Consider the following 55,269-nt stretch of genomic DNA (forward strand, 5'->3'; position numbering starts at 1 on the left):
GAACTGACCAAGATCGGGCTGTGGAAATGAGTACGGCGGCCCTGCGGTTCGAGGGGATCGGCAAGACCTTTCCCGGGGTCAAGGCGCTGGACGGCATCAGCTTCAGCGCCCAGCCGGGGCAGGTGCATGCGTTGATGGGCGAAAACGGCGCGGGCAAGTCGACGCTGCTGAAAATCCTCGGCGGCGCTTACATCCCAAGCACCGGCACCGTGCAAATCGGCGAGCAGACCATGGCGTTCAAATGCGCGGCGGACAGCATCGCCAGCGGTGTCGCGGTGATCCATCAGGAGCTGCACCTGGTGCCGGAAATGAGCGTCGCCGAGAACCTGTTCCTCGGCCATCTGCCGTCGCGCTTCGGCGTGGTCAACCGGGGCCTGCTGCGCAAGCAGGCCCTGGCTTGCCTCAAGGGCCTGGCGGATGAAATCGATCCTGAAGAAAAGCTCGGGCGGCTGTCCCTTGGCCAGCGCCAACTGGTGGAAATCGCCAAGGCGTTGTCCCGTGGCGCCCATGTGATTGCTTTCGATGAACCCACCAGCAGCCTGTCGGCGCGGGAGATCGATCGCTTGATGGCGATCATCACGCGCCTGCGCGATGAGGGCAAAGTGGTGCTCTACGTGTCGCACCGCATGGAAGAAGTGTTCCGCATTTGCAACGCGGTGACGGTGTTCAAGGACGGCCGTTACGTGCGCACCTTTGACGACATGAGCGCGTTGACTCACGACCAGTTGGTGACCTGCATGGTCGGCCGAGACATTCAGGACATCTACGACTACCGCCCGCGTGAGCAGGGCGAGGTCGCGCTCAAGGTCGATGGTTTGCTCGGCCCCGGCCTGCGTGAACCGATCAGTTTTGACGTGCGCAAAGGCGAGATTCTCGGCCTGTTCGGCTTGGTCGGGGCAGGGCGCACGGAGCTGTTCCGCTTGCTCAGCGGCCTGGAGCGTTCAACTGCCGGCAGCCTTGAGTTGTGTGGGGAGCCGTTGCAACTGCGCTCCCCGCGCGACGCCATCGCCGCCGGTGTTCTGCTGTGTCCCGAGGACCGCAAGAAGGAGGGCATCATTCCGCTTTCCAGCGTCGCCGAGAACATCAACATCAGCGCCCGTGGCGCCCATTCCTCGTTCGGCTGGTTGCTGCGCGAGACCTGGGAAAAGGGCAACGCCGACCAGCAAATCAAGGCGATGAAAGTCAAGACGCCGGATGCGCAACAGAAAATCATGTACCTGTCCGGTGGCAATCAGCAGAAGGCCATTCTGGGCCGCTGGCTGTCGATGCCGATGAAGGTCCTGCTGCTGGATGAACCGACGCGGGGCATCGACATCGGCGCCAAGTCGGAGATTTACCAGATCATCCACAACCTCGCGGCCAGCGGCATTGCGGTGATTGTGGTGTCCAGCGACCTGATGGAAGTGATGGGGATTTCCGATCGCATCCTGGTGCTGTGCGAAGGTGCCCTGCGCGGCGAACAAACCCGTGAACACGCCACCGAATCCAACCTGCTGCAGCTGGCCCTGCCGCGCCGCGTGACGAACTGAGAGACGACCATGACCACTCAAAACAACGCGTTGCCAACCGCACGCAAACCCCTCGATATGCGCGCACTGCTCGACAACTGGGCGATGCTGTTGGCGGCGGTGGGCATCTTTGTGCTGTGCGCCTTGCTGATCGACAACTTCCTCTCGCCGCTGAACATGCGCGGCCTGGGCCTGGCGATTTCCACCGTCGGCATCGCCGCGTGCACCATGCTGTTCTGCCTGGCGTCGGGGCACTTTGACTTGTCGGTGGGCTCGGTGATTGCCTGCGCCGGTGTGGTCGCAGCTATCGTCATGCGCGACACCGAGAGCGTGATGCTCGGCATCGGCGCCGCATTGCTGATGGGCCTGATCGTCGGGCTGATCAACGGCATCGTCATCGCCAAGCTGCGGGTCAACGCGCTGATCACCACCTTGGCGACCATGCAGATCGTACGCGGCCTGGCCTACATCTTTGCCGACGGCAAGGCGGTCGGCGTGTCCCAGGAGCAGTTCTTCGTGTTCGGCAACGGTCAGTTGTTCGGCGTGCCGGTGCCGATCCTGATCACCATCGTGTGCTTCGTGTTTTTCGGTTGGCTGCTCAACTACACCACCTACGGGCGCAACACCATGGCCATCGGCGGCAACCCGGAAGCGGCGCTATTGGCCGGGGTGAACGTTGACCGCACCAAGATCCTGATCTTCGCCGTACACGGCTTGATCGGCGCACTGGCCGGGGTAATCCTCGCCTCGCGCATGACCTCGGGCCAGCCCATGATCGGCCAGGGTTTCGAACTGACCGTGATCTCGGCGTGCGTGCTGGGCGGGGTGTCGTTGAGCGGCGGGATCGGCATGATCCGGCATGTGATTGCGGGGGTGCTGATTTTGGCAATCATCGAAAACGCGATGAACCTGAAGAACATCGACACGTTTTACCAGTACGTAATTCGCGGCTCGATCCTGCTGCTGGCGGTGGTCATCGACCGCATGAAACAACGCTGATTTGGATCTCCACTGCATTGAGGTTTTTGCCATAATGCCCGCGCTTTTTTACTTATAGGCCTGATATGCAACAACCTCCCGACAGCCCGAGCAAAGACACCGCCCCCACCGGCACCCAGACCCTGCTGCGTGGCCTTGGCGTGGTGCAGGCAGTGGCGGCCGGAGCACGGGATCTGAAAGAGATCGCCAAGCGCATCGGCACCACCCGCAGCACTACCCATCGCCTGGCCAGTTGCCTGGTGGACGAGCGTTATCTGCGCGTGGTGCCGCAAGTCGGTTACCTGCTGGGGCCGAAGTTGATCGAGCTGGGGTTCCAGGCCCGGGAAGAGCTGCCGTTGGTGAGCCTGGCGGTGCCGTACCTGGACGAGCTGTCGGCACTGACCGGCGACACCATCCACCTGGCGATTCGCGAATACGACGACGTGCTGTATCTGCACAAGAACCCTGGCCGTAACGGCCCGGAAATGCGCTCGCGGGTCGGCCATCGCATGCCGCTGGCGCGCACGGGCGTGGGCAAAGCGATGCTGCTGGATGACACGGTGCAAGAGTGGCAACGCTTGTACGAAACCAGCCTGCCGGCGGGTGGAAAAAACCTGCAGTGGCCGCAGCACCCGGAACAATCCTGGGCACAGTTCGAGCAGCGCATGCATGAATACGTGGTGGGCGGGTATGCGTTCGATCTGGAAGACAACGAACCGTCGATCCGTTGCGTCGCGGCACCGGTGCGCGATGCCAGCCGGCGAATCGTCGCCGGCATCAGCATCGCCAGTACCGTGCCCTACATGCCGCTGGAGAAAATGGCCGAGCTGATCCCTGTGATCAAACAGGTCGCAGCGCGGCTGTCAGCGGAGTTGGGCGCGAAGGCCTGATCAGGCCTTCAGGGTCGCCATGTCGATGACAAAGCGGTACTTCACATCACCGGCGATCATGCGGGCGTAGGCCTCGTTGATCTGGCGGATGTCGAGCATTTCGATGTCGCAGGTGATGCCATGCTCGGCGCAGAAATCCAGGACTTCCTGGGTTTCGGCAATGCCACCGATCAGCGAGCCGGCCAGTACCTTACGGCCGAGCACCAGTTTGGCGGCGTTCACCGGCGGGTCTACCGGCTCGATCAAACCGACCAGGATGTGCACGCCATCAAAGCGCAGCACGTCGAGGTAGGGGTTGAGGTCGTGCTGTACCGGGATGGTGTCCAGCAGGAAATCGAAGTGCCCGGCAGCGGCTTCCATCTGCTCGGCGTCGGTGGACACGATCACATGATCGGCGCCCTGGCGACGGCCTTCTTCAGCTTTGCTCGCCGAGCGGGTGAACAGCGTGACTTCTGCGCCCATGGCCTTGGCGAACTTGATGCCCATGTGACCCAGGCCACCCATGCCCAGAATCCCGACTTTATCGCCGGCTTTTACGCCGTAGTGCTTGAGCGGCGAGTAAGTGGTGATGCCGGCGCACAGAATCGGCGCGGCGCTGGCCAGGTCGAGCTTGGCCGGGATCTTCACCACAAAGTGCTCGCTGACCACGATGCTGTCCGAATAGCCGCCCATGGTGTTGCTGCCGTCCACGCGGTCCGGGGTGGCGTAGGTCATGGTCGGGCCTTCGAGGCAGTACTGCTCCAGGTCCGATTGGCACGCTTCACAGTGACGGCACGAATCGACCATGCAGCCCACGCCGACCAGGTCGCCGACTTTATGCGCGGTGACGCTGGCGCCGACGGCAGTGACCTTGCCGACAATCTCGTGGCCCGGCATCAGTGGGTACACGGCAATGCCCCATTCGTTGCGTGCCTGGTGGATGTCGGAGTGGCAGACGCCGCAGTACATAATCTCGATCGCCACGTCATCGGCGCGCGGGCTGCGGCGTTCAAACGACATGGGGGCGAGGGGAGTGGTGGCCGACTGGGCGGCATAACCGATGGCGGTGTACATGATGAAACCTCGCAAAAAGCAGTGACAAGTGAGGCGGGCCATTCTCCCCATCGACCCTAGGGGCAGCCATGGCGATTGCTCCGAGTCTCATGCCTATTCGTCCGGGAGTGCCCCTTGTTTGGATTTATGTGCCGCCAGACCTGCGATGATGTTCACATCCCTTTTTCGCGAAGTTTTTTGCCATGTTGTTGACCCGCCATCTCGACGCCAACGCCACGCTGGTTTCCCTGATTGAGGGGCTTACGCCCTGTGACGGTTTTTCCCCGACCCACCTGCCCGGTGTGAAGGTGCTGCGCGCCAGTTGTGATGTGGCGCGTGGGCCGCAGATCTATGAGCCAAGCCTGATGTTCGTGGCCCAGGGCAGCAAACTCGCGTACCTGGGGCCGCGGACCCTGGAGTATGGCGCCGGGCATTACCTGATCCAGGCGATGCCGGTGCCGTTCGAGTGCGAGACATTCGCCATGGCGCCTGGCGCGCCTCTGTTGGGGGTGTCGGTGGGGATCGACCGTGTGGTGCTGGGGGAATTGGTGATGGCCATGGGTATGCAGGCCGGGCCGCCGCCGACCGCGCAAACCCTGGAGTCGATGAGTTCGGTGATACTCGATGACGCCATGCGTGGTTGCGTCGAGCGGCTGTTGCAGTGCCTGCACGATCCGCTGGAAAGCCGGATCATGGGCCCGGCGCGGGTGCGCGAGTTGTTGTTCACCGCGCTGCGCGGGCCGCAGGCGGATGTGCTGCGTGCGCTGGTGGAGCAGCAGGGGCAGTTCTCGCGGATCGCCACTTCACTGAATCACCTGCATGCCCATTTCGCCGAACCGCTGAATATCGAGACGCTGGCCGGGTATGCGCACATGAGTGCGTCGACCTTCCACGAGCACTTCAAGCGCTGCACCTTGCTGTCGCCGGTGCAGTACCTCAAGCGCCTGCGCCTGCTCAAGGCCCAGCAATTGCTGCTGGTCGAAGGCATGGGCGTGGCCCAGGCAGCGCACAATGTGGGCTATCAGAGCACGTCGCAGTTCAGCCGCGAGTACAAGCGCTACTTCGAGCGCAATCCGGGCGAAGAGCGCGCAGCCTAGTAGTAACGTCGCGGGTCGGAATCGATCAGGCTGGCCAATTTGGTCAGGGCGAAACGCAACTCGTCCTGGCTGGTGGGCGACATCAGTACCAGCCGCACACTGCGCGTCACCCCGGAACGTTCGGCCTGGAACTGTGTGCCACTGAGCACCAGCACCCCATTGGCCCGCGCCAGCATGGTGAATTCGTCAGCGGTCCAGGGCTCGGGCAGCGTCAGCCACACATGGTAGGAATACGGCTGGGTCTTGAGTTCGTAATTGGCGAAGATCTCCTGGGCAATCGCCTGGCGTCCGGCGGCTTCGTTGCGCTGGATGCGGATCAGTTTCTTGTCCAGGCCTTCGGTGACGACATTGCTGGCCAGTTGCGCCGTCAGTGGCGATGGCATCCACACACTGCTGCGGACCATCGAGGTCAGGCGTGACAGCAGTTTTGGCGGGCTGTACAGATAGCCGATACGCAGCGCCGGCATCACCGACTTCGACAGGCTGGTCAGGTACACCGAACGGTCCGGGGCAAACGCCGACAGCGGTTTGATGGACGGATCGGTGGCGAGAAAACCATAGATGTCGTCGTCGAGGATGATGAAGTCGAACTCTTCGGCCAGCGCCGCAATTTGCGCCCGGCGCTTTTGCGACATGATCGCCGCCGTCGGGTTCTGGCAGGTTGCCACGCACACCAGCATCGCGGGTTTTTCGCGCTGGCACAGCTCGCGCAATGCTTCGGGAATGATGCCTTCGTCATCCATCGGCACGCCCCGCAGGCGGCGCTCCAGGCCATGGGCCAGGGAGATGATGCCGGGGTAGCAAAGTGCTTCGCAGAGCACCAGGTCGCCGGCGTTGGTCAGGGCGCTCATTGCCACCATCAAACCGTGCTGGGCGCCGGCGGTGATGATCACCTGCTGCCACTGCGCGTCGGGCAATGAATGCCGCAACCACTGTGCACCCGCCTCGCGATGCGCCGGATGGCCGCCATCCGGGGCGTAGTCCAGGGCACGGGCGAAATCGGTGCTCTTGGCCATGCCCACCAGCGCGTCGCGCAGCCAGTATTCCAGGGTTTCGCTGTAGGGCTTGATGATCGACAGGTCGAGCAGTTCGGACTGCCCCAGGTTCAACGGCATCGACGCGCTGTTACTCGCCGGTAACTCCAGCTGCTTCTGATTGAGCACATACGTCCCGCGCCCCACTTCACCCTGCACCAGGCGACGGCGCTGGGCTTCGCTGTACGCGCGGCTGATGGTGCCCGGCGTGACATTCAGGGTCGTGGCCAGCTCCCGCAGGGTCGGCAGGCGATCGCCTTCGTTCAATACACCGTTGCCGATATCGCGTGCCAACGCATCGGCAATCGACAAATACATCGGCTGGCCGAATTCGCTTAGCTGGGGAACCCACATGAATGATCACTGCCCATCGTAGAAATGATGAATATCCGAGCATATCACAGGGAGGTTAGGCAACTAATAAATCGACACAATCGATAAATTGAGTCGATTGATGCCGTGATTGAATCGATGTTGATCGCCAGGTTCAGATATTTTTTGGTTTTTTAATCGCCTTATAAATCAATCTATTAACTGCTTAATCACGGAAAAACCGGCGTCAATGGCAAAAAAACATCTCGTAACAACCTTGTCGCCTATTGAATCAACTCAATTCCTTCAAATACACTCATCTCGAATCGAAGCAATCGACTCAATCTCCCCACGTTCACCGCCGGCACCGCCGCGCCAAGTCGAGACATCATGGACACACTCAGAAAGGATCTATCCCTGTCAGCCGTCATCGCGGGCTTTATTGCCGTGATCATTTCCTATGCCGGCCCGTTGATTATCGTGTTCCAGGCGGCCAAGGAAGCGCACCTGCCCAATGACGTGGTGTCTTCGTGGATCTGGGCGATTTCCATCGGCAGCGGCATCACCGGCCTGTTTCTCAGCTGGCGCCTGCGGGTTCCGGTGATTACCGCGTGGTCCACACCCGGTGCGGCATTGCTAGTGTCGATGCTGCCGACGGTCACGCTGCCACAAGCCATCGGCGCGTATGTGGTCGCCTCGGTGATCATTGCCGTGGTGGGCTTGTCCGGCGCCTTCGACAAGTTGATGAGTCGTCTGCCCAAGGCCATCGCCGCCGCCATGCTTGCGGGCATCCTGTTCCGCTTCGGCGCCGAGCTGTTCACCTCGATCAAGCTGCAACCCGCGTTGGTGCTGGCGATGATTGCGGCGTACCTGATCTTCAAACGTCTATCGCCGCGCTACGCGATTCTGTCGGTGCTGATTGTCGGCTGCGCCGTCGCCGCGTCGTTTGGTGAATTGAACAGCGGTGCAATCACCATTGCCGTGGCGCACCCGGTGTTTATCGCGCCAGAGTGGAGCTGGCACGCCATTATCAACATCGGCCTGCCGCTGGCGCTGGTGACGCTGACCGGGCAGTACGTGCCAGGCATGGCCGTGTTGCGCACCTCGGGCTACAACACCCCGGCGCGCTCGATCATTTCGGTGACAGCCATTGGTTCGGTGCTGATGGCGCCGTTCGGCTCCCACGGCTTCAACCTGGCCGCGATCACCGCTGCCATCTGCACCGGCCGTGAAGCCCACGAAGATCGCGACAAGCGCTACATCGCCGGGATCGCCTGCGGGGTGTTCTACATCCTCATGGGCACCTTCGGCGCAACCCTGGCCTCGGTGTTTTCCGCCTTGCCTAAAGAGCTGATTGCGTCCCTCGCCGGGCTGGCACTGTTCGGTGCTATCAGCGCCGGGCTGACCGGCGCGATGGCCGATGAGAAGCAACGGGAAGCCGCGTTGATCACCTTCCTGGTCACCGCCTCGGGCATGAGTTTCCTCGGCCTGGCTGCTGCGTTCTGGGGCTTGATCTTCGGTCTCGTCGCCCACTTCGTGCTGACCTACACCCGCGAAAGCAAGGCCGTCGCGATGGCGCAGGGCAGCCGACCATGACCGCACGTTACGATTTCATTGTGGTGGGCGGCGGCATCGCTGGCGTTTCTGCGGCGTATGAGCTGGCGGCCCACGGCAGCGTTTGCCTGCTGGAGCAGGAGCAGCAACTGGCCTATCACACCACCGGCCGCTCGGCGGCGATCTCGATGGAAAGCTACGGCAACCAGCAGATCCGCTCGCTGACCTGCGCTTCCCGAGGCTTTTTCGAGAACCCGCCCGAAGGCCTGGCCGAACACCCGTTGTGGTCGCCACGGGGTGCGTTGATCGTGGCGCAAGCGGCGCGAGTGGACAAACTGGCCGCCCGGTTTACCGCGGTACTCGGGCAAGTGCCCACGGCGAGATTCCTCGACGACAAACAGGTGCTCGAACTGGTGCCCTACCTGGCCGAAGGCGCCTGGAGCGCCGGCATCTATGAGCCCAGCGCGTTCGATTTGGATGTGCACGGCATTCATGGCGCCTACCTCGGCGGCCTGCGGGCTCGCGGCGGTGTGGTCAAGCGCGAAGCCGAAGTGCTGCGCGGCGAACACCGCAACGGTCACTGGACCTTGCACACCGCGCACGGCCAACGGCTGGAGGCGGCGATCGTGGTCAACGCGGCCGGGGCCTGGGCTGATGAGTTCGCCCAGCGTTGCGGTGTGCCCAAGGTCGGTGTGCGGCCGCTGCGCCGCACGGTGCTGGCGGTGGACCCACAGTGCGACGTGCACCACACGCCGTACCTGGGCACTGTGGACGAAGACATTTTCATCAAGCCGGAAGCCGGGCGCCTGATCGTCTCGCCCTGCGATGAAAACTCGTCGTTGCCCTGTGATGCGCTGCCCGACGAGCTGGACCTGGCGATCACCATGGACCGTCTGCAAAGCACCACGCGCCTGCGGCCACGCTCGATTATCAACAAGTGGGCGGGCCTGCGCACTTTTGTCGCCGACCGCTCCCCGGTGCTCGGCCAGGACCCGCAGCACGAGAGCTTTATCTGGCTCGCTGCCCTCGGGGGCTATGGCATTCAAGCCGCGCCGGCCATCGCCCGGTTGTGCAGCCACGCGGCACTGGGGGTCGCCATGCCGGCGGACCTGGCGGCGCTGCAACTCAACTACCAGCATTTCTCCCCGGCGCGTTGCCGCGACGAGGCGTTTTCCAGCCTGGCCGTCAAACAGGTTGCTGATTTGCACTAACCCTTCACCCACTTCACAAGGAACGTCACCATGCAGACCAACGCTCAACTCCAGTCCGTCGCCAAGCCTTTCCTGGGCGAAGAAAACGTGATCTTCACCGACAAGGCGCCGCTGCCCCTGGGCACGTATTCCCAAGGGATCAAGGTCAGTCACGGGCAAACCATCTACCTGTCGGCACAGACCCCGGTCTCGGCGCTGAACAACGAGGTACTGGCCCATGACTTCGAAGGCCAATTGCGTCAGACCCTGGACAATCTGCAACAAATGGCCGAAGCCGCAGGCGGTACCCTGGCGAACGTGGTCAAGGTCACCGCATTCATCACGGACTTGAGCGAGTTCCCGACCCTCAACCGAGTGATGGAGGAGTACTTCACCCAGCCATACCCGGCGCGCACCACCGCCGGTGCCAGCGCCCTGGCGCGCAATACCCTGGTCGCCATCGACGCCATCATGGTGGTCTGAAGCCCACTCTCCGCGTGCAGTGCCCGTCGGTCCGCAGCAATGGGCCGACGTCGGCAGCAAAAGCACCCGCACCGCGTATTTTCAGGGGCTTGGCCATGAAGCATTCGTACAGCGAATATGTGTTGCAGTGCCTGGTCTGCGATCGCAGCTACCAGCCGCATGAGGTCAGTTACTACTGCCCCCATTGCAAAACCGAAGGTGCCCTCGATGCGCTTTACGATTACTCGACGCTCAAGCGCGAATGGTCCAAGGACAGCCTGGCCCAAGCCCACGCCCGTGGCATGTGGCGCTATGACCGGCTGATGCCGTTGCGTTCGACGCAGTTCATTCCGCCGCTGCTGGTGGGGAACACGCCGCTTTATTCGCGCCCGGAACTGCTCGGCAGGGGCGCGCAGATCAAGGTCTTTATCAAGGATGAATCCCGCCAACCCACCGGCTCGCTGAAAGACCGCGCCAGCGCCCTGGCGGTAGCCCATGCCTTGCAGTCCGGCGCGCGCACCGTGGCGGTGGCCAGTACCGGCAACGCCGCCTCGGCCCTGGCCGGGATGAGTGCGAGCCTGGGCCTGCATAACGTGATTTACCTGCCAAAAAGTGCACCCCGCGAAAAGCTCGCGCAGATGCAAGGCTATGGCGCCGAGATTGTGTTGGTGGACGGCCAATACGACGAAGCCTTCGACCAATGCCTCGACGCCTGCGAAACCCACGGCTGGTACAACCGCACCACCGGGATCAACTCCTACATGAGCGAAGGCAAGAAAACCGTCGCCTTCGAGATGTGCGAGCAACTCAATTGGCAGGTGCCGGACCTGGTGTTCGTGCCGGTCGGCAATGGCTGCATTCTCGGTTCGGTCTACAAGGGGTTCTACGACCTGCTGCAACTGGGCTGGATCGAGCGCATCCCGCGTTTGATCGGCGTGCAGGCCGAGCACAGCAACTTTATGTACCGGGCCTGGCGTAGTGAGCGGCCGATGCAGCAGATAGAACGCATTGCGCCGACAAGCCTGGCCAGCAGCATCAATGTGGCCTTGCCGCGTGATCGTCTCAAAGCCATGCGCGCCGTCACGGCCAGCGGCGGCGAGTTCATATGCGTCAGCGACCCGAGCATTGTCGCGGCGGCGTCCCGCTTGGCCGCCAGCACCGGTGTGTTTCCCGAAGCCGGCGCCGCCAGTGCCTTCGCCGGTCTGCTCAAGTACGCCGAAGCCCACCCTGATACCCCGCAGACCGCCGTGATCCTGATCACCGGCAGCGGTTTGAAAGACACCTCGATTTTTCTCTCCAACTCGACCAGGGGCCAGACACGCTTGCAATCCCAGCCCCTGGCCGACCTGCTGACCTAGGAACCTCATCATGAGCCTGCAAAATTTCGACCCCGCCGTTGCCCGCCTGATCGACCGTGAACGCAATCGCCAGGAAACCCACCTGGAGCTGATCGCTTCAGAAAACTATGTGAGCGACGAAGTGCTCCAGGCCCAGGGCTCGGTGCTCACCAACAAGTACGCCGAGGGCTATCCGGGCAAGCGCTATTACGGCGGTTGCAAGGTGGTCGACGAGATTGAAAACCTGGCCATCGAACGCGCCCGCAAGCTGTTCAATTGCGAATACGTCAACGTTCAGCCGCATTCCGGGTCGCAGGCCAACCAGGCGGTGTTCCTTGCGGTGCTGGAACCTGGAGACACCATTCTGGGGATGTCCCTGGCCCACGGCGGACACCTGACCCATGGCGCCTCGGTGAATTTTTCGGGCAAGTTCTACCAGGCGTTTTCCTACGGCCTGGACCCGGACACCGAGACCCTGGACTACGCCGAAATGGAAGCCCTGGCCCGGCAACACAAACCGAAGATGATCATCGCCGGGGCCTCCGCCTATTCACGCATCCTCGATTTCCAGCGCTTTCGCAAGATTTGCGATGAAGTTGGCGCCTACCTGATGGTGGACATGGCGCACTACGCAGGCTTGATCGCGGCGGGGCTGTACCCATCGCCGGTGGGGATTGCCGACTTCATCACCTCGACCACCCACAAAACCCTGCGCGGCCCGCGGGGTGGGTTGATCCTGGCCAAGGCGCAATACGCGGCGCTGCTCGATAAGACCATCTTCCCGGTCTATCAGGGCGGGCCGCTGATGCATGTCATCGCGGCCAAGGCCGTGGCGTTCAACGAGGCGCTGAGCGAGGGGTTCAAGCATTACCAGCAACGGGTGATCGCTAACGCCCGCACCATGGCCGATATCCTCACCCGCCGTGGTTTGCGCGTTGTCTCCGGGGGTACCGATTGCCATATGTTCCTGCTCGACCTGCGTGCGATGGACATCACCGGCAAGGATGCCGAGGCGTTGCTGGAGAGTGCGCACATCACGCTGAACAAGAATGCGATCCCCAACGACCCACAAAAACCGGCGATCACCAGCGGCATCCGTATCGGCACCCCGGCGCTGACGACGCGGGGTTTTGGGGAGGCTGAGTGTGCGGAAGTCGCGAATTTGATCGCCGACCTGTTGGAGCAACCGAACAACCCGACGCTGCTTGAGAATACCCGGCGCCGGGTGATGCACCTGTGTGAATGCTTTCCGGTTTACCTGCTGAGCTGACGCAAACAAAAAAGCCAACGCGCTGGGGCGTTGGCTTTTTGTGTTTCTGGCAACCGTCTTACATGTTCGGGTAAGTCGGCCCACCTGCGCCTTCCGGCGTGACCCAGGTGATGTTCTGCGAAGGGTCCTTGATGTCACAGGTCTTGCAGTGCACGCAGTTCTGGGCGTTGATCTGGAAGCGTTTCTCGCCGTCTTCCTTGGTGATCACTTCATACACACCGGCCGGGCAGTAGCGCTGCGCCGGTTCATCGTAGAGCGGCAGGTTGGTGCCGATCGGGATGCTCGGGTCCTTGAGCTTCAAGTGGCACGGCTGTTCTTCTTCGTGGTTGGTACCGGAGATGAACACCGAGCTCAGCTTGTCGAAGCTCAGCTTGCCGTCGGGTTTCGGGTAGTCGATCTTCGTGCTGTCCTTGGCCAGCTTGAGGCAGGCGTAGTCCGGCTTGGTGTCGTGCAGGGTGAACGGCATTTTGCCGCCGAGGATGTTCTGGTCGAACCAGTTGAAGCCGGCGCCGATGATCGGGCCGAACTTGTGCATCGCCGGGCCGAAGTTACGGGTGGCGAACAGTTCTTCGTAGAGCCAGCTGGCTTTGAAACCGTCGACGTAGTTGGTCAGTTCGTCACCGCCTTCGGACTCGGCGAACAGGCGCTCGGCCACGGCGTCGGCGGCGAGCATGCCGGACTTCATGGCGGTGTGGCTGCCTTTGATCTTGGCCACGTTCATGGTGCCCAGGTCGCAGCCGATCAGCGCGCCGCCCTTGAAGACCATTTTCGGCAACGAGTTGATGCCGCCCTTGGCCAGCGCACGTGCGCCGTAGCTGATGCGCTTGCCGCCTTCCAGGTACTGGGCCAGCACCGGGTGATGCTTGAGGCGCTGGAACTCATCGAACGGCGACAGGAAGGTGTTGCTGTAGGACAGGTCGACGATCAGACCCACGACCACCTGGTTGTTTTCCAGGTGATAAAGGAAGGAGCCGCCGGTGTTCTCGTTGCTCATGATGTCCAGCGGCCAACCGGCGGTGTGGACCACCAGGCCTGGCTGGTGCTTGGCCGGGTCGATTTCCCAGATTTCCTTGAGGCCGATGCCGTAGTGCTGGGCGTCGGCGTCGCTGTCCAGGTTGAAGCGCTGGATCAGTTGCTTGCCGATATGGCCACGGCAGCCTTCGGCGAACAGCGTGTACTTGCCACGCAGTTCCATACCGGGGGTGTAGACGCCTTCTTTGGGATTGCCTTCGCGGTCGACGCCGAGGTCACCGGTGATGATCCCGCGCACCACGCCGTTCTCGTCGAACAGCGCTTCCTGGGCGGCGAAGCCTGGGTAGACTTCCACGCCCAGGTTCTCGGCCTGCTGGGCGAGCCAGCGGCACAGGTTGCCGAGGGAGATGATGTAGTTGCCTTCGTTGTGCATGGTCTTGGGCACAAAGAAGTCAGGCACCTTGGTGGAGGCTTCGGGGCTGCGCAGTACATAGATGTCGTCACGCACCACGGGAGTGTTGAGCGGGGCGCCGAGTGCTTTCCAGTCCGGGAACAGTTCGTTCAGGGCGCGCGGTTCAAACACGGCACCGGAGAGGATGTGTGCGCCGACTTCGGAGCCTTTCTCGACCACGCAGACGCTGATTTCCTTACCGGCTTCGGCGGCCTTCTGCTTCAGTCGGCAGGCGGCGGACAGGCCAGCCGGGCCAGCGCCGACGATGACCACGTCGAATTCCATGTATTCGCGTTCCACAGGCTATCTCCTACTCAAGGCTCAACAGGCTTTTTTTCTAATGGGTGGAGGTTCGGTGTCGTCTTGCGGCAACGGCAAGACTCGCCTTTCTCTCTAGGTGGCGCATTATATATAGACCACTGTCAGCGTCCAATACAAACGTTTGTTTGAATTGCCCGCAGGCTAGGTAAATCAAAGCAACGCGGCTTATGACTGACCATTTTGCCGTATTGACCAGAATAGGCGTTCCGGTCAATATACGGTCGGTTTTGCGCTTACCGTAGGCAGACAGCAGGTTTCAAGAGCACGTCCAAAAGCGAAACAGGTGACGCACGCCCGAGCACCGGCGCGCAGTTTACACGCCGCGATAAAGAATGACCTCTCAGTCACCACTGACGAACGGTCATCATTTCCCGTGAGCAAGGTCATTTGTCCAGGTTTTTGGAGGTGCCCTTGTGTGCCGATGAGCATCAACCGCCAGGTTCGCCTAGGCGACTTTCTTTTCACCGGAGAGTAACGAGGAATCCATGAAGGTTCTTGTAGCTGTCAAACGCGTTGTCGATTACAACGTGAAAGTTCGCGTCAAGGCGGACAATTCCGGCGTCGATCTTGCTAACGTCAAGATGTCGATGAACCCTTTCTGTGAAATCGCCGTGGAAGAAGCCGTACGCCTGAAAGAGAAAGGCGTGGCGACTGAAATCGTCGTGGTTTCCATCGGCCCGACCACTGCCCAGGAGCAACTGCGTACCGCTCTGGCACTGGGCGCCGACCGCGCCGTGCTGGTTGAGTCCGCTGAAGAGCTGACCTCCCTGGCCGTGGCCAAGTTGCTCAAGGCCGTTGTCGACAAGGAACAGCCTTCGCTGGTGATCCTCGGCAAACAAGCCATCGACAGCGACAACAACCAGACTGGCCAGATGCTGGCTGCACTGACCGGTTACGGCCAGGGCACCTTCGCTTCCAAAGTGGAAGTGAGCGGCGACAGCGTTGCCGTGACCCGCGAAATCGACGGCGGTGCACAGACGGTTTCCCTGAAACTGCCGGCCATCGTCACCACCGACCTGCGTTTGAACGAGCCGCGCTACGCGTCCCTGCCAAACATCATGAAAGCCAAGAAGAAGCCTCTTGAAGTGCTGACTCCGGACGCTTTGGGCGTTTCCACCGCCTCTACCAACAAGACCGTCAAAGTCGAAGCGCCGGCTGCACGCAGCGCGGGCATCAAGGTCAAGTCGGTGGCTGAACTGGTCGAGAAACTGAAAAACGAAGCGAAGGTAATCTGATCATGACTATCTTGGTAATCGCCGAACACGACAACAAAGTGCTGGCCCCGGCCACGCTGAACACCGTGGCTGCTGCTGCCAAAATCGGCGGCGACATCCACGTTCTGGTTGCAGGCCAAGGCGCTGGCGCCGTGGCTGAAGCCGCTGCGAAGATTGCTGGTGTGAGCAAAGTCCTGAACGCTGACAACGCCGCTTACGCGCATCAGCTGCCGGAGAATGTTGCGCCATTGGTTGCAGAGCTCGGCGCTGGCTACAGCCACATCCTGGCCGCCGCCACCTCCAACGGCAAAAACATCCTGCCACGCGTTGCCGCGCAGCTGGACGTTGACCAGATCTCCGAGATCGTTTCGGTTGAAAGCGCCGACACCTTCAAGCGCCCGATCTATGCCGGTAACGCCATTGCCACCGTGCAATCGACCGCTGCCATCAAAGTCATCACCGTGCGCGCCACCGGTTTCGATCCGGTTGCCGCTGAAGGTGGTTCGGCTGCCGTTGAAGCCGTCGCTGCTGCACACGACGCTGGCACCTCCAGCTTTGTTGGCGAAGAGCTGGCCAAGTCGGATCGTCCTGAGCTGACCGCTGCCAAGATCGTCGTTTCCGGCGGACGTGGCATGCAGAACGGTGACAACTTCAAGCACCTGTACGCCCTGGCCGACAAGCTGGGCGCTGCGGTCGGCGCTTCCCGCGCTGCCGTCGACGCAGGTTTCGTACCCAACGACATGCAGGTCGGCCAGACCGGCAAAATCGTTGCGCCACAGCTGTACATCGCCGTCGGTATCTCCGGCGCGATCCAGCACTTGGCCGGTATGAAAGATTCCAAAGTGATCGTTGCGATCAACAAGGACGAAGAAGCACCGATCTTCCAGGTGGCTGATTATGGCCTGGTGGCGGACTTGTTCGAAGCCGTACCTGAGTTGGAGAAGCTGGTCTAATCCAGCCGCTTCACTTATAAAGAGCCCGGTCGTGTGACCGGGTTTTTTTTTGCCCGGCTTTTTGTGAATATCGGAGAAATCGCCATGGAACTGCGCCCTTGGGCCGTGCTGCTGGGCCTGTCGTTGCTGCCGAGCCTGACCCTGGCCGCCGGCAAATGTGAGCGCCTGGTCATCACCGGCAGCCCTGACGCACCGCCGTTGCTATGGCGTGACCCCCAAGACCCCACGCACTTGATCGGCGCCACCGCTGACGTTTTGCAGCAAGTGGCCAAGGACCTTGGGTTGAAAATCGACCTGCTCTATGGCGGCAAGCGCTCCCTGGCCCTGGACGAGGTGCGCAGCGGTCGCATGGATATCCTCGCCGATACGCCGCTGAACCTTGGCGAGCTGGACAACCTTGACTACATCCACCCGGCGTTGGTGCAGACCGATTATCTGGTCTGGACGCGCAAGGATTCGGCACTGGTCTACACCACGGCTGCCGACCTGCACGGGCACAAGGGTGCAGTGTCGGAACGTTCACGTTTGAGTGACGGATTTGAAACCTTTGCCAGCGAGCAACTGACCTTGCAGCGTCTGCCAACGTTGACTCCGGCGTTCCAGAAACTGCTGTTGGGGGAAGTGGACTACGTGCTGGCCGCACGTTACTCCGGCATGGCCATGGCCCAGACACTGGGCATGAGCAACGACCTGATCGCCCGTGATATGCCTGTCGACCAGCCGGGCCTGTACCTGGCGATTTCCCACAACTCGGCCTGCAATGATCCTTGGTTACGCGGACAGCTCACCAAAAAGATGACAGAATTGCCCGGGTCTGGTGTGACGGAAGCCGCGCTGCAGCGCAATCTGGAGCGTTGGAAAGCGCAATTGCAACAACCCGTGGGCACCCCAACAAAGTAGGGATTTTCAGTGACTCTTCGACCTTTTTTCGCGGCCCTCGCCGTTGTCGCTCTGGCGGGATGTGCGGCCGATCCTGCGCCGAATGAACAGATTCGCCTTACCCAGCAAGCCCTGGAGCAAGCCAATGCGGTGGGCGCCAGCGCCGATGAATCCGCCGAACTGAAACTGGCCGAAGACAAATTCGCCCAGGCCAAGGCCGACATGGCCGACGAGTCCTACAAGGACGCGCGCATGCAGGCCGAGCAGGCCGAGTTGGACGCGCGCCTGGCCGAAGCCCAGGTGCTGACCCGCAAAAGCCAGGAGCAACTTAACGTGCTTAACACCCGCATCACGCGCCTGCGCAAGCAATTGCAGTTGGGAGAAGCCCAATGAGCCGGATGATCCGTGGGTTGGGCTGTGCTGTGTTGCTGGGCAGTGCAGTCTTGGGCGGTTGCGCCAGTCATCCGAATGGCGAGCACGCCTTGCAACAGGCCGGCAGCGATTTCCAGAAGGTCAAGGAAGACGCCAACGTGCTGCGCATCGCGCCCAAGGACGTGATTCGTGCCGGTGAGTCCCTGGCTCGCGCCGACCGTTTGTCCAGCTACTGGGGCAGCGGTGCAGACGTGGTGCATTACGCTTACCTGAGCCAGCGCTACAGTGCCATCGCCCGTGAGCACACTGAGCAGACACTCAACGAAGAACGCGCCGCCAAGCTCGAACTGGAACGCCAGCGCCTGCAATTGGCCCTGCGAGAAAGCAAGCTGATCAGCGTGCAGCAACAGGGCAAATGGCTTGAAGAGCAAATCGCCAGCCTGACCACCACTCAGACCGATCGCGGTTTGGTGATGACCTTGGGCGACGTGCTGTTCGATACCGGCGAGGCAGAGCTGAAAAACTCGGCCAACCGCACTGTGCTGAAGATCGTCCAGTTCTTGCAACTGAACCCCAAGCGCGTAGTGCGCATCGAGGGTTATGCGGACAATACCGGCGGCCAGCAGGAAAACCTCAAACTGTCCCGCGACCGTGCGCAATCGGTAGCCGATGTGCTGGTGGACCTGGGGATCGATGAAAAACGCATCCAGGTAGAAGGCTATGGCGACCAGTACCCGGTGGAAGCCAATGCTTCCGAGCGGGGCAGGGCGCAGAATCGTCGCGTTGAAATAGTCTTCTCTGACGAGAAAGGCCAACTGGGCGCCGCGCGCTAAAGCGCTGCACACCCCTGAAAACTCTATCCGCCACCCTTACAGTTTTTACTGTCACTCCCACGCGCGCTCGACTATTGTGGCAACTGTCCCCGTACACTTCTAAACTGTGCCGGTATGTTTCACACAAAAATAAAATACCCGTGAAATCGAGTGCTGCGTCATGACCAATCTGTTGCTTTACCAACGTATCGCCCAGCAACTGGCTGAGGACATCCGACGCGGTGTCTATCAGCCGGGTGAGCGTGTGCCTTCGGTGCGCAAGATGAGCTCCCAGCTCAATGTGAGCCACGCCACGGTCTTGCAGGCTTACGCCAACCTGGAAGACCAGGGGCTGATCCGGGCGCGGCCGCAGTCCGGTTACTACGTGCACCAGACGCCGGCCCTCACGGCGCCGACGCCGGATATTGCACGGGTCGAGCGCCCGGGGTTGGTTACGCGCAGCAGCATCATCCAGCAGGTATTGGGCGAGTCGCGCCGCGAAGGTGTGTTCCCGCTGGGTGCCGCCGTGCCGAGTGTCGACTACTTGCCGGTGCGCGCGCTGCACCAGCAACTGGCCAAGGTCACGCGGTTCCAGAGCCCTCGCGCGTTCAGTTATATGTTCAGCCCCGGGTTTGAACCGCTGCGCCGCCAAGTGGCGATCCGCATGCGTGATGCAGGCGTTGTGGTGGACCCGTCCGAGGTGGTCATCACCCACGGTTGCGTCGATGCTTTGCAGATGTCTTTGCGCGTGCTGACGCGCCCTGGCGATTTGATTGCAGCGGAATCACCGACGTATTACGGCTTGTTGCAACTGGCCGACTTGCTGGGTCTCAAAGTCATTGAGATCCCCAGCGATCCGTCCACCGGCATGAGCCTGGAAGCCCTGCAACTCGCAGCCAACCAATGGTCAATCAAGGCGCTGGTGCTGACCACGCGCCTGAGCAACCCATTGGGTGGCACCATGCCCGAGGAGCGGCAGAAACAGTTGCTGCGCCTGGCCTCGGATTTCGACATTCAGATTGTCGAGGACGATATCTACGGCGAGCTGATGTTCGAAATCGGTCGCACCAAGGCCCTCAAGGCCTACGACCGCCTGGACCGGGTCATCTATTGCTCCAGCTTCTCCAAGACGTTGTCGCCGGGTGTGCGCATCGGCTGGATGATCGCCGGCAAGTACCAGCAGGAAATCCAGCGCCTGCAAATGTTCAGCACCCATTCGGCGTGTAGCGTCACCCAGATGGGCGTGGCGGCGTACCTGGAGAACGGCGGCTACGACCGGCACCTGCGCTATATCCGCCAGGAATACCGCAAGAACCTCAGCGCCTTCCAACTGGCAGTGCAGCAGTATTTTCCCGAAGGCACCCAGATGACCCGTCCGACCGGCGGTTTTATCCTGTGGGTCAGTTTGCCCGGCCGGGTCAATACCCAGGAACTGCACGTGCGCGCCCTGCAGCAGGGCATCAGCATTGCGCCGGGGTTGATCTTCAGTAATACCGAACAGTTCAACCACTGTATTCGCCTTAACTGCGGCACGCCGTGGAACCGCGAGGCAGAGCGGGCGCTGATGACGCTGGGGATGTTGGCCAGCCAGTTGTGTCAGGAAACCGCAGCAGGACTTTGAGGCGCAGAAAGGGGACAACTCCGATAGCGGGCTAATCACCGGGCTTGTCATGCCGCGCACAACAAGCGAGCATATGGCCCTCTGCCGTTAATGCTGTAGGCACTATGACCTCAATTGTTCGCGCTGCTTTGGTGATTGGCCTGTTGAGCCTGTGCAACGTCAGCACAGTGCTGGCGGCGGCACCTGTGACTGAAAACAAGCCTGCTGCCACGACCGAGCAGAACACTCCCGCGAAAAAGCCAAGCGCTGCCAAGCCAGCCGCCGCTACCAAGAAGCAAACCGCCACGGCGAAAAAACGTGCCGCGAAGGCGAAAAAATCCAAGTCGGCCCAAGAGGTCGCGCAAACCAAATTGCCACCGGCACAGTTGGACCTGACACTGCCATCGGACATGGTCAGGCACCTGCAACCCCTCGGTACGATGCCCAAGCCCCAGAGCGTGCCGTTGCTGCCGCCGATGTTTGGCGAAAAGCCCACCGACAACAGTGCGTTCCAGATCAACGGCCGTTTGCTCAGTAACGAGATGAAACTGCAACTGCGCAACGAAGAACGCCGTGACGTGGAAGGTGCTGCGCTGGAATTCGAGTTCAAGCAGTAAACTTTTCCCACAGACGTGACGCAGGCCACCGACCATCTGTCGCAGACTGGTCAGTCATGTTTGTTTTGTGCGAAAAACCCCTGTTAGACCATTTTAAAACGGCTGTTTAAGGGCGTAGTCTAGCCCGGCCATCCCCATTGAGTCGTCGAGGACCCGCTGGTCATGAATTGCCGTGAAGGCTGTGGCGCATGCTGCATCGCCCCCTCCATCAGTTCGCCGTTACCCGGAATGCCCCATGGCAAACCGGCGGGCGAACGCTGCCTGCACCTATCGGTCGAACAGCTGTGCCAACTGTTCGGCCAACCGGAGCGTCCGGCGGTGTGCAGTGATTTCAAGGCGGATATCGATGTCTGCGGCACCGACCAGGCCGACGCGATCCGGTTGATCGGCTGGTGGGAGCAGATGACGGCGGCTTGATGGGCTTTACTATCGCAACGTCAACAATAAGGAATACAACAATGGGTTCGCTGAAACGAATGGCTGTGCTGTGCGGGTTTACGGTGTTGTTCGCGGCTACTGCGCAGGCTGAGGATTGGCAAGTCGCCAAGGATGAAGACGGTATCAAGGTGTCGTTAAGCGAAGTCGCTGGCTCCAAGTACAAGGCCTATCGCGGTGTGACGGTGATCAAGGCGCCCGTGGCCAGGATCCAGGCGCTGCAGGAAGATGTGGCCGGTGCCTGTTCGTGGATTCACGAGTGCAAATCCCAGAAGCTGGTGGACAAGAAAGGCGATGAGGCTTGGACCTATACTCAATTCAAGGCGCCGTTCCCGGTGACCGATCGCGATTCGTATATCCATGTCACCACCACCAAGAATGCAGATGGCAGCGTAACGCGCACGTTGGAGGGCGTACCGACCTACAAGCCGGAAGAAAAAGGCTACGTGCGTGTGGCCCAGGTTGAAGGCTTCTGGAAACTGGTGCCCAAAGGCGACAACCAGACCGAAGTTACGTATCAGGTCCACACCGAGCCAGGCGGCAGCGTGCCATCGTGGCTGGCCAACAAGTTCGTGGTGGATGCGCCGTTCAACACCTTGAAAGCCCTCAAGGATCACGCCGAGAAGTAAGCGCAGTTGATCCGGTGCCTGTGACCTTGAGTGGAACGTTTGGCGATCCCTCAAGGTCCAGATAGATGTGAGCCCACACACGGGCTTTATCGAGGAGGCACCGATGCAAACGTGGCAAATTACCTTCGTTGATGATCACGGTGAAACGTCCGTGGAGCAGTTCACCTGCGAACAAAAGCCCAGCCTCGAAGATGCTGCGCACATGATCCGCAGCAAGCTGGTGCCCATCGCCGCCGAACTCGACCTCAATGACCTTGAGGGCCGCCAGCCCGAGCCTACGGTCAAGATCCTGAAAGACCAGAACAGCATCCAGATCCTCGACATTTCCCCCGCCGCCTGAATATTCCTTGTATGCCATCCAACCGCCTCTGGTGGAGGTGGTAGCTTCGCGCTACTCTGCAAGAGAGATCAGCGAATGAATCGCTAAGGTCTGGTCTTGTCAGCTACATGCTTGTTTTCCCTCAGTGACTTGTTTCATTGGCATAGATTCCGCGCCAGCCAGGCGCGGATTGGGGAAGCACGGAAAGTCTATCCATCGGTTTGAGGAGGACGTTTCATGAGCACAGCCTATCAAGAAGACATCAGCACCAACGTTCTGCGCCGCATGAAAGAAGGCGGCTTCGACTTTTCACGTTTCCACCCCATTGAGTTCTACGCCATTTTCCCGGATGAGGAACGGGCGCGCAGGGCTGCGGGTGAGTTTCGTGGAGAATCCCTGAATGCCCAGGTCAGTGCGCGCGATGATGGCGCCTGGTACCTGGAACTGAGCAAAATCATGTTCGCCACCTACGACGGCATAGGAGACTTCGAGCAAGACTTTGAGGCGGTGGTCGAGCCGTTGGGCGGGATTATCGAAGGATGGGGCGTCAAGCAGGAGGTGCGTGGGTTACCCATGTAGCGAGATTGTATGAGTAACGCAGCGTATCGGCTGACCTTGGGGTCGGCCGATTTTGTGTGCGCTGTATGAAAACTCCCGAAACTTGAGCTGCCTTTTCGTGCACAAAAAAAAAGCCACCCAAAGTGGGTGGCTGAAAGGGAAGACCGAGGAGCCGGTCGGTACACGAGCTGTCACGGTACCGAGTGCGTAAGGGTTAAAGCTGTAGGACACATCCTGTTCAGCTGATGGAGGCGATTATCCGCAGGCTTGGCCGGGCAGTGAAATCAACTCTGACTATGCTGTTGATAGGCAAAGCCTGCATTGCGATGAAGCGTGCAGCAATGCGACGGGCATTCCGCGCACCAGGACGGTGCGGTCAGCTGTTCGCTTATATTTAACTCACTGTTTTTTAAGTGTTTATGCCGCTGGCACGGGCCTTGCGATGATTCTTGCGTCCGGGTGACAAGGAGTACGGCATGATCCGCACTTATTACGACGAAATGTACGACGGGGCAGGGCAGGTCCGCCCCCATTACCGCGAGTTCGCCCGCTGGTTGGCCGAAACCCCCGCAGAACTGCTGGCCCAGCGCCGGCGTGAAGCCGATTTGCTGTTTCACCGCGCCGGGATCACGTTCACGCTCTATGGGGACGAGCAGGGCACCGAACGCCTGATTCCCTTCGATACCATTCCCCGCAGTATCCCCGCCAGTGAATGGCAAATTGTCGAGCGCGGCTGCATTCAACGGGTCAAGGCGCTGAACATGTTCCTTGCCGACCTGTACCACGAACAACGCATCATCAAGGCCGGCATCATCCCGGCCGAACAGGTATTGGCCAACGAGCAATATCAGTTGGCGATGCAGGGCTTGGACCTGCACCGCGATCTTTATTCCCACGTCTCCGGAGTCGACCTCGTACGCGATGGTGACGGCACCTACTACGTGCTGGAGGACAACCTACGCACACCGAGCGGCGTCAGCTACATGCTCGAAGACCGCAAGATGATGATGCGCCTGTTCCCCGAACTGTTCGCCGCCCAGCGCATTGCGCCCATCGACCATTACCCCAACCTGTTGCTCGACACCCTGAAAAGCTCCAGCCCACTGGATAACCCCAGCGTGGTGGTGCTGACGCCGGGGCGCTTCAACAGTGCGTTCTTTGAACATGCGTTTCTCGCCCGGGAAATGGGCGTAGAGCTGGTAGAAGGTGCCGACCTGTTCGTGCGCGATGACCGCGTCTTCATGCGCACCACCGACGGCCCCAAGGCGGTAGACGTGATCTATCGCCGTCTTGATGACGCGTTCCTCGACCCGCTGGCCTTCAACCCGGACTCCATGCTCGGTGTGCCCGGCCTGCTGGCGGCCTATCGCTGCGGCAACGTGGTGCTGGCCAACGCCATCGGCACTGGGGTGGCGGATGACAAGTCGGTGTACCCCTTCGTCACCGAGATGATCCGTTTTTACCTGGATGAAGAACCCATCCTGAAGAACGTTCCTACGTTCCAGTGCCGCAAGCCTGACGAATTGTCCCACGTGCTGGCTAACCTGCCGGACCTGGTAGTCAAGGAAACCCAAGGCTCGGGCGGCTACGGCATGCTGGTCGGCCCTGCGTCGACGGCGGCGGAAATCGAAGCATTTCGTGCGCGCATCAAGGCCAAGCCCCATGCCTATATCGCCCAGCCGACCCTGTGTTTATCCACCTGCCCGACCTTTGTCGAAAACGGCATCGCCCCGCGCCATATCGACCTGCGCCCGTTTGTATTGTCCGGCAAAGAAACCCGCGTGGTACCCGGCGGCTTGACCCGCGTGGCGCTGCGCGAAGGTTCGCTGGTGGTCAACTCGTCCCAGGGCGGCGGCACCAAAGACACCTGGGTGGTTGAGGACTGAATGCCATGTTGAGTAGAACTGCCTCGGATTTGTATTGGATGTCGCGCTATCTGGAGCGCGCCGAAAACCTCGCGCGCATGCTCGATGTCAGCTATTCGCTGTCGCTGATGCCCCAGGATGGGCGCGGCGATGGCTTGCACGAACTGGCCATGCCGCTGCTGATCACCGGCACCCTGGAGGATTACCGCGAGCGCCACGGTGAATTGCACGCTGAGCACTTGCTGCACTTCTTTGCCCTGGACGCGGCCAACCCGGCGAGCATCTATAGCTGCCTCGGCGCGGCGCGAGCCAGTGCCCACGCGGTGCGTGGGCGAATCACCGCCGACATGTGGGAAAACATCAACGCCACCTGGCTGGATATCCGCGATATCGCCCAGCAAGGCCTGAGTCGCTATGGCATGAGTCGCTTCTGTGAGTGGGTCAAGGAACGCTCCCATCTGTTTCGGGGCGCTACATACGGCACCATCATGCGTAACGATGCTTTCCGTTTCATTCGGCTGGGCACCTTTATCGAACGCGCCGACAACACATTGCGGTTACTCGATGCGCGCTATGAAATGGCCGGCGACCGTGCCGAAGCCGTCACCGATGGCACGGCCCACGCTTACTATCAATGGAGCGCCTTGCTGCGGGCGTTGTCGTCGTTCGAGGCCTACACCGAGATTTATCGCGATGCTCCCGGCGCCCGGCAAGTGGCGGAGTTGCTGCTGTTGCGCGCCGATGTGCCGCGCTCACTGCGGGCGTGCAGCGAGGAAATCGACCAGATCCTCGCCAGCCTGCCTGGCCTCAACGGTCGACCGGCCCAGCGCCTGGCCGCCGAGATGGATGCCCGCCTGCGCTTTACGGCCATCGATGAAATCCTTGAGGAAGGCCTGCACGCCTGGCTGACCGACTTTATCCCCTTGGTCCGCCAGTTGGGCGACGCCATCTACAGTTCCTACCTGGAGGCTGCATGAGACTCTCCATCAGTCACGAAACCACCTACCACTATGACGACCAGGTGCGCGCCAGCATCCAGTATCTGCGTCTGACGCCCCATGACAGCGAGCGTCAGCATGTACTCAGTTGGCAACTCGACCTGCCGCGCCCGGTGCGTGCCCAGGTCGACCCCTTTGGCAACATCCTGCATGTGCTGACCCTGGACGAACCCCACGACGCCATCATCATCGGCGCCCGTGGCCAGGTGGATATCGACGAATTACGCGAGGCCGAGCATGAGAGTCAGTCGGCGTTCCCGTTCCTGCGTTGCACCCGCCTGACCGAGCCGGATGAAGCCTTGCGTGGCTTTGCCGCGCAGCATTGTCACCAGCGTCGCGACCGCACGGCGTTGATCGACCTGATGCACGCGCTCCACCAGGCGATGGTCTACACGCCGGGTGTCACCGAAGTCGACACCTGCGCCGCCGAGGCCTTTGCTGGTGCTGCGGGCGTGTGCCAGGACCATACCCACGCGTTCCTGGCCTGCGCGCGCAGCCTCGGGATTCCGGCGCGGTATGTGTCGGGGTATTTGTACACCGAAGACAGCACGCACCTGGCCAGCCACGCCTGGGCCGAAGCCTGGCTGGATGACGCCTGGTACAGCTTCGACGTGACCAACCAACTGGCGCGCCCGGAGCGGCATCTCAAACTGGCGGTCGGCCTGGATTACCTGGATGCGTGCCCGGTTCGAGGCATGCGCCGTGGCGGCGGGCATGAGCAAATGCATGCCAAAGTGTTTGTGGCGCCGACGCCGCTGGTGTCCGTACAGCAGCAGTAAGCGACAAGTTGATAGCGGTTTCTGTGGTGAGCAGGCTTCTGTGGTGAGCGGGCTTGCCCCGCGCTGGGGTGCGAAGCAGCCCCAAAACCATCCGCCGCCTAATGTCTGGCACACCGCATTCTGCTTTTATTGGGGCTGCTTCGCAGCCCAGCGCGGGGCAAGCCCGCTCACCACAGAAGCTCGCTCACCATCAACCTAACCAGCCAGTTCACTTGCTTCACGGCTGCTTACGGCTCGCCATATGCTTCAAATAGCCCACCAATAAATCCAGCTCGCTGTCAGGCAACACGCTGGCAGCGAAAGCTGGCATCTTCGCCTGTGGCCAATGCCTCAAGCTCTGTGGGTCACGGATATAGAGCTTGAGGAAATCTGCGCTGAAATATTCCGTAGGGCTGTAGGGAATATTCAGATCCGGACCCACCTGCGCATCGCCCGCGCTATTGAGGCGGTGACAGGCCAGGCAGTTTTTCTGGAACAGTGCAAAGCCCTGGTTGATGGGATCATTCGCTGCCAGTTTCGGGTCGGGCAACAGCGCCGGAAACCGCTCCGCCACGGTCTTTAATTGTTTGATCGCCGAGACTTGGAACGGCCACTGCTCAGGGCTGATAGGCCCGGCTTGCGGGTCGGTCCACACCAGGTAAAACGGCCCGGCGCTGTGTTTGCCTTCGCCCAGGGCGGGCCACGGTTGGGCGGGGTCTTCCACCGCAAGCCAGGCGCGGGCGCCGTGCTGTTCCAGCAGCGGTGCGGCGCTGAGTTCGGCAGCGAAGCCATCCAGGGCAACCGCTTGCAGATGGCTCTGCGGTGTAAGGCCTGGTAGGAGCACCGCCAGCGGCACTGCACGATAGGTCATGCTGCGTTTGTAGGACACGTCATCGATGATTTGCACCATCTGCGCATCCGGGTGTTTGAGCAAGTCGGCGGTCTGCCAGGTCTTGCGGCTGTGGTCCAACTCGATGGTCAATTGCGCCGCAGCAGCGGGGAGGGCGAGCAGCAAGGCCAGGAGTGCGATGATCGGTTTCAAGACAGAGGCCCCGTGTTAAGTGGCGATAGGGCTCACGATACCGGAAAAACGCCCGTAAAAAGGCAGCCCCTGCAACGGGGTCGCTATGCACGAAGTCCCGGCAGGTGCTGCCAAAAGCTGCAATCCTGATGCAAAAAATGCGGAGGATAAGGAACTTACCCAATGACCTTGGTCAAGTTGGGCAAGATCAGAATCAGTGTGGTGGCGAAAAGAATAAGTCCCGCCTGACGTACTTTCGAGTGCTTGAACATGGCTGACTGCCTTTTGTTGTTATTCCTGAGCGTCAAATACGTGCCGTTTTATTTCAGTATGGCGCTTTGACGTGTCACTTTTCTTACAGCTGCTCCAGCAAAACCCGGCAGCAACCTCTTACTGATTGAACCTTAGAGCCCTCGTTCTTCGCGGCTTAGATCCATTTCATATCAGCTAATCAGTATTTCTGCTTAAAAGCGCATGAGGCAGAACGCCATCTTGGCGCCAATGCCTTGGCTAGACAGCTAAAACGATTAATCGGCTTCGGCGCTTAGGGACCTACCGTTCGTCCGAGCGTGGGGGTCAAAAGCAATGAGCGCATCCGTCATTGAAACCGTGTCAATCGGGCCTAAGGTAAGGGCACTACTGCGCAATGGTTCGAGGATGTCATGACCCAAGCTTTGATCTTTGATGCGATCCGCACGCCCCGAGGCAAGGGCAAGGCCGACGGCGCCCTGCACAGCGTCAAGCCGGTAAACCTGGTGGCGGGTTTGCTCACGGCGTTGGCGCAACGCAGCGACCTCGATACCCAGCAAGTCGATGACATCGTGCTCGGCTGCGTGACCCCGGTGGGCGACCAAGGCGCGGACATCGCCAAGACGGCCGCTCTGGTGGCGGACTGGGCCGTCAGCGTCGCGGGCGTACAGGTCAACCGTTTCTGCGCCTCGGGCCTGGAAGTAGTCAACCTGGGCGCGATGAAAGTGCGCTCCGGCTTTGAGGATCTGGTCGTGGTCGGCGGTGTGGAGTCCATGTCCCGCGTGCCCATGGGCAGTGATGGCGGTGCCTGGGTGCTGGACCCGCAGACCAATCTGCACAGTCACTTCACGCCCCAAGGCATCGGCGCGGACCTGATCGCCACCTTGGAGGGATTCAGTCGCGAAGACGTCGATACCTTTGCCCTACAGTCCCAGCAGAAAGCGGCCAGGGCCAGTGCCGACGGTTCCTTCAGCAAGTCGCTGATTGCAGTGCAGGACCAGAATGGGATTGTGCTGCTGGGCCATGACGAATTTATCCGTGGCGACTCGACGCTTGAAGGTCTGGGCAAGCTCAAGCCCAGCTTCGAGATGATGGGGCAGATGGGCTTCGACGCCACTGCACTGCGGGTCTACAGCCAGGTAGAGCGCATCAACCACGTACATACTCCAGGTAACAGCTCCGGCATTGTCGATGGCGCCGCACTGATGTTGATCGGCTCCGAAGCGAAGGGCCGCGAGTTGGGCCTGCAACCCCGGGCGCGCATTGTCGCCACGGCGGTCACCAGCACCGACCCCACCATCATGCTCACCGGCCCCGCGCCAGCCACCCGAAAAGCCCTGGCCAAGGCCGGTTTGCGCGTGGAAGACATCGATCTGTTCGAGGTCAACGAAGCCTTTGCCTCAGTGGTGCTCAAGTTCATCAAGGACATGGGCATTGATGCTGCACGGGTCAACGTCAACGGCGGTTCCATCGCCATGGGCCATCCGTTGGGGGCAACGGGCTGCGCGATCCTTGGCACCTTGCTCGACGAGCTTGAAGTGCGCCAGCAGCGCTACGGCCTGGCCACCCTGTGTGTTGGCGGTGGCATGGGCATCGCCACGATTATCGAACGCCTCTGAGCCTAAGGAATTTCTGATGACCGATGCCATTCGTTACGAAAAAGGCCAGGACCGGATCGTGGTGCTGACCCTCGACATGCCAGGCCAGAGCGCCAACACCATGAACAGTGTTTACCGCGAGGCCATGGCCGCCACGGTCCTGCGCCTGGAGTCGGAAAAGGACCACATTGCCGGTGTAATTATCACCTCGGCCAAGAAGACCTTTTTCGCCGGCGGTGACCTCAATGAACTGATCAAGGTCGACAAGGCCCACGCCAAGGATTTCTACGACAACGTGCAGCTGCTCAAAGCACAACTGCGCCGCCTGGAAACCCTCGGCAAGCCGGTGGTGGCTGCAATCAATGGTGCAGCCCTGGGCGGCGGCTGGGAGATTTGCCTGGCGTGTCATTACCGCGTCGCGCTGGACGACACATCGGTGCAGCTTGGCTTGCCGGAAGTCACCCTGGGCTTGCTGCCGGGCGGCGGTGGCGTGGTGCGTATGGTGCGCATGCTGGGATTGGAAAAAGCCCTGCCGTATTTGCTGGAAGGTAAAAAAGTACGGCCGCAACAGGCGCTGCTGGCCGGGTTGATCAACGAGTTGGCGGTGGGCCGCGATGAGCTGCTGACCAAGTCCCGCGCCTGGATTCTCGGCAATCCAGAGGCTAAACAACCCTGGGACAATAAGGCGTACCAGATTCCCGGCGGCACACCCTCGAACCCAAAAGTCGCGCAGATGCTGGCGATTGCGCCGTCGATCCTGCGCAGTAAAACCAACGGCTGTTTCCCGGCCCCGGAGAAAATCCTCTGTGCCGCCGTTGAAGGCGCCCAGGTGGACTTCGACACCGCACACCTGATCGAAACCCGTTACTTCACCGAGCTGGTCACCGGGCAAGTGGCGAAAAACATGATCGGCACCTTCTGGTTCCAGCTCAATGACATCAACGCCGGCCGCTCGCGGCCCCAGGGCTTTGCACCTTATGTGACTCGCAAAGTGGGTGTGCTGGGCGCCGGGATGATGGGGGCGGGAATCGCCTATGTCAGCGCCTGCGCAGGGATCGAGGTGGTGCTCAAGGACATCCACCTTGCTGCCGCTGAGAAGGGCAAGGCTCACTCGGCCGCGTTGCTGGACAAGAAGGTTGGCCGTGGGCAATTGACCGCCGAGCAGCGGGAAACCACGTTGGCGCGGATTTATCCTACGGATTCGGATGCTGATTTGGCAGGCTGCGACCTGATCATCGAGGCCGTCTTTGAAGACCGCGAACTCAAGGCCAAGGTGTCAGCCGCCGCCCAGAGCGTGGTCGGCGCCGATGCGGTAATCGCCTCCAATACCTCCACCTTGCCCATCAGCGGCCTGGCCAAGGCCGTGCCGGATCAAGGCAAATTTATCGGCCTGCATTTCTTCAGCCCGGTGGACAAGATGCCCCTGGTAGAAATCATCAAGGGCGCGCAGACCTCGGACGAAACCCTGGCCCGAGGGTTCGATTTCGTCATGCAAATCAAGAAGACTCCGATTGTGGTCAACGACAGTCGTGGCTTTTTCACGTCGCGGGTGTTTGGCACGTTCACCAACGAGGGCATCGCCATGCTGGGTGAAGGTGTGGCTGCGCCGATGATCGAGACCGAGGCGCGCAAGGCCGGTATGCCGGTGGGGCCGCTGGCGGTTTCCGATGAAGTGTCCCTCAGCCTGATGAGCCATATCCGACAGCAGGCGGCGAAGGATCTGCAAGTCGAAGGTAAGTCGGTGCCCGGGCATCCGGCAACGGCGGTCATCGATCTGTTGGTGAATGAGTACAAGCGCACAGGCAAGGCGGCGGGAGGCGGTTTTTACGAATACCCCGCAGGAGGGCAGAAGTACTTGTGGCCTGAGTTGAAACACCGCTTTGAACGGCCCGGCCAGCGGATTTCAGCGCAGGATGTGCGCGACCGATTGCTGTTTATCCAGGCCATCGAAACCGTGCGCTGCGTGGAGGAGGGCGTGTTGATGTCCACGGCTGATGCCAACGTCGGTTCTATCTTTGGGATTGGTTTCGCGGCGTGGAGCGGCGGCGCGTTGCAGTTTATCAATCAGTACGGTTTGAATGATTTCATTGCCAGGGCGCGCTACTTGGCTGAACAGTACGGTGAGCGGTTTGCGCCGCCGGTGTTGTTGCTGGAGAAAGCGGCGAGGGGTGAAGTGTTTCGGTGATCAAGGGAGGGGCTTGCCTTGAAGGGGTGTTTCAAGGCAGGCTCTGGGTGTTCAATATTCCCATCGCCGTGTCAGGTATTTTTTATGTCGCTACGCGTCTGCATCCTGGAAACCGATATCCTGCGTCCAGGTTTGATCGATCAGTACCAAGGTTACGGGCAGATGTTCAAGCGCCTGTTCTCCAAGCAGCCGATTGCCGCCGAATTTGTGGTCTACAACGTGGTGCAGGGCGAATACCCGTCAGACGACGAGGTGTTTGACGCCTACCTCGTGACGGGCAGCAAGGCCGACTCCTTCGGCACCGACCCTTGGATCCAGACCCTCAGGACCTACCTGCTGAAGCGCTATGAACGTGGCGACAAATTACTCGGCATCTGCTTCGGCCACCAGTTGTTGGCATTGCTGCTGGGCGGCAAGACTGAGCGTGCCAGCAAAGGCTGGGGCATGGGCATCCACGACTACAAACTCGACGCCAAGGCCCCGTGGATGAGCCCTGAGGTGCCCGAGTTGACGCTGCTGATCAGTCATCAGGATCAGGTCACCACCTTGCCGGACAATGCCACGGTGATCGCTTCCAGCGATTTTTGCCCGTTCGCCGCTTACCACATCGGCGACCAGGTGCTGTGCTTCCAGGGCCACCCGGAGTTTATCCACGATTATTCCCGCGAACTGCTGGAGATTCTTCAGACAACCCTGGGTGAAACGGTCTACACGAACGGCGTCGCCAGCTTGGAGCGCGACCACCACGGCGCCACCGTGGCGGAATGGATGATGCGCTTTGTCGCGCACAAAGCCTAAAGCCAGCCCGAGCGTTTGAAACTGGCCCACAGGCTGGTGCACCCCACCGCGATAAACCCGAGTACCGCAAAATAGCCGTAGTGCCATTGCAGCTCGGGCATGTTCTGGAAGTTCATCCCATAAATCCCTGCCACCGCGGTGGGGAATGCCAGGATCGCCGCCCATGCAGCGAACTTGCGCTGTACCACGCTCTGGCGCGACGCCTCCAGCAATACACCGATCTCGATGGTCTGGCTGGCGATGTCGCGCAGGGTGGTGAGGTCTTCCATCTGCCGGGTCACGTGGATCTGCACATCACGGAAGTACGGGCGCATGTTCTTGTCGATAAACGGGAAACTCAGCTTCTGCAACTCCTGGCTGATCTCCACCATCGGCGCCACATGGCGCTTGAGCCGCAGCACATCGCGGCGCAGGCCATGGATCTTCTGGATATCGCGCTCGCTCAATGAGCTGCACAGCACGTTGCGCTCCAGTTCATCGATCTCGGCGTGGATCGCCTCGCTGACCGGCTGGTAGTTTTCGGTGACGAAATCCAGCAACGCATACAGTACGAAATCTTCCCCGTGCTCCAACAACAGTGGCCGTGCCTCACAGCGTTGGCGCACAAAGCCGTAGGACGCCGAATGCCCATTGCGTGCGGTAATGATGTAGCCATTGCCGGCAAAGATATGGGTCTCGATAAACTCCAGCTTGCCGTTCTCGCGCACCGGTGAGTAGGTGACGATAAACAGCGCATCGCCGAAGGTTTCGAGCTTGGGGCGGCTGTGTTTTTCCAGCGCGTCTTCGATGGCCAGTTCATGCAGGTTGAACTGGCGTTGCAGGTTGGCCAGCTCCTGGGCGTCGGGCTCTTCCAGGCCGATCCACACAAAGTGCCCGGGCTTGGCGGCCCAGGCGGCGCCTTCATCAAGGGTGATATCAGTGACTTTCTTACCGGCGCTGTAGACGGCGGCCGCAACAACTCTACCCATGGTGCTGATCACTTCTTGTTAGGAGGACAGATGTTGGGCAGCTTAGCCTGAATGACGTTCCGTTGTAGCCGCCGTTGCGGTGCGCTTTGTGTGGCGAGCGAGCTGGCTCGTGCTGGGGTGCGAAGCGCGCCTCAACGGTGTTCAGGCGGATTGCACTTCGCGATCCATCTGCGCAATACATTCATCCATCTGCGCCTGACACGCCTGCATCAACGCCGGGACGTCATCCACCGTCAGCCCGGCTGTAGGAACTGGCGGCAACGAACGTATGAGCACATCACCACTGTTCCAGCGATTGAGCTTCATATGGACAACATAATTGCTGACGCACACCTGCACGATGGGTACGCCCGCCGCAATCGCCATATGAAACGCGCCTTTCTTGAAGGGCAGCAGGCCCTTGCCCAGATTGCGCGTGCCTTCCGGGAACACCCAGATCGACGTGTCTTTGTGTTGCAGCGTATGGGTGGTGGTCAACATCGCACGACGCGCCTTGTGCGCATTGCCGCGATCAATCAACACATTGCCCGCCAGCCAGAACAACTGGCCGAACAGCGGCACCCATTTCAGGCTCTTTTTCGCGATACACACCGTGCGGTAGGGCACTACATTGCCGACCACGAACAGATCATAGTTGGACTGGTGGTTGGCGATCACCACACAGGTGCCGGGCTTGTTGCGCAACGAGTCGACATCGGCCTTCACGTTCAGCCCCAAGATGCGCATTGCGGGCAGTGCATATAAACGCGCGCACAGGCGACTGTTGTCCGGGTTGAACGGCCGGCAGATACCCAGCAGCACCCCCAGCACGCCCGCCACCATAAAGTGCAGGCCCATCAACAACATACGCAGCAGGAAAAGCATCGACACGGCCTATCGGGACAAAAGGTGGCGCAGTGTACGGATGTGCACTGTCTTCGGCAATTAGCCGGGTAGAGGTCGGAGATAGGCGATGTTTAAGTGCATGTTTCAATATGTGCCAACACTGGCTGGCTAGAGCGGTTGAGGGCGTTTCGGATTTACGTGTAAGAAAAAGCCCGACACAAGGTCGGGCTCTGGCACAGCAGGTGTGGGATTTAGCTCAGGTTGTGCCCCTGATCCTGAATAATCGCATCGTCCAAGGCTTCAAGCAGAGCCTTACGCACCTTCAGCTTAGTGTGCTTGTGGGCGTTCATATTGATCTTCTTCAACTGGCGCGCCGCTTCCAGTGCGGCCGCGTGCAACTCTTCAGGCGCCACCACCTTATCGAGGAAACCGGCCTGCAACGCGCCCTGCGGGTCAAACATCTCGGCATTGATCACCGAGCGGTGGAACGCCGATTTGCGCAGGCGATCACGCGCCAGCTCGATCCCGGCGTGGTGCATGGTCATGCCGATCGCCACTTCATTCAGGCCGATGCTGAAAGGGCCCTCCACACCAATCCGGTAATCCGCCGACAGCAACAGGAACGCGCCCTTGGCCACCGCATGCCCTGGGCACGCCACAATCACCGGGAAGGGGTGCGACAACAGGCGGCGCGCCAACGTCGAGCCCGACGTCACCAGGCCGATGGCCTCTTTAGGGCCTGCCGTCATCACCTTCAAATCATAACCACCCGACAAAATCCCCGGCGTCCCGGTGATCACCACCACTGCCCGATCTTTCTCGGCCTGATCCAGCGCCGTATTAAACGCACTGACCACATCCGGAGAAATGGCATTCACCTTGCCGTTGCTCAGGGTCAGGGTCGCAATACCGTCTTCGAGGTGGTAGGCAATCAACTCACTCATGACGCGGTTCCTTGTAGGACTTGTTATAGAAGAATGCAGCAGACGTTACCCACCACGCCCGCCCCGGTAAAGCGCCGTGACTGACTGGCCAGTCAGCCTTTTCCCGCATCCTCGGTCGCAAATGGCCTGCAACAGGGCACAGCACCCAGCCTAGACCATCAAAACCCTGCCCGAGATTGGCACAATCACCGCCCTGTACCGGGACCATTCCTGCATAACTGCCTAACCGCATGAAAATTCTCAAAAAAACCTTTGCCATCAGAAAGGCTTTCGACTACATTAGCGCGCCTCGACAGACTGAACTTGTTTGACGAGATACGGTGAAGTGTCCGAGTGGCTTAAGGAGCACGCCTGGAAAGTGTGTATACAAGAAATTGTATCGAGAGTTCGAATCTCTCCTTCACCGCCAAATTCGATGTAAACAAAACCCCTGGTTTCGAAAGAAACCAGGGGTTTTGTGATTTCTGGGGATTGAAAAGGCTTGGCGTCTGGATTGCCCTGTCGTCCTGTCCGTGCAGAGCGGTGCAATTTCACTGAGTACGGCAGCATCGCTTCTGGTTTCGCTGGCATAGAAGCCTGAAGGGTTTGGTATCCAGCATGTGAAACCGCTGGTGTGCTAGGGAAAATTTTTCTCTAGCATCTGCCCTCATGGCTACCCTTCACAGTGAACGAAACTGGAAAATAAAATCTATCCCGACGACCATGCGCCGCCGCATTTTCATGTGCAGACGCCAAATGGTGAGTCGTTGGTTCAAATAGAAGGGCTGGTGGTGCTCGGTTCGGGCGCTGAGGCCAAGGCATTGAAAGCCGCCCTGCTTTGGGCAAAAGCCCATGTCGCTGATCTTAAGCGCGTATGGGATGAACAAAACCGGAGGAACTGACTTATGACCAGCAAGCTTCGCATCTCTGCTGTGCAACCAGTTGCCGGCAAGCATGCCTTAGAGATCGAGTGGAGTAATGGCAAGCGACACACGGTTGATCTCATTGATCATATAAATACTTCTCCCGTTCTCAAGCCGCTTCTGGATCTGGCTCGATTCGGCCAAGTCGAGGTGGGTGAGTGGGGCTTTGATGTGACATGGGGTGATGACCTTGAACTGTCATCCGTCACGCTTCACCGTTTGGCGTTGGAGCAATCTGGCGAGGTCATGCTGACGCAGGATTTCAGAGCGTGGATGCTGAGTAACAATTTGTCCCTTTCCGCAGCGGCTGTGGAGTTGGGTTTCTCTCGCAGGACTATCACGGCTTATAGCAGTGGTGCTGCGTTGATTCCTAAGCACGTGGGTTTGGCGTGCAGGGGATGGGAGTATGAGCGCAAGGGTTATACGGGGCGCCACGCATAAGCCGGGCCTGTATTGCATAACGAAGGGCGGCCCATTGAGCCGCCTTGATTCATCCTGTGGTGACCCCGCTTCTAATGCCTATGCCGATGATGCACATCCGGAAAATGCGCATGACTATGCTTCACCGGGCTGTGCACATGCACATGGCTGTGGGGCACATCCGGATCCCACTCAAACCCATGCTCATGCTGATGATGTTCATCATGCACATGCCGATGCCCGTGTTCCGTCGCCTCATGCTGATGTTCATGCGCGTGCCGCTCCGTCAGGTGCAGCCACACGCCCACGGCCATCAGCGCTGAGGCGATCCAGAACGCCGTCGTCACCGATTCCCCCAACACCAGCATTGCAATCGCGGCACCCAGGAACGGTGCGGTCGAGAAGTATGCCCCGGTACGTGCACTGCCCAGTCCACGCAATGCCAGTACAAACATGACCAGGCTGATGCCATACCCCAGAAATCCAACCAGCAAGATCGGCGCGAGTTGTGCCGCTCCGGGGATCTGCGCGCCGAGATACAGCGCCACTGCCGCATTTACTACACCTGCGATCAACCCCTTGGTACTCGCGATAAACAACGCGTCGGATGCCGACACTTTGCGCGTCAGGTTGTTGTCGATGCCCCAGCACAAGCAGGCGAGCGCGACTGCCAGGGGGCCTGTCCAGTCATGGCTGCTGCCACCGCCTTCGGGCCATGACAGCGCAACGCCGCCCAACACAATTGCGATCATCCCAAGCACGATTCGGCGGTCGGCGTTTTCTCTGAATACCAGCCAGGCGATCACGGCGGTCAACACCGATTCGAGGTTGAGCATCAGGGACGCGGTCGCGCCGGTGGTGCGGGTGAGGCCGAACATCAGGGCCACGGGGCCAAGGATGCCGCCGAAGGCGATGGCGCCGAGCAGCCATGGCCATTCGGTGGGGGTGAGGCCGGAGGATTTCCAGCCGCGGTCACGGACAAGGCGTACGCCGGCGAGTCCGATGCCGCTGCCGAGGTAGAGCAGGCCGGCGAGCAATACCGGTGAAAAACCCAGGCCGAGATTTTTGGCAAGCGGGGTACTGGCGCCGAACAGGGCGGCTGCCGCCAGCGCGTAAACAATGCTGAGGTTCATGGGCACTTCCTCGAAAGGTGGACCCATGATACGTCGCTCGCCCTGGTTAAATCTTCGGCAGTTAAGCGAGTAAGTCTTCGTAGAAAGCGCCGTAAGGTCTGCTCGGGTGCGCGATCTGGATCTCCAGAATCCACAACCCGGCATTGGGGTAGTGCTCGAAATTTCCCAGGTCGCCGCCGCGATGAATGGCCTGGGCGTAGCACATGCGGACACCGGTCTCTCCTTGATAGCGCTATGATATTTACTATATAGCGATTGAGGTGACGGGCCCAAATGAAAATATCAAAGATGCAGCCCGGCCAGGCTGCCTAACACCACTGCCACGCCCGCCGCCGTATACGCCATGCGCTTCAACCACTCCTTGCGTGTGAGCAACGTAATCGCCGCCAACGAAATCGCGATCTGAATCGCGGTCATCGCCTGGGCCCAGCGGTGGTGCTGGTGCAAAGCCTGCTCTGATTTTTCATCCCATTCCCGCGAGGTGGCCTCAAGCTTTTCTGCCTGCTGGCGCACGTCTTCCTTCTGGCTTTTGTAGCGTTCGATTTCATCCTTGTAATGCGCGGCGTCCACGCCCGGAATATGGGTGGCCAGTTCCGCCAGGTTCTGACGGCTGGATTTGGCCTGGTAGTAGTTCCACTGGTTGGCGGCTTCGGTCTTGAAGATGGCCGCGTTGTTTTTGTCCATCGCCGCTTCGCTTTCGGTGGAGCCGGCCTGGTAGCTGAGCATGGCGCCGAGGGTGGCCATCAGCGCGGTCATGACGGCGATGCGGCTGGCGAAATTGTCCCCACGTGCGTGGGCATGTTCAGTGGTGTGTTCGATGTGTTTTTCGTGGGGGCTGGGGACTTCGAAGGCTTCGGACATGGTGGCGGCTATGAACGGACTGAGGGAGTCTGATTCTTCACCTCTGCGGCTGTCTCAAGCCTGTACGTAACGCCGAATCAGCTGCGTATACACCGCGATGTTGATCAACAGCACCAGGGCACCCAGCACCAGTTGAATCTGCGGGGTCAGCCCCGCTGGGTAGATGAGCGCAACAATGTAGTGTTCGATAAACCCGCCGCCATAGCCGTCTTGACCGGCGAGATGGCGAAGCAGGTTTTCCCAGCGCGTCAGTGGGCAGGGCAGGTGGAAAACCTCGACGGCCACGCCCCACGCGGCGGCGGGCAGGTGCAGCCAGATAACCGGCCGCCACTTTAGGGCCAGCAGCCCGCCGAACAAGACGAACAGGATGAAGCAAAGGTGGAACAGCACGAGGCTGTCGGCAGCTAGGCGGTAGAGCATTGTGTGTGCTTCAAAAGGGGGAGGGCATAGTCTAAAGGGTTGCCCGCAGGTAAGTGGGGCCGTTATTGTGCTGAATCCTTTTAGTCCTTCGCCCCAAGGATCTGTTGTGATGAATCCACCGCGTACCGTTGCCCCGATCAAGGCTGTGATTTTCGATATGGACGGGTTGTTGCTGGACACTGAAGGCATCTACACCGAAGTCACGCAGATCATCGCCGAGCGTTATGGCCGTACCTATGACTGGGGGATCAAACAGCACATTATTGGTCGCGGGGCGCAGGACTTGGCGGAGTACGTGGTCAAGGCCCTGGACTTGCCGATTACGCCGGCCGAGTTTCTGGAAATTCGCGAACCGTTGATGAGTGAGCGTTTTCCCAGGGCTCTGGGCATGCCCGGTGCCGAGGCATTGGTGCGGCATTTGAAGGCGCACAATATTCCGATTGCCGTGGGCACCAGTTCGTCGCGCAATTCGTTTGGCCACAAAACCACGTTGCACCGCGAGTGGTTCAGCCTGTTCGGCACCATCGTCACCGCCGACGACCCCGAAGTGGGCGCCGCGAAACCTGCGCCGGATATTTTCCTCACCGCCGCCCGCCGCCTGGGTGTGGCGCCGCAGGATTGCCTGGTGTTTGAAGATTCACCGTTCGGCGTCACCGCTGCGAAGGCCGCTCATATGACCGCCATCGCCGTGCCCGATGAAGCCATGGCTGACAGCAAGTACCACCACGCCGACCAGATCATCCGCAAGCTGGCGGACTTTGACCTGGCGGCTTATGGTTTGCCACCGATGTCCTGATTCACCGCAGGGCAGAAAATGTGGGACGGAGCCCCTCCCACATTTGATTTCATTGCTCCCGAACTATCAGGCGCTGAACCCGCCATCAATGGTCAGGCTGGCACCGGTGATATACCCCGCTTCCGGCCCGGCCAGGTACGCCACGAAACTGGCGATCTCTTCCACATGCCCGTAACGCCCCACCGCCATCAGCGCCATCAGGCTCTCGGCAAAATCGCTGTTCGCCGGGTTCATATCCGTGTCCACCGGCCCAGGTTGCACATTATTGATGGTGATGCCCCGCGGCCCCAGGTCCCGCGCCAGACCCTTGGTCAACCCCACCAGCGCCGCCTTGCTCATCGCATACGGCCCGCCACCGCCAAATGGCATGCGCTCGGCATTGGTGCTGCCGATGTTGATCACGCGGCCACCTTCACCCATATGTTTTGCCGCTTCCTGGGTAGCGATAAACACGCTGCGCACGTTGATTGCCAGGGTCTGGTCGAAGTCTTCCAGCTTGAAGTCTTCCAGCGGTGCGATGGCCAGTACGCCCGCGTTGTTCACCAGAATATCCAGGCGTCCAAAGGCTTCGACGGTGGCGTTGACTGCATTGCGAATCGCTGTCGCGTCTGCGCTGTCAGCGTGGATCGCCAGGGCTTTGCCGCCGGCACTGATCACGCTGTTTTGCAGTTCTTCGGCCTTGGCCGCCGAGCTGACGTAGGTAAAGGCGACGGTTGCACCTTGTGCGGCAAGGCGCTTGACGATGGCGGCGCCGATGCCGCGGGAACCGCCTTGAATCAAGGCGACTTTACCGCTGAGGTTGAGTGTGGTCATGTCGATCTCCTGGCTGTTCAAGGCGGTATGCCTTGTTGTTGGAGTCGAGTATCGACCTCACCCAACCCTACCGGTAGACCGTGATTGCTATAGTCTGTGTAAACCAAAAGTTTAGAGTGGGTGCAGATGGAGAGCTTTGGCAGTATCGAATGCTTCGTGCGCAGCGCCGAAGGCGGCAGCTTTGCCGAAGCGGCGCGGCACCTTAGCCTGACTCCGGCAGCGGTCGGTAAAAGTGTCGCCAAGCTGGAAGCGCGCCTCGGTGTGCGGCTGTTCCAGCGCAGTACCCGGCGCCTTACGCTGACCGAAGCGGGCAAGCTGTTCCTCGAAGAGGTCAGCGGCAGCCTCACCACCATCCAGAACGCCGTGGCCAACCTGGCCAGTGCCGAAGGGCGGCCGGTGGGCACGCTCAAAGTCAGCATGGGCACGGTGTTCGGCAATCGTTATGTGGTGCCGCTGCTGGGGGAGTTTATGCGCCGCTTTCCGGATATCAGTCCGGACTGGCATTTTGATAACCGCCAGGTCGATCTGATCGGCCAAGGCTTCGATGCTGCAATTGGCGGTGGTTTTGAGCTGCCCCAGGGCGTGGTGGCGCGCAGGTTGACCCCGGCGCATCGGGTACTGGTGGCGTCTGCTGCTTACCTGGCGCAGCGCCCGCCGGTAGTGGCGCCCGAGGACCTGGCGCACTGCGATGGCATCCTCATCCGCTCGCCGCAGACCGGCCGCGTACGCTCCTGGCAATTGACCAGCCGCGAGCGTGAACACCGCCCGCTGGTACTCAAGCCCGGCATGACCATGAGCGACTCCGAAGCCGCCTGCTGTGCCAGCGCCCAGGGTCTGGGCGTTGCGCTGGTGAGCATGCCCATGGCCGTGCCGTTCCTCGACAGCGGCGCGGTGGTGCGGGTGTTGCCGGACTGGTATGTCGACGACGGCAATATTTCCATTTACTACGCCGAGCACAAGTTACTGCCCGGTAAAACCCGGGCGTTTGTGGATTTCATCATTGAGCGGTTTGCCGAGCAGGGTTTGGCACAACAATTCAGCGCGATCTAATGTGGGACGATTCCACATTTTGGACCTTCAGCGGCCGAACATGCCGGGCCAACCAATGACCCTCTTCGGCCGTGGCGTCGCGTAAGTCCTGACCTTCGACGTCGACAACCCCAACCGCACCAGCGACTCGGCAATGGTCACCGCCGCCGTCACCCCATCCACCACCGGCACTCCGGTGCGTTGTCTGATCTGCTCATCCAATCCCGCCATGCCACCGCAGCCCAGGCAGATCACCTCCGCTTTGTCCTCGCGAATGGCCAGTTCCGCCTGGCGCACGATGGCTTCCATGGCGGCCAATGGGTTTTCTTCCAGCTCCAGGACCGCCATGCCACTGGCCCGCACCGAGGCGCAGCGTTGGTACAGACCGGCGAGTTTCAGGCGGTCTTCAATCAGCGGCACGGTGCGGTCCAGGGTGGTCACCACCGAATAGGCATGGCCCAGGAACATCGCCGTGCTGGCGGCGGCTTCGGTGATGTCCACCACCGGTACGTTCAACAATTCCTGCAGGCCTTCGCGGCCGTGTTCGCCGTAGCCGGCCTGGATCACTGCATCGAACGGCTGGTCGTAGGCCATGACCCGGTCCATCACGGCAATCGCGGCCAGGTAGCTTTCAAAGTTGCCTTCCACCGATTCGGCGCCGAAGAAAGGCGTGAGCCCGACAATCTCGGTGCCCGGTGACGCCACGCCCCGCGCTTGCTGGGCGATGGTGTCGGTAATGGATTCGGTGGTGTTGACGTTGACCACGAGGATGCGCATGGAATGTCCTTGTTTTAATGACTGACGTTATCGACTGCAATACTTTCGCCGCTGACATCGGCGTAGAACGGCTGGCGCTTGGCGATCAGCAGGTACAGCAGCCCTGCAATACCGGCGCCAAACAACCAGGAAAACGGCGAGACGCTGGCAAACCCTGGCAGCAGCGCCAGCAGAATGGCGATCACGGCGGCAGGAACAAACGCTGCCACCGCGCGTAAATTGACCCCTCGGCTGTAGTAATAAACGCCTTTCGGGTCTTCGCTGTACAACTGCGGTACGTCCACCTGGCTTTTACGGATCAGCCAGTAGTCGACCATGATCACCCCGTACAACGGCCCCAGCAGCGCGCCCAGGCCGGAGAGGAAGTACACGATCACCAGCGGGCTGTTGTAGAGGTTCCACGGCAGGATCAACACCGCCACAGTGGCGCTGATCAGGCCGGCACGACGGAAGTTCAGGTACTTGGGCGCCAGGTTGCTCAGCACAAAGGCGGGCGCAACGAAGTTGGCCATGATGTTTACCGCCACGGTGACGATCAGGAACGCCAGGCAGCCCAGCACGAGGAAGAAGGTATTGGGGATGGCCGCGATGATTTCGGTCGGGCTTTCGATCACCCGGCCGTTGAGTTGGAACTGCCCGCCGCACAACAGCACGGTGATCGCGGCGAACACCAGGATGTTCACCGGTAGGCCCCAGAAGTTGCCGATCTGGATCGTCCTGCGGCAGGGCGAGGAACGGGCGAAGTCGCAGAAGTTGAGGATCAGCGTGCCGTAGATCGACAGCCACAATGCGCCACCGGCAAAGATATTGCGCCACATTTCGCCACCGCTCAGCGGCTCGCGGATCGACCAGGCAATGTTGCCGCCGGCCTGGAAGTACATCCAGCCGGCCAGCGCGGCCACCGTCAGCAAAATCACCGGTCCGGCGAAGCCTTCATAACGCCGCACCATCTCCATGCCGTAGGCCAGGATCACCAGTTGCACGAACCAGATGGCCACAAAACACGCCCAGCCAAGGGATGACAGGCCGAGGATCGAGTTGTGGTCATAGTCAGCAAACCCTGGATGAATCGCCGTCAGCAGCACGCGGAAAACCACCGAGGCCAGGTAGGTCTGGATACCAAACCAGGCAATCGCAATCACTGCCCGGATCAACGCGGGAATCTGCGCGCCGTGAATGCCGAAACTGATGCGGCTGATTACCGGGAACGGAACGCCGGTCTTCTGCCCCATATACCCCGAAAGGTTCATGAAAAAGTACACCAGCGCCGCACCGATCCCCAGGGATAACAGGATCTGCCAACCGCCCAGGCCCAACGCATATAGGCCTATCGCGAACGAATAGTTGGCGATGTTGTGCACGTCGTTGGTCCACAGCGCAAAGATGCTGTAGCGCCCCCAGCGTCGGCCTTCGACCTTGGTTGGCGCGAGGTCTTTGTTATGCAGGCGTGGGCTGAGCACCAAGGGGCCGGGGCTTGCGGCGTCTGGGTTCAGGGCAGAGGAGGGCAGATCCAGTGCGATATTGTTCGAGAGGCTTGTACGCATTCCGGCAGGCTCCAGCACATCTGCTGGAAGTCCGCAGATGGCAAAGTGTATGTAGGTTTTGTATTTATTGTATACAAAGCGCATTTCACCTTAAGCCACATACGTGCCAGTTTCCGATCTATGAAAATCGTGGGTAATTTCGTTTTTATAGGATGGTTAAATAAATAGCTGAATTCAAAGAGATATAAATTGACCGTTTGAACAGCTATTTATTTTTTGGTTGCGAGCGGTGGATTCACCGGGGCAACCGATAAGCTGGGGAGAGTGTTACGTTATGGTGCGGGTAAAGGCAGATTGCACACATAAATGGCACCGATGGTTACATGTGTGTGTACATCTCTAACACTCCACCCAAAACAAAATGTGGGAGGGGGCTTGCCCCCGATAGCGGTGTGTCAGTCACTGATGCAGTGCATGACACTCAGCCATCGGGGGCAAGCCCCCTCCCACATTTTCCAACTGCGTCAGCCCTTAGGCCTTGCTGATGATATTCCCCGCATGCAGCCCGCATTCCTTCTGCGTGGCCTCTTCCCACCACCAACGACCCTCTCGCTCATGCTGGTTCGGCAGCACAGGCCGGGTGCACGGCTCGCAGCCGATGCTGATAAACCCGCGCTCATGCAGGCTGTTGTAAGGCAATTCCAGCATGCGGATGTACCCCCAGATCTCCTCGCTGCTCATCTGCGCCAGCGGGTTGAACTTGTACAGGGTGCGTTCCGGGGTGGAGAAGGCGGTATCGATCTCCAGCGCCGCCACCTGGCTGCGCGTGCCTGGGCTCTGGTCACGGCGTTGGCCGGTGGCCCAGGCCTTCACGCCGGACAGCTTGCGGCGGAGCGGCTCGATCTTGCGCACGCCACAGCATTCGCCATGGCCGTCCTTATAGAAGCTGAACAGGCCCTTTTCCTTGACGAAGGGTTCCAGCTTGCTCTGGTCCGGCGAGATCAGTTCGATATCGATCTTGTAGAAGTCACGCACCTGCTCGATAAACCGGTAGGTCTCCGGGTGCAGGCGGCCGGTGTCGAGGCTGAACACCTTGACGTTCTTGTTCAGCTTCCAGGCCATGTCCACCAGCACCACGTCCTCGGCACCGCTGAAGGAGATCCACAGGTCATCGCCGAACTGGCTGAACGCCAGTTTGAGAATATCCTGGGCGGATTTGTTGGCGTAAGTCGCGGCGAGTTCAGCGACATCGAAGGCTTGGTTCATCAGGACGGTTCCTACAGGTCAGTGGCGCTGAGCGCTCTATAGGGGAGCGATGGTATCAAAATCCGCTCTGCGTTGCGGCGGGGAGCTTGAATCGCTAGAGTTCGGCAGTCCTTTTGCTCGCTCAACCAATAACATCCAATAGGAGTGTCTTGTGGAAATTGCCTGTCTTGACCTGGAAGGGGTGCTGGTTCCGGAAATCTGGATCGCCTTCGCCGAAAAAACCGGTATTGAATCGCTGCGGGCCACCACCCGGGACATTCCCGACTACGACGTGCTGATGCAGCAACGTCTGCGTATCCTCGACGAACATGGCCTCAAGCTCGCCGACATCCAGGCCGTGATCGCCACGCTCAAGCCACTGGACGGCGCCATCGAATTCGTCAACTGGCTGCGCGAGCGTTTCCAGGTGGTGATTTTGTCCGACACCTTCTACGAATTCTCCCAGCCGCTGATGCGCCAACTGGGTTTCCCGACTCTGCTGTGCCACCGCCTGATCACCGATGAAACCGACCGCGTGGTGAGCTACCAACTGCGCCAGAAAGACCCCAAGCGCCAGTCGGTGCTGGCGTTCAAGACGCTCTACTACCGCGTGATCGCCGCCGGCGATTCCTACAACGACACCACCATGCTGGGTGAAGCGGACCGTGGGATCCTGTTCCATGCGCCGGAAAATGTGATCCGTGAGTTCCCGCAGTTTCCGGCGGTGCACACGTTTGAGGATCTGAAGAAAGAGTTCATCAAGGCGTCGAATCGGCAGTTGAGCCTGTAAGTCATTTTGTGATGCTGATGGCCCTATCGGGGGCAAGCCTCCTCCCACACTTTGATCTGTGAATACATTTCAAATCTGGGAGGGGGCTTGCCCCGATAGGCCCGGCCCCGCCATCGCTTATCCCTCTGCCAGCAACCGCTCGTAAGGAATGCTCAAGCCTTCATGCAGCCGCTTGATCATCGACAGGCTGAGCTTGCGCTTATGGTTCAACACCTCTGACACCCGTCCGCTGGTGCCGATGAATGGCTCCAGGTCGCGAGCCGTCATGCCGAGCTGCTCCATGCGAAACCGAATGGCTTCCACCGGATCAGAAGGTGGCATTGGAAAATGTTCCGCTTCGTACTTTTCAATGAGTACGGCAAGAATCTCCAGCTCGTCACCCTCTGGCGAGCCGATCTGCGCCCCCCAGAGCTGCTCCACCCGTGCGAGCGCAGCCGTCAGGTCTTCCTGGGAATGTATGGGTTTGATGTTCATTACACGGTCTCCGCATTGATCTGGTCGTACTGCGCATGGGTCCCCACGAAACGGATGAACCCAAGTTGTCGCTGATAATCGATCGCCATGATCACTCGATACTTGTTGCCGCCGACGTTGAATACAACCCTGCTGCCTTTGAGGATGCTCGCTGTCCTGAGCTCTGCCTTCAGTGCTTGTGGCGTGGGATAAGTGGTCCTCCCGTTTTGGGAGATATTGGAGGTGGTGGCGTGGAGATGCAATCTCGGAAATAATTCCTGACGAATAGGCAGTCGCTTCATGTGATCCAGGAAGCAGCTGTGTACTACAGGCTTTCCAAAGTGTGTAACAAAACCCGCACCTTCGTCAGCGACTCCTGATACTCCGCCTCCCACTCGGAATCCGCCACGATCCCACCGCCGCCCCAGCAGCACACCTGGCCGTCCTTGACCAGCAAACTGCGGATGGCAATGGAGCTGTCCATCTCGCCGCGCACGTCCAGGTACACCAGCGAACCGCAGTACAAACCGCGTCGGGTCGGTTCCAGTTCGTCGATGATCTGCATGGCGCGGATCTTCGGCGCGCCGGTGATGGAGCCGCCGGGGAAGCTGCCGGCGATCAGGTCGAGGGCGTCTTTGTCGTCGGCCAATTCGCCGATCACGCTGCTCACCAGGTGGTGCACGTTGGGGTAGCTTTCCAGGCTGAACAACTCCGGCACGCTCACCGAGCCGGTGCGGCAGGTGCGGCCGAGGTCATTGCGCAGCAGGTCGACGATCATCAGGTTTTCGGCGCGATCCTTGGGGCTGGCCAGCAGTTCGGTGGCGTGGGCAGCGTCTTCTTCAGGCGTGGCTCCGCGGGGGCGGGTGCCTTTGATTGGGCGGGTTTCGACCTGGCGTTCACTGATACGCACGAAACGCTCGGGTGACAGGCTCACTACCGCGCCGTTATTCGGCAGGCTCTGGAACCCGGAGAAGGGCGTCGGGCAGGCTTCGCGCAAGGCGCAATAGGCGACCCAGGGATCACCGCTGCACGGTGCGCGAAAACGCTGGGCGAAGTTGACCTGATAGCAGTCGCCGGCCTGGATGTAGTCCTGGATGCGTTCAATGGCCAGGCGGTAAGCCGCGACGCTGAGATCCGCTGCCATGGGGCCCTGCAATGTGAAGCGTGCAGGGGCGGCGGCAACGTCACCGCTGAACAAGGTGATCAGCCGCTGCCGTTCGCTATCGGCCAGCGCCGGGTGAAATACCAGTTGGCTGGTCTGCGCCGAGTGATCACTGATCAGTGCCCAGGCATATAGCCCGAAACGCGCATCCGGCAGGTGCAAATCATCCACGGCCAGATCGGGCAGCTGTTCCAAGTGTCGGCCAAAGTCGTAGCTCAGGTAGCCGATCAAGCCGCCGGCAAACGGCAACTCGTAGCCGTCGGGCAATCTCGCCTCACCCAGCTGTGAAAGGTTTTTCCGTAACCGCTGTAGGAAGTGACTGCCGCTTTCGTCAGGATCCACCGCTAGAGTCGCCTCAGGCCAGGCGCTGAGCAGGTCATAACGACCGCGTTCGGCCGCCGGTCGACCACTGTCGAGCAGCACCGCGCCGGGGGCATGGCGAATCGCCGCAAAGTACTCGGCGGGGTTGGCCTTATAGGGCAGCGGGTGTACGGAACAGGTCGACATGCGAGGGTGGATCAGCCAAGGCGCGGGGGAGGGGATTGTAGTCCCCCGTAGGGCTTGCTCCTAGGGGGGATGTCGGGGATAGACAGATTGAAGGCTGGATCAGCCCTCTACAGGGGGAATATGCCCAAACATTTCCTGCACGAACTTGACTCGCTCTTCCGGGGTTTCCGTCACGCCGGCGGCTTTCAGCGCTTCCAGTCGTGCTTCTACCGCGTGGGTGCGCAAGGTCAGGCCGCAGTCGTTGGCGATCTGGATGTTCAGCCCTGGCCGCGCATTCAGTTCGAGGATCAGCGGGCCTTTTTCCTGATCCAGCACCATGTCCACACCGATATAGCCCAGCCCGCACAGCTCGTAACAGCCAGCGGCCAGTTTCATGAAACCGTCCCAGTTGGGCAGTTGCACGCCATCCACCGCATTGGTGGTATCGGGGTGTTTGGTGATGATGTTGTTCAGCCAGGTGCCGCGCAGGGTCAGGCCGGTGGCCAGGTCCACACCGACGCCAATCGCGCCCTGGTGCAGGTTGGCCTTGCCGCCGGATTGGCGGGTCGGCAAGCGCAACATGGCCATCACCGGGTAGCCCATCAGCACAATGATGCGGATATCCGGCACGCCTTCGTAACTGATGCTCTTGAAGATCTGGTCGGGCACCACGCGGTACTCGATCAGCGCACGGTCGCGGTGGCCGCCCAGGGAATACAGGCCGGTGAGGATGCTGGAAATCTGATGTTCGATTTCCTCATGGCTGATGATCTTGCCGGACACCGTGCGATAGCGCCCTTCGAAACGGTCGGCTACCACGAGAATACCGTCGCCGCCCGCGCCCTGGGCCGGCTTGATCACGAAGTCGCTGCGCCCGCCGATAATTTCATCGAGCTTGTCGATTTCTTTTTCGGTCGAGATCACCCCGTACATTTCCGGCACATGGATGCCGGCAGCGATCGCCCGTTCCTTGGTGATGATCTTGTCATCCACGATCGGGTACAGGCTGCGTTTGTTGTACTTGAGCACGTAGTCGGCATTACGCCGGTTGATGCCCATGATTCCCCGCGCTTCCAGGGCTTTCCAGGTCTTCCAGAAGCCGAACATTATGAGTCAGCCTTCAAGAACGCCTTGAAACGCACCAACTCGGTCAGGCGGTAGCCGCGATAACGACCCATGGCCAGCATGAAGCCCACCAGGATCAAAAGGATCGCGGGGAAGGTGAACACGAAGTACACCAACTCGGGCACGCTCATGATCAGGTGCGCCAGGGAAGCAGCGAACAACGTACCAATCGCCACCTTGAGCGCATGGTTGGCCCCGCGCTCTTCCCAGGTGATCGACAGGCGTTCGATGGTCATGGTCAGAATCACCATCGGGAACAGCGCCACCGACAGCCCGCGTTCCAGGCCGAGTTTATGGCTGAACAGGCTGATGGCCGCGATAAGCACCACCACGAACGTCAGCACCACCGACAGTCTCGGCAGCATCTGCAACTTCAAGTGTTCCAGGTAGGACCGCAGCGACAGCCCCAGCGCCGTGATGATCGTAAACAGCACAATCCCGAAGCCCAGCTGCGTTTCGCGGAACGCCAGGGCAATCAGCACCGGCGTGAACGTGCCCAGGGTCTGCAGGCCGATCAAGTTGCGCAGGATCAGAATCACCAGCACGCCAATCGGGATCATCACCATGATCATGAAGGTCTGCTGGGTTTGCAGCGGCAGGCCATACAGCGAGTATTCGAGGAAGTTGGCGTCGGTGTTCTCGTCGGTCAGCTTGGCCAGGCGAATTGCGTTCATTTCGCTGTTGTTCAGACTGAACGTCACCATGGCCTTCTTGCCGCCGTCGACCGTGATCAGGTTTTCATCGCCGGTCCACCACAGCAGGCGGTCGGTGGGCAGGCCCTGTTCGCCGGTTTCCGGATTGAAGTACAGCCAGTCATTGCCATTGAAGCTGCGCAGCCACAGTTCCGGGGATTGCGGCTGGTCGGCGACCAGGCGGATGGTGTGGACCTTTTCCACCGGCACATGGGCTATCGACAGCAGCAACTCGACGATCTTGGCCTTGTGCGGTACGGAAGGGTCGCCCGCCAGCAGCAGCTTCACATTGTCGTCGTTGAGGTTGTTGGTGCGCTTGATGGCTTCGGTAATAAAGGTTTCGACGTCGGCCGAGTGCTGGCGGATCGGCGCCAGCAGGGCTTCGGCGGCGATTTTTTCAGGGCCTTCCACGGCAATGCTGTCGCGGAAGGTCGGGCCCTTGATCTTGGTTTTTTCGCCGCTGTAACGCTTGGTCAGCACCAGGCGGTAATACAGGGTCTGGTTGCCCTTGGCCCGGCGGGCAGACCAGGTGACCTTGCGGTTGCCGTCGGTACGGTTGACGCTCACCCCGTAGTTATTCGAGATAAAACTCTCATTGAGGCTGACAAAGTCGCGGCTCAACGGTGGCACGAACATCTGGATCTTTACCGGGTCCTTCGGGTTGGCGACGAACTCGACCTTGGCGTCGATGTTCCACAGGTCGTCGGTGGCGTCCTCGGTGACAGGAATGCCCAGCACGAAGATCTGGTAGGCGGTGACCGAAATACCCAGCACCACCAGGATGGCGATCAGGATTTTCAGGTGCAGGGTAAGAGAGCGCATTCGGTTTACTCGGCGGTATGAGCGTCGGCGGCGCAGGCGGGTTTGCCTGCTGCGTATTTAAGACTGGGGTCGACCAGCGCATCAAAGCGTTTCAATGCTTCGGAGCCGATCAGCAGCGGGTATTGGAATGCGCTGCGGTCAGTCAAGTTCACTTCGATGCTGCGTAAAGCGGTGCCCATGCAGATATCCAGGGCAATCACTGGTCGGGCGGTGTAGTTCTTGTCCTCATCGGGGTCGTAATCGCCGGCACGGCGCTTGATCTTGCTGACGCGGGCCAGGGGACGTTCGATGGGGTGGGAATGGGCGGTGTCGATCGCCAGGTAGAAACGCACCCAGGATTCGCCGTTGCGCTTGAAACGCTTGATATCGCGGGCGCTGAGGGAGGCGGTCTTGGCGCCGGTGTCCAGCTTGGCGGCGACTTCCAGGTTGATGCCAGCCAATTGGGCGTATTCGTTGAGGCCATACACGGTCTTCTCGGCGGCAACGCCAAGGCCCGGTACGAACAGTAGGCAAAACAGGGAAAAGGGCTTGAGTCTCATAGATCCTGAGGCGATGCAGTGCGATGTTCAATTCAAGGCGACTGGCATTACTGCGCAAGCTCCCTCGTGCGCCGTTTCATCCAATGATGTCAGGCAAATTCGGCGGGCATTCTAACATGATGCTTTTTTGGCGCCAGCGCTGGCAGGCGGCCATGCCTTGAGAAAGGTTAGCCGTGGTTATTAGACGATTGTCGACAATGTGGATTTATTCTTTGACTATGCAGGTCTGATTAGCTAGTTTTTGCCACATTGCTTTTAAAGGTGTCGACAATATGCTGGATCAGCTGCAAACGCCGGTGGTCGCGCAGGACGATTCCCAGACCATGTCCGAGAACGTCTTCCGGCGCATCCAGGCCGCCATCGTCAAGGGTGAGATTGCCCCCGGCAGCAAGATTTCCGAGCCTGAGCTGGCGCGCACCTACGGCATCAGCCGTGGCCCGTTGCGCGAGGCGATCCATCGCCTGGAAGGCCAGCGCCTGCTGGTCCGCGTGCCTCACGTCGGCGCTAGAGTGGTGTCCTTGAGCCACGCCGAGCTGGTCGAGCTGTATGAGATCCGCGAGTCCCTGGAAGGCATGGCCTGCCGCCTGGCCGCCGAGCGCATGACTGACGCTGAAATCGAAGACCTGCGCCAGGTGCTGCACACCCACGAACGGGATGCCGCGTTCCAGGCCGGTGTCGGCTATTACCAGCAGGAAGGCGACTTCGATTTTCATTACCGGATCATTCAAGGCGCCGGTAACCGCACCCTGACCCAAATGCTTTGCGGCGAGCTGTACCAGTTGGTGCGCATGTACCGCATCCAGTTCTCCGCCACTCCCAATCGTCCACGCCAGGCCTTTGCCGAGCACCACCGCATTCTTGATGCGATTGCCGATCGCGACGGTGAACTGGCCGAACTGCTGATGCGCCGTCATATCGGCGCGTCCAAACGCAACATTGCCCGTCACTTCCCGGACGGCGCCCCTGATAGAGGTGAGTCATGAGTTCGAATAATAAAAGCACACCCGGCCAGCGTTTCCGTGACGCGGTCGCCAGCGAACAACCGTTGCAGGTCGTCGGCGCAATCAACGCCAACCATGCGCTGCTGGCCAAGCGTGCGGGCTTCAAGGCGATTTATCTGTCGGGCGGCGGCGTTGCGGCCGGCTCCCTGGGCGTGCCTGACCTGGGCATCACTGGCCTGGACGACGTGCTCACCGACGTACGCCGCATCACCGACGTGTGTGACCTGCCGCTGCTGGTGGACGTGGACACCGGTTTCGGCTCGTCGGCGTTCAACGTGGCGCGCACCGTCAAGTCGATGATCAAGTTCGGCGCCGCTGCTATTCATATCGAAGACCAGGTCGGCGCCAAGCGCTGCGGTCATCGCCCGAACAAAGAAATCGTGTCCCAGCAGGAAATGGTCGACCGCATCAAGGCCGCCGTGGATGCGCGCACGGATGACAGCTTCGTGATCATGGCGCGCACCGACGCCCTGGCCGTCGAAGGCCTGGAGTCCGCGCTGGAGCGCGCCGCCGCCTGTATCGAGGCCGGCGCCGACATGGTGTTCCCGGAGGCCATCACCGAACTTGAGATGTACAAGCTGTTTGCCGCCCGGGTGAAAGCGCCGATCCTGGCCAACATCACTGAATTCGGTTCGACCCCGCTGTACACCACCGAACAGTTGAAATCTGCCGATGTTTCCCTGGTGCTGTACCCGCTCTCGGCCTTCCGCGCCATGAACAAGGCCGCCGAGAACGTCTACACCGCGATCCGTCGCGACGGCACCCAACAGAACGTGATCGACACCATGCAAACCCGCATGGAGCTTTACGACCGCATCGACTACCACACCTTCGAGCAGAAGCTCGACGCGCTGTTCGCCGCGAAAAAGTAACGAACGGCCTCCCTGAATAACTACAAGATTGGAGAACGAACATGGCTGAAGCAAAAGTATTGAGTGGTGCCGGCCTGCGTGGTCAGGTAGCCGGGCAGACTGCATTGTCCACCGTGGGCCAGGCCGGTGCCGGCCTGACCTATCGCGGCTACGACGTGCGTGAACTGGCCGCCGATGCACAGTTTGAAGAAGTTGCCTACCTGCTGCTGTACGGCGAACTGCCGACCCAGGCCGAACTGGCCGCCTACAGCAAAAAGCTGAGCACGCTGCGCGACCTGCCCCAGGCCCTGAAAGAAGTGCTGGAGCGCATCCCCGCCGACGCCCACCCGATGGACGTGATGCGCACCGGTTGCTCGTTCCTGGGCAATATCGAACCCGAGAAAGACTTCAGTGTGCAGCGCGATGTCACCGACCGCCTGCTCGCCGCCTTCCCGGCGATCATGTGCTACTGGTACCGCTTCAGCCACGACGGCAAGCGCATCGACTGCGTGACCGACGAGCCGAGCATCGGTGGCCACTTCCTGCACCTGCTGCACGGCAAGAAGCCGAGCGAGCTGCATGAAAAGGTCATGAACGTGTCGCTGATCCTTTACGCCGAGCACGAATTCAACGCCTCGACCTTCACCGCCCGCGTGTGTGCCTCGACCCTGTCCGACCTGTACTCCTGCGTCACCGCCGCCATCGGCTCCCTGCGTGGCCCGCTGCACGGCGGTGCCAACGAAGCGGCGATGGAAATGATCGAGCGCTTCTCCTCGGCCGAAGAGGCGGTGGAAGGCACCCTCGGCATGCTGGCGCGCAAAGACAAGATCATGGGCTTTGGCCATGCGATCTACAAAGACAACGACCCGCGCAATGAAGTGATCAAGGGCTGGGCGAAAAAGCTCGCCGATGAAGTGGGCGACACGGTGCTGTTCCCGGTCTCCGAAGCCATCGACAAGACCATGTGGGAGCAGAAGAAACTGTTCCCCAACGCCGACTTCTACCATGCCTCGGCGTACCACTTCATGGGCATCCCGACCAAGCTGTTCACGCCGATCTTCGTCTGCTCACGCCTCACCGGCTGGGCCGCGCATGTGTTCGAGCAGCGTGCCAACAACCGCATCATCCGTCCAAGCGCCGAGTACACCGGCGTAGAGCAGCGCAAGTTCGTGCCAATCGAACGTCGCTGAAGACCGGCGATTCCAGGGTTGGAATGAGCTCAAATGTGGGAGGGGGCTTGCCCCCGATAGCAGTGTGTCATTCAACACATGTATCAACTGATACACCGCCATCGGGGGCAAGCCCCCTCCCACATTTTGATTCCATTCCAGCCTCGGATCGGCGCAGGTCTTCCTTTTTGCAACTACCGTGACCGAGTCCTGACGATGAACACTGAATTCCGCAAACCGCTCCCCGGCAGCCGCCTGGATTTCTTCGATGCCCGAGCGGCCGTCGAAGCCATCACCCCCGGCGCCTACGCCACCTTGCCCTACACCTCCCGCGTACTCGCCGAGAATTTGGTGCGCCGTTGCGACCCGGCCACCCTTGACGCGTCCCTGAGCCAGTTGATCGAACGCAAGCGCGACCTCGACTTTCCCTGGTTCCCGGCCCGCGTGGTGTGCCATGACATCCTCGGCCAGACCGCCCTCGTGGACCTCGCCGGCCTGCGCGATGCCATCGCCCTGCAAGGCGGCGACCCGGCACAGGTCAACCCGGTGGTGCCGACCCAACTGATCGTCGACCACTCCCTGGCCGTCGAAGCCGGTGGTTTTGACCCCGATGCGTTCGAGAAAAACCGCGCCATCGAAGACCGTCGCAACGAAGACCGTTTCCACTTTATCGAGTGGACCAAAAAGGCCTTCAAGAACGTCGACGTGATCCCGCCGGGCAACGGCATCATGCACCAGATTAACCTGGAGAAAATGTCTCCGGTGATCCAGGTGCGCGACGGCGTGGCGTTCCCTGATACCTGCGTCGGCACCGACAGCCATACGCCCCACGTGGATGCGTTGGGTGTGATCGCCATTGGCGTTGGCGGCCTGGAAGCGGAGAGCGTGATGCTCGGCCGCGCCTCGTGGATGCGCCTGCCGGAAAGTGTCGGTGTCGAGCTGACGGGCAAGCTGCTGCCGGGCATCACCGCCACCGATATGGTGCTGGCGCTGACCGAATTCCTGCGCAAACAGAAAGTCGTCGGCGCCTGGCTGGAGTTCTTCGGCGAAGGTGCCTCAGCCCTGACCTTGGGCGACCGTGCGACCATCTCCAACATGGCCCCGGAATACGGCGCCACGGCGGCGATGTTTTATATCGACCAGCAAACCATCGCCTACCTGAAACTTACCGGCCGTGAAGACGAACAGGTTGCGCTCGTCGAGCAATACGCCCGCCACACAGGCCTGTGGGCCGATGACCTGAAAGGCGCGCGATACGAGCGCGGCCTGACCTTCGACCTGTCCAGCGTCGTGC

At 60.3% G+C, this 55,269-nt stretch carries 55 protein-coding genes, 1 tRNA gene and 1 pseudogene (1 of these 57 only partly in view); 36 read left to right on the plus strand and 21 right to left on the minus strand.

Annotated features, from left to right (window positions below):
- The first annotated feature begins 26 nt into the window (after nt 1-26).
- The 3 genes from araG to NDJ82_RS21265 all read left to right on the plus strand — a co-directional run bounded on the left by araG (nt 27) and on the right by NDJ82_RS21265 (nt 3,376).
- Nucleotides 27-1,529: an L-arabinose ABC transporter ATP-binding protein AraG gene (gene araG, locus NDJ82_RS21255; RefSeq protein WP_250926278.1), complete on the plus strand. Its 1,503-nt coding sequence runs from the start codon at nt 27-29 to the stop codon at nt 1,527-1,529.
- Between the two features lie 9 nt (nt 1,530-1,538).
- Nucleotides 1,539-2,507, plus strand: a complete 969-nt coding sequence (gene araH / locus NDJ82_RS21260; protein ID WP_112194770.1) for an L-arabinose ABC transporter permease AraH — start codon at nt 1,539-1,541, stop codon at nt 2,505-2,507.
- Nucleotides 2,508-2,572: 65 nt separating this feature from the next.
- The gene (locus NDJ82_RS21265) at nt 2,573-3,376 is read left to right on the plus strand and encodes an IclR family transcriptional regulator (RefSeq protein ID WP_099582760.1); all 804 of its coding nucleotides are present in this window, start codon (nt 2,573-2,575) and stop codon (nt 3,374-3,376) included.
- Here NDJ82_RS21265 and NDJ82_RS21270 read toward each other — a convergent pair whose 3' ends face one another.
- Nucleotides 3,377-4,429, minus strand: coding sequence for an NAD(P)-dependent alcohol dehydrogenase (locus NDJ82_RS21270; RefSeq protein ID WP_250926242.1), 1,053 nt, complete (start codon nt 4,427-4,429; stop codon nt 3,377-3,379).
- 182 nt (nt 4,430-4,611) lie between these two features.
- Between NDJ82_RS21270 and NDJ82_RS21275 the strand changes: the two genes are divergently transcribed.
- Nucleotides 4,612-5,505 carry an AraC family transcriptional regulator gene (locus tag NDJ82_RS21275; RefSeq protein ID WP_099582758.1) on the plus strand — a complete coding sequence of 298 codons (894 nt, stop codon included), beginning with the start codon at nt 4,612-4,614 and terminating at the stop codon, nt 5,503-5,505.
- On the opposite strand, the gene NDJ82_RS21280 is transcribed toward NDJ82_RS21275, so the two are convergent.
- Complete coding sequence (locus NDJ82_RS21280) at nt 5,502-6,893, minus strand: aminotransferase-like domain-containing protein (protein WP_112196489.1); 1,392 nt, start codon at nt 6,891-6,893, stop codon at nt 5,502-5,504. The two genes, NDJ82_RS21275 and NDJ82_RS21280, sit on opposite strands and share 4 nt — an antisense overlap.
- Nucleotides 6,894-7,241: 348 nt before the next feature.
- Here NDJ82_RS21280 and NDJ82_RS21285 point away from each other — a divergent pair, with 348 nt between their 5' ends.
- The 5 genes from NDJ82_RS21285 (at nt 7,242) to glyA (ending at nt 12,664) form a co-directional block, all read left to right on the plus strand.
- Nucleotides 7,242-8,447, plus strand: coding sequence for a benzoate/H(+) symporter BenE family transporter (locus NDJ82_RS21285; protein ID WP_099582756.1), 1,206 nt, complete (start codon nt 7,242-7,244; stop codon nt 8,445-8,447).
- Nucleotides 8,444-9,616, plus strand: a complete 1,173-nt coding sequence (locus NDJ82_RS21290; RefSeq protein WP_250926243.1) for an NAD(P)/FAD-dependent oxidoreductase — start codon at nt 8,444-8,446, stop codon at nt 9,614-9,616. Before NDJ82_RS21285 ends, NDJ82_RS21290 begins: the two co-directional genes overlap by 4 nt.
- A 30-nt stretch (nt 9,617-9,646) precedes the next feature.
- Nucleotides 9,647-10,078: a Rid family detoxifying hydrolase gene (locus tag NDJ82_RS21295; protein ID WP_112196487.1), complete on the plus strand. Its 432-nt coding sequence runs from the start codon at nt 9,647-9,649 to the stop codon at nt 10,076-10,078.
- 95 nt (nt 10,079-10,173) lie between these two features.
- Nucleotides 10,174-11,415, plus strand: coding sequence for a threonine synthase (gene thrC / locus NDJ82_RS21300; RefSeq protein WP_250926244.1), 1,242 nt, complete (start codon nt 10,174-10,176; stop codon nt 11,413-11,415).
- A 10-nt stretch (nt 11,416-11,425) separates the two neighbouring features.
- A complete protein-coding gene (gene glyA, locus NDJ82_RS21305; RefSeq protein WP_250926245.1) occupies nt 11,426-12,664 on the plus strand; it encodes a serine hydroxymethyltransferase in 1,239 nt (412 codons plus the stop codon).
- 58 nt (nt 12,665-12,722) lie between these two features.
- Here glyA and NDJ82_RS21310 read toward each other — a convergent pair whose 3' ends face one another.
- Entirely contained in the window at nt 12,723-14,387 is a 1,665-nt protein-coding gene (locus NDJ82_RS21310) for an electron transfer flavoprotein-ubiquinone oxidoreductase (RefSeq protein WP_099582751.1), read from the minus strand.
- A gap of 506 nt (nt 14,388-14,893) precedes the next feature.
- Here NDJ82_RS21310 and NDJ82_RS21315 point away from each other — a divergent pair.
- The 14 genes from NDJ82_RS21315 (at nt 14,894) to NDJ82_RS21380 (ending at nt 26,438) form a co-directional block, all read left to right on the plus strand.
- Nucleotides 14,894-15,643 carry an electron transfer flavoprotein subunit beta/FixA family protein gene (locus NDJ82_RS21315; RefSeq protein ID WP_099582750.1) on the plus strand — a complete coding sequence of 250 codons (750 nt, stop codon included), beginning with the start codon at nt 14,894-14,896 and terminating at the stop codon, nt 15,641-15,643.
- Between the two features lie 2 nt (nt 15,644-15,645).
- Complete coding sequence (locus NDJ82_RS21320) at nt 15,646-16,575, plus strand: electron transfer flavoprotein subunit alpha/FixB family protein (RefSeq protein ID WP_112196485.1); 930 nt, start codon at nt 15,646-15,648, stop codon at nt 16,573-16,575.
- 84 nt (nt 16,576-16,659) lie between these two features.
- Nucleotides 16,660-17,475: a substrate-binding periplasmic protein gene (locus NDJ82_RS21325; RefSeq protein WP_250926246.1), complete on the plus strand. Its 816-nt coding sequence runs from the start codon at nt 16,660-16,662 to the stop codon at nt 17,473-17,475.
- Nucleotides 17,476-17,484: 9 nt separating this feature from the next.
- A complete protein-coding gene (locus NDJ82_RS21330; RefSeq protein WP_099582747.1) occupies nt 17,485-17,847 on the plus strand; it encodes a DUF4398 domain-containing protein in 363 nt (120 codons plus the stop codon).
- On the plus strand, nt 17,844-18,659 hold the full coding sequence (locus tag NDJ82_RS21335; protein ID WP_099582746.1) for an OmpA family protein: 816 nt from the start codon (nt 17,844-17,846) through the stop codon (nt 18,657-18,659). Before NDJ82_RS21330 ends, NDJ82_RS21335 begins: the two co-directional genes overlap by 4 nt.
- Nucleotides 18,660-18,819: 160 nt before the next feature.
- A complete protein-coding gene (locus tag NDJ82_RS21340) occupies nt 18,820-20,259 on the plus strand; it encodes an aminotransferase-like domain-containing protein (RefSeq protein WP_099582745.1) in 1,440 nt (479 codons plus the stop codon).
- Nucleotides 20,260-20,363: 104 nt separating this feature from the next.
- On the plus strand, nt 20,364-20,855 hold the full coding sequence (locus NDJ82_RS21345) for a translation initiation factor 2 (RefSeq protein WP_191947624.1): 492 nt from the start codon (nt 20,364-20,366) through the stop codon (nt 20,853-20,855).
- A 162-nt stretch (nt 20,856-21,017) separates the two neighbouring features.
- Nucleotides 21,018-21,272: a YkgJ family cysteine cluster protein gene (locus tag NDJ82_RS21350; RefSeq protein ID WP_032887441.1), complete on the plus strand. Its 255-nt coding sequence runs from the start codon at nt 21,018-21,020 to the stop codon at nt 21,270-21,272.
- A 41-nt stretch (nt 21,273-21,313) separates the two neighbouring features.
- Complete coding sequence (locus NDJ82_RS21355; protein WP_250926247.1) at nt 21,314-21,919, plus strand: START domain-containing protein; 606 nt, start codon at nt 21,314-21,316, stop codon at nt 21,917-21,919.
- Between the two features lie 103 nt (nt 21,920-22,022).
- Nucleotides 22,023-22,259 carry a hypothetical protein gene (locus NDJ82_RS21360; protein ID WP_250926248.1) on the plus strand — a complete coding sequence of 79 codons (237 nt, stop codon included), beginning with the start codon at nt 22,023-22,025 and terminating at the stop codon, nt 22,257-22,259.
- A 216-nt stretch (nt 22,260-22,475) separates the two neighbouring features.
- The gene (locus NDJ82_RS21365; protein ID WP_015885395.1) at nt 22,476-22,817 is read left to right on the plus strand and encodes a ribonuclease E inhibitor RraB; all 342 of its coding nucleotides are present in this window, start codon (nt 22,476-22,478) and stop codon (nt 22,815-22,817) included.
- 455 nt (nt 22,818-23,272) lie between these two features.
- Nucleotides 23,273-24,682, plus strand: a complete 1,410-nt coding sequence (locus NDJ82_RS21370; protein WP_099582741.1) for a circularly permuted type 2 ATP-grasp protein — start codon at nt 23,273-23,275, stop codon at nt 24,680-24,682.
- 5 nt (nt 24,683-24,687) lie between these two features.
- Complete coding sequence (locus NDJ82_RS21375; RefSeq protein WP_065909369.1) at nt 24,688-25,638, plus strand: alpha-E domain-containing protein; 951 nt, start codon at nt 24,688-24,690, stop codon at nt 25,636-25,638.
- On the plus strand, nt 25,635-26,438 hold the full coding sequence (locus NDJ82_RS21380) for a transglutaminase family protein (RefSeq protein ID WP_099582740.1): 804 nt from the start codon (nt 25,635-25,637) through the stop codon (nt 26,436-26,438). Before NDJ82_RS21375 ends, NDJ82_RS21380 begins: the two co-directional genes overlap by 4 nt.
- 217 nt (nt 26,439-26,655) lie before the next feature.
- Here NDJ82_RS21380 and NDJ82_RS21385 read toward each other — a convergent pair whose 3' ends face one another.
- A complete protein-coding gene (locus NDJ82_RS21385) occupies nt 26,656-27,459 on the minus strand; it encodes a c-type cytochrome (RefSeq protein WP_250926249.1) in 804 nt (267 codons plus the stop codon).
- 641 nt (nt 27,460-28,100) lie between these two features.
- Here NDJ82_RS21385 and NDJ82_RS21390 point away from each other — a divergent pair.
- The 3 genes from NDJ82_RS21390 (at nt 28,101) to NDJ82_RS21400 (ending at nt 32,268) form a co-directional block, all read left to right on the plus strand.
- Complete coding sequence (locus tag NDJ82_RS21390; RefSeq protein ID WP_250926250.1) at nt 28,101-29,306, plus strand: acetyl-CoA C-acetyltransferase; 1,206 nt, start codon at nt 28,101-28,103, stop codon at nt 29,304-29,306.
- Nucleotides 29,307-29,322: 16 nt separating this feature from the next.
- Nucleotides 29,323-31,470 (plus strand): 3-hydroxyacyl-CoA dehydrogenase NAD-binding domain-containing protein, encoded by a 2,148-nt coding sequence (locus NDJ82_RS21395; protein WP_250926251.1) that lies wholly within the window; start codon nt 29,323-29,325, stop codon nt 31,468-31,470.
- Between the two features lie 84 nt (nt 31,471-31,554).
- Nucleotides 31,555-32,268, plus strand: coding sequence for an amidotransferase (locus NDJ82_RS21400; protein ID WP_250926252.1), 714 nt, complete (start codon nt 31,555-31,557; stop codon nt 32,266-32,268).
- Here NDJ82_RS21400 and NDJ82_RS21405 read toward each other — a convergent pair.
- The 3 genes from NDJ82_RS21405 to NDJ82_RS21415 form a co-directional block, all read right to left on the minus strand.
- Complete coding sequence (locus NDJ82_RS21405) at nt 32,265-33,236, minus strand: magnesium and cobalt transport protein CorA (protein ID WP_099582735.1); 972 nt, start codon at nt 33,234-33,236, stop codon at nt 32,265-32,267. The two genes, NDJ82_RS21400 and NDJ82_RS21405, sit on opposite strands and share 4 nt — an antisense overlap.
- A 141-nt stretch (nt 33,237-33,377) precedes the next feature.
- A complete protein-coding gene (locus NDJ82_RS21410) occupies nt 33,378-34,100 on the minus strand; it encodes a 1-acylglycerol-3-phosphate O-acyltransferase (RefSeq protein WP_250926279.1) in 723 nt (240 codons plus the stop codon).
- A gap of 212 nt (nt 34,101-34,312) precedes the next feature.
- The gene (locus NDJ82_RS21415; RefSeq protein ID WP_032887461.1) at nt 34,313-35,005 is read right to left on the minus strand and encodes a crotonase/enoyl-CoA hydratase family protein; all 693 of its coding nucleotides are present in this window, start codon (nt 35,003-35,005) and stop codon (nt 34,313-34,315) included.
- A gap of 319 nt (nt 35,006-35,324) precedes the next feature.
- Here NDJ82_RS21415 and NDJ82_RS21420 point away from each other — a divergent pair.
- The 3 genes from NDJ82_RS21420 (at nt 35,325) to NDJ82_RS21425 (ending at nt 36,348) form a co-directional block, all read left to right on the plus strand.
- Nucleotides 35,325-35,414 (plus strand) — tRNA-Ser (locus NDJ82_RS21420).
- A 277-nt stretch (nt 35,415-35,691) separates the two neighbouring features.
- A complete protein-coding gene (locus tag NDJ82_RS27555) occupies nt 35,692-35,886 on the plus strand; it encodes a DUF4160 domain-containing protein (RefSeq protein WP_352230448.1) in 195 nt (64 codons plus the stop codon).
- Nucleotides 35,887-35,889: 3 nt separating this feature from the next.
- Entirely contained in the window at nt 35,890-36,348 is a 459-nt protein-coding gene (locus NDJ82_RS21425; protein ID WP_250926253.1) for a DUF2442 domain-containing protein, read from the plus strand.
- A gap of 71 nt (nt 36,349-36,419) precedes the next feature.
- On the opposite strand, the gene NDJ82_RS21430 is transcribed toward NDJ82_RS21425, so the two are convergent.
- The 4 genes and pseudogenes from NDJ82_RS21430 to NDJ82_RS21445 form a co-directional block, all read right to left on the minus strand.
- A complete protein-coding gene (locus NDJ82_RS21430) occupies nt 36,420-37,460 on the minus strand; it encodes a DMT family transporter (protein ID WP_250926254.1) in 1,041 nt (346 codons plus the stop codon).
- Between the two features lie 61 nt (nt 37,461-37,521).
- A pseudogene (locus NDJ82_RS21435) lies at nt 37,522-37,659 on the minus strand (M24 family metallopeptidase); the annotation flags it as partial.
- 83 nt (nt 37,660-37,742) lie between these two features.
- Nucleotides 37,743-38,321: a DUF4337 domain-containing protein gene (locus NDJ82_RS21440; RefSeq protein WP_099582730.1), complete on the minus strand. Its 579-nt coding sequence runs from the start codon at nt 38,319-38,321 to the stop codon at nt 37,743-37,745.
- Between the two features lie 54 nt (nt 38,322-38,375).
- On the minus strand, nt 38,376-38,741 hold the full coding sequence (locus NDJ82_RS21445) for a DUF2784 domain-containing protein (RefSeq protein WP_122305996.1): 366 nt from the start codon (nt 38,739-38,741) through the stop codon (nt 38,376-38,378).
- A gap of 109 nt (nt 38,742-38,850) precedes the next feature.
- Here NDJ82_RS21445 and NDJ82_RS21450 point away from each other — a divergent pair, with 109 nt between their 5' ends.
- A complete protein-coding gene (locus NDJ82_RS21450; RefSeq protein ID WP_112196465.1) occupies nt 38,851-39,537 on the plus strand; it encodes an HAD-IA family hydrolase in 687 nt (228 codons plus the stop codon).
- Between the two features lie 66 nt (nt 39,538-39,603).
- Here the strand turns inward: NDJ82_RS21450 and NDJ82_RS21455 are convergent, their stop codons facing one another.
- Nucleotides 39,604-40,350, minus strand: coding sequence for a 3-oxoacyl-ACP reductase family protein (locus tag NDJ82_RS21455; RefSeq protein ID WP_099582727.1), 747 nt, complete (start codon nt 40,348-40,350; stop codon nt 39,604-39,606).
- 126 nt (nt 40,351-40,476) lie between these two features.
- On the opposite strand from NDJ82_RS21455, the gene NDJ82_RS21460 reads away from it, so the two are divergent.
- Nucleotides 40,477-41,400, plus strand: a complete 924-nt coding sequence (locus NDJ82_RS21460; protein ID WP_191947640.1) for a LysR family transcriptional regulator — start codon at nt 40,477-40,479, stop codon at nt 41,398-41,400.
- A 27-nt stretch (nt 41,401-41,427) separates the two neighbouring features.
- On the opposite strand, the gene NDJ82_RS21465 is transcribed toward NDJ82_RS21460, so the two are convergent.
- The 3 genes from NDJ82_RS21465 to NDJ82_RS21475 all read right to left on the minus strand — a co-directional run bounded on the left by NDJ82_RS21465 (nt 41,428) and on the right by NDJ82_RS21475 (nt 44,906).
- Complete coding sequence (locus tag NDJ82_RS21465; RefSeq protein ID WP_158877472.1) at nt 41,428-42,156, minus strand: aspartate/glutamate racemase family protein; 729 nt, start codon at nt 42,154-42,156, stop codon at nt 41,428-41,430.
- A 14-nt stretch (nt 42,157-42,170) separates the two neighbouring features.
- Nucleotides 42,171-43,700 (minus strand): NCS1 family nucleobase:cation symporter-1, encoded by a 1,530-nt coding sequence (locus tag NDJ82_RS21470; protein WP_099582724.1) that lies wholly within the window; start codon nt 43,698-43,700, stop codon nt 42,171-42,173.
- 471 nt (nt 43,701-44,171) lie between these two features.
- Nucleotides 44,172-44,906, minus strand: coding sequence for a phosphoadenylyl-sulfate reductase (locus tag NDJ82_RS21475; protein ID WP_099582723.1), 735 nt, complete (start codon nt 44,904-44,906; stop codon nt 44,172-44,174).
- 151 nt (nt 44,907-45,057) lie between these two features.
- Here NDJ82_RS21475 and thrH point away from each other — a divergent pair, with 151 nt between their 5' ends.
- A complete protein-coding gene (gene thrH, locus NDJ82_RS21480; protein ID WP_099582722.1) occupies nt 45,058-45,675 on the plus strand; it encodes a bifunctional phosphoserine phosphatase/homoserine phosphotransferase ThrH in 618 nt (205 codons plus the stop codon).
- Nucleotides 45,676-45,792: 117 nt separating this feature from the next.
- On the opposite strand, the gene NDJ82_RS21485 is transcribed toward thrH, so the two are convergent.
- The 6 genes from NDJ82_RS21485 to rloA form a co-directional block, all read right to left on the minus strand.
- Entirely contained in the window at nt 45,793-46,149 is a 357-nt protein-coding gene (locus tag NDJ82_RS21485; protein ID WP_099582721.1) for a helix-turn-helix domain-containing protein, read from the minus strand.
- Complete coding sequence (locus tag NDJ82_RS21490) at nt 46,149-46,430, minus strand: type II toxin-antitoxin system HigB family toxin (protein ID WP_250926255.1); 282 nt, start codon at nt 46,428-46,430, stop codon at nt 46,149-46,151. Before NDJ82_RS21490 ends, NDJ82_RS21485 begins: the two co-directional genes overlap by 1 nt.
- A 23-nt stretch (nt 46,431-46,453) precedes the next feature.
- Nucleotides 46,454-47,797, minus strand: a complete 1,344-nt coding sequence (gene pabB, locus NDJ82_RS21495) for an aminodeoxychorismate synthase component I (RefSeq protein WP_250926256.1) — start codon at nt 47,795-47,797, stop codon at nt 46,454-46,456.
- 99 nt (nt 47,798-47,896) lie between these two features.
- Complete coding sequence (locus tag NDJ82_RS21500) at nt 47,897-48,883, minus strand: alpha-L-glutamate ligase-like protein (protein ID WP_032887562.1); 987 nt, start codon at nt 48,881-48,883, stop codon at nt 47,897-47,899.
- Complete coding sequence (gene rloB / locus NDJ82_RS21505; protein WP_099582719.1) at nt 48,883-50,415, minus strand: osmotic stress tolerance membrane protein RloB; 1,533 nt, start codon at nt 50,413-50,415, stop codon at nt 48,883-48,885. The genes NDJ82_RS21500 and rloB overlap by 1 nt, the downstream gene beginning before the upstream one ends.
- A gap of 5 nt (nt 50,416-50,420) precedes the next feature.
- Nucleotides 50,421-50,954: a retropepsin-like aspartic peptidase RloA gene (rloA, locus tag NDJ82_RS21510; protein WP_099582718.1), complete on the minus strand. Its 534-nt coding sequence runs from the start codon at nt 50,952-50,954 to the stop codon at nt 50,421-50,423.
- Between the two features lie 272 nt (nt 50,955-51,226).
- On the opposite strand from rloA, the gene NDJ82_RS21515 reads away from it, so the two are divergent.
- The 4 genes from NDJ82_RS21515 to acnD form a co-directional block, all read left to right on the plus strand.
- A complete protein-coding gene (locus NDJ82_RS21515; RefSeq protein WP_250926257.1) occupies nt 51,227-51,937 on the plus strand; it encodes a GntR family transcriptional regulator in 711 nt (236 codons plus the stop codon).
- Nucleotides 51,934-52,827, plus strand: a complete 894-nt coding sequence (gene prpB, locus NDJ82_RS21520; RefSeq protein ID WP_099582716.1) for a methylisocitrate lyase — start codon at nt 51,934-51,936, stop codon at nt 52,825-52,827. The genes NDJ82_RS21515 and prpB overlap by 4 nt, the downstream gene beginning before the upstream one ends.
- Nucleotides 52,828-52,868: 41 nt before the next feature.
- Entirely contained in the window at nt 52,869-53,996 is a 1,128-nt protein-coding gene (prpC, locus tag NDJ82_RS21525) for a bifunctional 2-methylcitrate synthase/citrate synthase (protein ID WP_158877468.1), read from the plus strand.
- A gap of 195 nt (nt 53,997-54,191) precedes the next feature.
- On the plus strand, nt 54,192-55,269 hold the beginning of the coding sequence (acnD, locus tag NDJ82_RS21530) for a Fe/S-dependent 2-methylisocitrate dehydratase AcnD (protein ID WP_191947642.1). It continues 1,517 nt past the right edge of the window; only the first 1,078 of its 2,595 coding nucleotides appear in the window; the start codon lies at nt 54,192-54,194; the stop codon falls past the right edge of the window.

It is taken from the genome of Pseudomonas sp. SR18, from assembly GCF_023701505.1.
GTDB classification, from domain to species: domain Bacteria; phylum Pseudomonadota; class Gammaproteobacteria; order Pseudomonadales; family Pseudomonadaceae; genus Aquipseudomonas; species Aquipseudomonas cyclaminis.

What these genes read in the sequence shown, in the direction of transcription:
- NDJ82_RS21275 (WP_099582758.1), top strand. Translation starts at nt 4,612, where the DNA reads ATGTTGTTGACCCGCCATCTCGACGCCAACGCCACGCTGGTTTCCCTG.
- NDJ82_RS21290 (WP_250926243.1), top strand. Translation starts at nt 8,444, where the DNA reads ATGACCGCACGTTACGATTTCATTGTGGTGGGCGGCGGCATCGCTGGC.
- NDJ82_RS21400 (WP_250926252.1), top strand. Translation starts at nt 31,555, where the DNA reads ATGTCGCTACGCGTCTGCATCCTGGAAACCGATATCCTGCGTCCAGGT.
- NDJ82_RS21335 (WP_099582746.1), top strand. Translation starts at nt 17,844, where the DNA reads ATGAGCCGGATGATCCGTGGGTTGGGCTGTGCTGTGTTGCTGGGCAGT.
- NDJ82_RS21410 (WP_250926279.1), bottom strand. Translation starts at nt 34,100, where the DNA reads ATGCTTTTCCTGCTGCGTATGTTGTTGATGGGCCTGCACTTTATGGTG.
- NDJ82_RS21500 (WP_032887562.1), bottom strand. Translation starts at nt 48,883, where the DNA reads ATGTTCGGCTTCTGGAAGACCTGGAAAGCCCTGGAAGCGCGGGGAATC.
- NDJ82_RS21375 (WP_065909369.1), top strand. Translation starts at nt 24,688, where the DNA reads ATGTTGAGTAGAACTGCCTCGGATTTGTATTGGATGTCGCGCTATCTG.
- NDJ82_RS21470 (WP_099582724.1), bottom strand. Translation starts at nt 43,700, where the DNA reads ATGCGTACAAGCCTCTCGAACAATATCGCACTGGATCTGCCCTCCTCT.
- NDJ82_RS21450 (WP_112196465.1), top strand. Translation starts at nt 38,851, where the DNA reads ATGAATCCACCGCGTACCGTTGCCCCGATCAAGGCTGTGATTTTCGAT.
- NDJ82_RS21455 (WP_099582727.1), bottom strand. Translation starts at nt 40,350, where the DNA reads ATGACCACACTCAACCTCAGCGGTAAAGTCGCCTTGATTCAAGGCGGT.
- araH (WP_112194770.1), top strand. Translation starts at nt 1,539, where the DNA reads ATGACCACTCAAAACAACGCGTTGCCAACCGCACGCAAACCCCTCGAT.
- NDJ82_RS21485 (WP_099582721.1), bottom strand. Translation starts at nt 46,149, where the DNA reads ATGAACATCAAACCCATACATTCCCAGGAAGACCTGACGGCTGCGCTC.
- NDJ82_RS21350 (WP_032887441.1), top strand. Translation starts at nt 21,018, where the DNA reads ATGAATTGCCGTGAAGGCTGTGGCGCATGCTGCATCGCCCCCTCCATC.
- NDJ82_RS21265 (WP_099582760.1), top strand. Translation starts at nt 2,573, where the DNA reads ATGCAACAACCTCCCGACAGCCCGAGCAAAGACACCGCCCCCACCGGC.
- NDJ82_RS21460 (WP_191947640.1), top strand. Translation starts at nt 40,477, where the DNA reads ATGGAGAGCTTTGGCAGTATCGAATGCTTCGTGCGCAGCGCCGAAGGC.
- NDJ82_RS21285 (WP_099582756.1), top strand. Translation starts at nt 7,242, where the DNA reads ATGGACACACTCAGAAAGGATCTATCCCTGTCAGCCGTCATCGCGGGC.
- prpC (WP_158877468.1), top strand. Translation starts at nt 52,869, where the DNA reads ATGGCTGAAGCAAAAGTATTGAGTGGTGCCGGCCTGCGTGGTCAGGTA.
- NDJ82_RS21380 (WP_099582740.1), top strand. Translation starts at nt 25,635, where the DNA reads ATGAGACTCTCCATCAGTCACGAAACCACCTACCACTATGACGACCAG.
- prpB (WP_099582716.1), top strand. Translation starts at nt 51,934, where the DNA reads ATGAGTTCGAATAATAAAAGCACACCCGGCCAGCGTTTCCGTGACGCG.
- rloA (WP_099582718.1), bottom strand. Translation starts at nt 50,954, where the DNA reads ATGAGACTCAAGCCCTTTTCCCTGTTTTGCCTACTGTTCGTACCGGGC.
- thrC (WP_250926244.1), top strand. Translation starts at nt 10,174, where the DNA reads ATGAAGCATTCGTACAGCGAATATGTGTTGCAGTGCCTGGTCTGCGAT.
- NDJ82_RS21365 (WP_015885395.1), top strand. Translation starts at nt 22,476, where the DNA reads ATGAGCACAGCCTATCAAGAAGACATCAGCACCAACGTTCTGCGCCGC.
- NDJ82_RS21345 (WP_191947624.1), top strand. Translation starts at nt 20,364, where the DNA reads ATGACCTCAATTGTTCGCGCTGCTTTGGTGATTGGCCTGTTGAGCCTG.
- araG (WP_250926278.1), top strand. Translation starts at nt 27, where the DNA reads ATGAGTACGGCGGCCCTGCGGTTCGAGGGGATCGGCAAGACCTTTCCC.
- NDJ82_RS21360 (WP_250926248.1), top strand. Translation starts at nt 22,023, where the DNA reads ATGCAAACGTGGCAAATTACCTTCGTTGATGATCACGGTGAAACGTCC.
- pabB (WP_250926256.1), bottom strand. Translation starts at nt 47,797, where the DNA reads ATGTCGACCTGTTCCGTACACCCGCTGCCCTATAAGGCCAACCCCGCC.
- NDJ82_RS21430 (WP_250926254.1), bottom strand. Translation starts at nt 37,460, where the DNA reads ATGAACCTCAGCATTGTTTACGCGCTGGCGGCAGCCGCCCTGTTCGGC.
- NDJ82_RS21395 (WP_250926251.1), top strand. Translation starts at nt 29,323, where the DNA reads ATGACCGATGCCATTCGTTACGAAAAAGGCCAGGACCGGATCGTGGTG.
- NDJ82_RS21405 (WP_099582735.1), bottom strand. Translation starts at nt 33,236, where the DNA reads ATGGGTAGAGTTGTTGCGGCCGCCGTCTACAGCGCCGGTAAGAAAGTC.
- NDJ82_RS21465 (WP_158877472.1), bottom strand. Translation starts at nt 42,156, where the DNA reads ATGCGCATCCTCGTGGTCAACGTCAACACCACCGAATCCATTACCGAC.
- glyA (WP_250926245.1), top strand. Translation starts at nt 11,426, where the DNA reads ATGAGCCTGCAAAATTTCGACCCCGCCGTTGCCCGCCTGATCGACCGT.
- NDJ82_RS21515 (WP_250926257.1), top strand. Translation starts at nt 51,227, where the DNA reads ATGCTGGATCAGCTGCAAACGCCGGTGGTCGCGCAGGACGATTCCCAG.
- NDJ82_RS21325 (WP_250926246.1), top strand. Translation starts at nt 16,660, where the DNA reads ATGGAACTGCGCCCTTGGGCCGTGCTGCTGGGCCTGTCGTTGCTGCCG.
- NDJ82_RS21390 (WP_250926250.1), top strand. Translation starts at nt 28,101, where the DNA reads ATGACCCAAGCTTTGATCTTTGATGCGATCCGCACGCCCCGAGGCAAG.
- NDJ82_RS21315 (WP_099582750.1), top strand. Translation starts at nt 14,894, where the DNA reads ATGAAGGTTCTTGTAGCTGTCAAACGCGTTGTCGATTACAACGTGAAA.
- NDJ82_RS21445 (WP_122305996.1), bottom strand. Translation starts at nt 38,741, where the DNA reads ATGCTCTACCGCCTAGCTGCCGACAGCCTCGTGCTGTTCCACCTTTGC.
- NDJ82_RS21490 (WP_250926255.1), bottom strand. Translation starts at nt 46,430, where the DNA reads ATGAAGCGACTGCCTATTCGTCAGGAATTATTTCCGAGATTGCATCTC.
- NDJ82_RS21340 (WP_099582745.1), top strand. Translation starts at nt 18,820, where the DNA reads ATGACCAATCTGTTGCTTTACCAACGTATCGCCCAGCAACTGGCTGAG.
- NDJ82_RS21320 (WP_112196485.1), top strand. Translation starts at nt 15,646, where the DNA reads ATGACTATCTTGGTAATCGCCGAACACGACAACAAAGTGCTGGCCCCG.
- NDJ82_RS21280 (WP_112196489.1), bottom strand. Translation starts at nt 6,893, where the DNA reads ATGTGGGTTCCCCAGCTAAGCGAATTCGGCCAGCCGATGTATTTGTCG.
- NDJ82_RS21475 (WP_099582723.1), bottom strand. Translation starts at nt 44,906, where the DNA reads ATGAACCAAGCCTTCGATGTCGCTGAACTCGCCGCGACTTACGCCAAC.
- rloB (WP_099582719.1), bottom strand. Translation starts at nt 50,415, where the DNA reads ATGCGCTCTCTTACCCTGCACCTGAAAATCCTGATCGCCATCCTGGTG.
- NDJ82_RS21355 (WP_250926247.1), top strand. Translation starts at nt 21,314, where the DNA reads ATGGGTTCGCTGAAACGAATGGCTGTGCTGTGCGGGTTTACGGTGTTG.
- NDJ82_RS21295 (WP_112196487.1), top strand. Translation starts at nt 9,647, where the DNA reads ATGCAGACCAACGCTCAACTCCAGTCCGTCGCCAAGCCTTTCCTGGGC.
- NDJ82_RS21415 (WP_032887461.1), bottom strand. Translation starts at nt 35,005, where the DNA reads ATGAGTGAGTTGATTGCCTACCACCTCGAAGACGGTATTGCGACCCTG.
- NDJ82_RS21270 (WP_250926242.1), bottom strand. Translation starts at nt 4,429, where the DNA reads ATGTACACCGCCATCGGTTATGCCGCCCAGTCGGCCACCACTCCCCTC.
- NDJ82_RS21425 (WP_250926253.1), top strand. Translation starts at nt 35,890, where the DNA reads ATGACCAGCAAGCTTCGCATCTCTGCTGTGCAACCAGTTGCCGGCAAG.
- NDJ82_RS21440 (WP_099582730.1), bottom strand. Translation starts at nt 38,321, where the DNA reads ATGTCCGAAGCCTTCGAAGTCCCCAGCCCCCACGAAAAACACATCGAA.
- NDJ82_RS21370 (WP_099582741.1), top strand. Translation starts at nt 23,273, where the DNA reads ATGATCCGCACTTATTACGACGAAATGTACGACGGGGCAGGGCAGGTC.